The sequence below is a fragment of the Halopiger thermotolerans genome (assembly GCF_054654555.1).
The window spans coordinates 1,713,436-1,767,045 of the sequence record NZ_BAAIEU010000004.1; the positions used below are offsets into that span (position 1 = coordinate 1,713,436).

Sequence of the window (53,610 nt, forward strand, 5' to 3'; positions counted from 1 at the left end):
ACGACGTCACGCCCGACGAGTACCTCGAGATGGTCGAGCAGAAGACGGCCGTGCTCTACGCCGCGTCGGCGTGTCTGCCCGCCGTCCTGCTGGGCGCCGACGACGAGACGATCGACGCGCTGTACGGCTACGGGCTCGACATCGGTCGCGCGTTCCAGATTCAGGACGACGTGCTTGATCTGACCGTGCCGAGCGAGAAGCTCGGCAAGCAACGTGGCAGCGACCTCGTCGAGAACAAGCAGACGCTGATCACGGTCCACGCCCGCGAGCAGGGCGTCGACGTCGACTCGCTCGTCGACACCGACGACGTCGACGCCGTCACCGAGGCCGAGATCGACGACGCCGTCGCCGAACTCGAGGCGGCGGGCTCGATCGGCTACGCAAACGAGAAGGCCCGCGACCTGGTCGCTCAGGGGAAGGAGCGACTCGAGGTGCTGCCGGACAACGAGGCCCGCGAGTTGCTGTTCGACATCGCGGATTACCTGATCGAGCGCGGCTACTGAGTCCGCGTCCCGGTTTTCGTCTTTATTTCGCTGTCGACCACCTGCGAGCGGCGCGTCGTCAGCCCGCCGCGTAGATCGCGTAGTTGAGGACCGCTGCGAACGACACCCAGGCGAGATACGGGACCAGTAACGCGGCCGCGAGCCGATCGACGCGATCGAACGCGACGATCGTGCCGACGATGGCGATCCAGAGGGCGCCGATCACGACGAGCCCGAGATCGGGCCGCTGCCACCCGAAGAAGACCGGCGTCCACGCGAGGTTCAACGCGAACTGCACCGCGAACGCGCCGAGCGCGACTCTGACCGCCCGCCGGTGCGTGCCCCGGCGATAGACGAGCGCGAGTGCGATTCCCATCAGGGTAAAGAGCAGCGTCCAGACGATCGGAAAGGCGATTTCCGGCGGGAAGAACCACGGCCGGTCGATCCAGCTCGTGTCGGCGCCGACGACGAACGACGGCGACGCTCCCAACAGATTGACGCCGAGGATCGCCGCGAGCGCGAACAGGAGATCGCGTCGCTCGAGGGCGCGGAGCCGGGCGTACATAGGTACCCATTCACCGGGAAGACAGGTAGTAATTGCCCCCGCAGGACGAACGCCGCGAGCGCTCAGATGAGCAGCGAACCCGCCAGCCCGATCAGCGCGACGCCGAGCGCGAACTTCAGCCGGTCGGCGTCGATGCGGTGGGCGAGCCACCAGCCGAGCGCCACGCCGCCGAGGTACGCGACCGTGATCGGGACGAACAGGGCGGGGACGACCGCGTCGCGGAGCAGGTAGTTGAGCGACGTAAACAGTGCGGTGGAGACGACGACGATCTGGGTGACCGCGATCGTCACGAGCATCGGTACGCCGACCAGCACGAGCGCCGGGGCGACAGCGCCGCACCGCCGATCCCCAGCAGGCCGCCGAAGACGCCGATCGCGAGCCCGATGGCGGCGAACGCGGCGAGATCCGTTCGCCCCCGGCCGAGTTCGACGCGCGGCTCGAGGCCGCGATACTCCCGGTAGACGATGTTCCCGCCGACCGACGCCAGCAACGCGGCGAGGACGACGCCGTACGCCGTCCGCGAGAGGGCGGCGTTGGCCCGCACCCCGATCCACGTGCCGGCGGCGGCCGCCGCGCTGACGGCGCCCGCGATCGGCCAGTCGATCTCGCCCGAGCGGGCGTACACGAGGCTCCCGAAGGTCGCCCCGACGGCGAAGATCGCGCTCGAGGTGCCTGCGACTTCCGCGCTCGAGAGCGACGTCAGCAGGTAGAGGCCGGTGACGATGAGGATGCCGCCGGGCCCGATCGTAGCGACGATCACCCCGCCGAGGAAGGCCAACAGGAGGAGGGCGACCAGGGTTTCGGTGGCGACGACCACGAGTCGGATCTCGGAGAGGATAGTCGATCCGGCCGGTTAGCTACGTCCCTTGCGGCGTCCGAGTCCGGCGACCGTCGCGCGGACTCGGAGCGCCGTGCCGGCGACGCGGCACCGCGGCGGCGTCGACTCGAGCGTGACGGACGGGTTGATTCTTCCGGGCGCAACCACTTCCCCGACCGCGGCCTCGCTATGCTTGTCTTATGGTTAGTCATCAGCTCGAAATAGCGTCCCTCCTGGCACGATCGCGACACGTCGAACTCGCCCGGTCGTCGATCAGTGTCCGTCACCTCCTGCGAATCGATCGCCCCGAAGCGAGTGCAGCCGAATGAGTATCCGCAACCTCTCCCCGGTCGACTACGTCACCGGACAGGTACAGCAGTACGGACTGGCGTTCGTCATGGTCGCCAGCTACTTCGGGTCGGGCTCGGTGTTCATCGCCAGTCAGGCCGGCGTGATGCACGGCTACACGTTGCTATGGGCCGTCGTCGGCGCCGCCCTGCTGGGCTTTATGGCCCAGGACATGAGCGCCCGCCTCGGCATCCACGGCCAGCCGCTGATGATATTCGTTCGGGAGAAACTCGGTCGTCCGCTGGCGACGGCGATCGCGCTGTTCCTCTCGGTCGGCTGCATAGCGTGGACGCTCGGGCTGGTCGCGGCCGTCGGCGCCGGGGTCTCGTTCCTCACCGGCGGCGCGGTCCCGTGGCAACCGATCGCCGTCGCGACGACGTTCGTGGCGATCGGCGTCGGCCTGCTGGCCTACGACACCGTCGAGAACGCCATGATCGCGATGATGCTCTCGCTGATGGTCATCTACGTGATCGTCGCGCTTCCCAGCGGTGCGGACCCCGGCGCGGTCGCGCTCGGGTTCGTTCCGACGGCGGACACCTTCGGCGCGCTGGCGATGGCCGCCGGCCTGCTCGGCACGACCGCGCTGTGGCCCAACTTCTTCCTCGAGTCGATCCTCGTCCACCAGAAGGGGTGGACCGACGAGAGCGACCTGCCCGAGGCGCGGCGGGACCTGACGGTCGGCTACGCCGTCGGCGGGCTGACGACCGTCGCCATCCTGATCGCCGCGGCCGCGTTGCTCCGTCCGATGGGCTTTACGGAACTCGAGACGTTCATGACGCCCGGCGAGGCCTTAGTCGAGGTGCTGGGCGTGTGGGCGATGGTGCTTTTCATCGGCGGCGTGATCGCCGCGGCGTTCAACAGCATCATCCCGATCATGTGGGAGCCGGCCTACATGATCCCGCAGGCCGCAGGCTACGACGTCGGGCAGGGCGACCGGCTGTTCAAGCTCGTCTTCGCCGGACTGACCGGTGTCGGCATCTTCTCGCCGGTGATCAGCTGGGCGCTCGACCTCTCGGTCGTCGACATGGTGATCCTGTTCCCGATGTACAACGGCATCTTCGGGTTGCCGCTCGCGGCCACACTACTGTTCTGGGCGGTCAACGACCGAGAGACCATGGGCGAGTACCGGAACTCGCGCACGCTCAACGTCGTCAACGCCGCGCTGGTGCTGCTGGCGATCGTGCTGGCCGTGCTGTCCGTCCGGGACTTCCTGGATCTGCTCACCGGCGGCGGGTTCTGAGGGACCGTCCCCGCTCGCAGTTCGGCGTCCGGTCACGGCTCGCTCGAGGCGCGAATCCGCGGGGGTTTTGGTTCGGGCACGAATACCGCTCGCTAATGAACGACGACTTGCGCGAACGCGTCGAGCGCGAGGCCGAAAAGCACGCGCTGTTGAACGCCGTCAAACACGAGAGCGACGCCGAGGTCGGCGCCATCATGGGGCCGCTGATGGGCGAGAACCCCGAGTTCCGCGAGCACGGCGACGAGATCCCGGGCGTCATCGGCGGCGTCGTCGGTCGGGTCAACGACCTCTCCTACGAGGAAAAGCGCGAGCGCCTCGAGGACTTAGCGCCCGAGGAACTCGCGGAGCTCGAGGCCGAGGAGGAGGAAGACGAACACGCGCTTCCCGACCTGCCCAACGCCGACGAGTACGACGAGGTCCGGATGCGCGTCGCGCCGAACCCGAACGGCCCGTGGCACGTCGGCCACGCCCGGATGCCGGCGGTCATCGGCACCTACCGCGACCGGTACGACGGCTGGTTCTGCGTCCGCTTCGACGACACCGATCCCGAGACGAAGCGACCGGACCTCGAGGCCTACGACGACATTCTGGAGGACATCGAGTACCTGGGCTTCGAGCCGGACGACGTCTACCGGGCGAGCGACCGCCTCGAGACCTACTACGACCACGCCCGCGAACTGATCGAGCTGGACGGGGCCTACACCTGCTCCTGCTCGGGCGAGGCGTTCTCCGAACTGAAGAACTCGGGCGAGGCCTGCCCGCACCGCGACAAGGACGCCGAGACCGTTCGCGAGGAGTTCGAGGCGATGGTCGACGGCGAGTACGACAGCGGCGAGATGGTGCTGCGCGTCAAGACCGACATCGAGCACAAGAATCCCGCTCTGCGCGACTGGGTCGCCTTCCGGATGATCGACACCCCCCACCCGCGCGAGGAAGCCAGCGAGTACCGCTGCTGGCCGATGCTGGACTTCCAGTCGGGGATCGACGACCACCTGATCGGCATCACCCACATCATCCGCGGGATCGACCTGCAGGACTCCGCGAAGCGCCAGCAGTTCGTCTACGACTACTTCGGCTGGGACTACCCGGAGGTCGTCCACTGGGGCCACGTCCAGCTCGACGCCTACGACGTGACGATGAGCACCTCGACCATCTCCGAACTGATCGCGGAAGGGGAACTCGACGGCTGGGACGACCCCCGAGCGCCGACGCTCAAGAGCCTGCGCCGGCGGGGCATCCGCGGCGAGGCCATCGTCGACGCGATGGTCGAACTCGGCACCTCGACCAGCGGCGTCGACCTCGCGATGAGCTCGATCTACGCCAACAACCGCGACCTGATCGACGACGAGACCGACCGCCGGTTCCTCGTCCGCGAGGGCAACCAGGTGCCGCTGGCCGGCGACCCGCCCGCCGAAGCCAACCCGCCGCTGCACCCCGACCACGAGGACCGCGGCGTCCGCGAGATCCCCGTCGGCGACTCCGTCCTCCTCGAGCCCGAGGACCTGCCCGACGAGGGCGACGAGAGCCGCGTCTGGTTGAAGGGCCTGGGCTGTTTCCGGTTCGACGAGGGCGTCCTCGAGTACACCGACGACGACATCGACGTGGTCCGCGAGGAGGGCGTCGACGTGATCCACTGGGTGCCGGCCGAGGAGAGCGTCCCGGTCCGCATGCGGACGATGGACGGCGACGTCCGCGGCCGCGCCGAGCCCGCCGTCGGCGACCTCGCGGCCGACGAGATGGTCCAGTTCGAGCGCGTCGGCTTCGCGCGGATCGACCGCCACGAGGACGACGAGACCGTCGTCTACTACGCACACCCGTAAGACCGGACGGCTGGTATTCGCGTCGTTCGTCGGTCGTCGATCGGCTACGGCCGTCCGAAACGCCCTCGAAAACGCGAAATTAGAACGGAACCGACGACTGGTTCGACCGCAGCTATCAGAAACGACTCGCTGCGACCGGTTCGACCGGATCGCCGACGGTTCTACAGACCGGACTCGTTACCGTCCGTTTCGTTCGACTCGTTGCCGGCCGTCACGTTTGACTCGTTACCGGCCGTCATGTTCGACTCGTTGCCGGCGGTTTCGTTGCCGCCACCGCCGCCACCGCCGCTCACGACTTCGATATCGCCGTTCATCGTGGAGGAGTGGGGCTGGCACACGTACTGGGTCATCTCGTCGGTGACCTCGTCGACCTCGAGGGTCGCGGTCTCGCCCTCCTCGCTCACCATGTCGGTCTCGTAATCGTCGACGATCTCGTCGCTGTCGTTCCAGATGACGAGGTTGTGCTGGGCGCCGTCGGCGTTCTCGAACGTGATCTCGTAGGATTCGCCCTGCATGAGGGTCAGCGTCGGGTTCTCCTCGTCCGCGATCGGCTCGGGTTCGACCCCGGTCCAGGCCTGGGTCGACCCCTCGAGCATGATCTCGGTCCCGGGCTCGATGGCGCCGGCACCGCCGCCCGTGGCGGACTCGTTCCCTTCGCTCTCGTTACCCTCGGTCTCCGTCTCGTTGCCGTCCATCTCCGTCTCGTTACCACCGGTCTCCGTCTCCGTCTCGTTACCGCCTGTCTCGCCGCCGCCTTCGGTGTCGTTCGTTTCGTTGCCGCCGTTACCGGGACCACCACCACAGCCTGCGAGCGCCGTCGCTGCACCGGCAGCGCCCGTGATCTTGAGTACTGTTCGACGGGTGATCGGGTCAGTGTTCGTCACGTTCGATCGAACGCGACAGAGCAATATTAAACCACATTTAACGAATATATGACTTTCTGAGAGGTAAATATCACAGAATATTGGATTAGTGGTGAAATATTGGGAAATCAAATAACGTCCGTCGAACCGACTGTTTCTCGCGGACGATTCACCGGAGCGGCGAACGGTCCGTTACGACGACTCGAGGCCGCGCCGAACGCCGCGAGGGCCCGGAATCAGACCACGAAAACGGCGATCAGGAACCCGAACAGGACCGACGCCGTGAACAGCGCCTGCGCGGCCGTCGAGGCGAGCACGCCGACCGTCGCGTAGAGCGCCGACCGCGCGCTGTGATCGAGGGTGCGCTCGCGGGCGAACTCGAGGGCGAAGACCGTCCCGAAAAGCCCAGCGAGCAGTCCGAGCGGGCCGGTGACGACCATGAGGACGATGCCGACGACCGCGGCGGCGGCCGTGGTCGCCCACGAGGCGCCGCCGGCCCGTGCGGCGATCGACCCGCCGAAGAGGTCGACGACCAGGGCGGCTGCGCCGAGAATCGTCAGCGCCGCGACCGTGATCGTTCCCGGCTCGGTGAAGCCGGAGTGCCACCAGTAGAGGACCACGCCCGCTATCGAGAGCGCGCCGCTCGGAATCAGTGGGAGGACAGCGCCGAGGACGCCGCCGACGAGCAGCGCGACCGCGACGACGGTGATCGCATCGACCATACCAACCCTACGGCGGGCCGCGGCAAAGTCGTGCCGTCTTCAATACCGTTACGTACCGGGCTCCGAACCCCTACGTATGACACGCGGAGCGATCATCGTCGGCGCGTCCTCCGGCATCGGCGCGGCGCTGGCGCGGGAGCTCGCCGACGACGGCTACCAGGTCGGGCTGGCGGCCCGGCGAACCGAGCGCATGCGCCGGATCGGCGCCGAGCTGCCGACGAAATCCTACGTCGCGACGATGGACGTGACCGACACCGAGGACGCCCGCGAGGGCTTTTTCGAACTGGCCGAGGCGATGCCGTCCGTCGACCTCGTCGTCATCAGCGCCGGCGTCGCCGAGATGAACCCCGACCTCGAGTGGGCTGCCGAGCGGCGGACGATCGACGTCAACGTCCGCGGGTTCACCGCGATCGCGACGGCGGCGCTGGAGTACTTCGAGAACTACCCCGACCACGCCAGCGCGGCCGACGGCCACCTCGTGGGCATCTCGTCGGTCGCGGCCCACCTCGGCACCGGCGGGACGCAGGCCTACAACGCCTCGAAGGCGTACGTCTCGCGGTACCTCGAGGGGCTGCGCCACCGCCAGCGGGACCGCGACGCGGACGTGACGATCACGACGATCGAACCGGGTTTCGTCGACACGGAGCTGTCGATGGGCGGCTTCTGGGAGTGTTCGCCGGAGACGGCGGCCGCGCAGATCGCCAGCGCGATCCGCAAGGAGAAGGCCCGCGCCTACGTCAGCCGTCGGTGGCGGCTGGTGGTCTGGGCGCTGACCCTGCTGCCGGAGTCGATCCGTCGCCGGCTGATTTCGTAACCGGGCGACGGCGCGTTCGAACGCGCGCTCGACGTCGGCCGCCGAACGTCAACGGCGCGTCCCGAGAGCGCAGGCCTATTTGAGGTGGTTGCGGAGGTCCAGGTCGATTCCCGTCAGAACCGACCGAATCCGGACCCGATACTTCCGGGCAAGGAGTTCGACGAACAGTACCGTGACGGCGACGACCGTCGCCACGGCGTTCGTCAGTACCCAGTCGAATTTCAGCCCGTACAGGCCGTTATCGAGCGGTATAAACAACCGTACGCCGCCGGTCAGGAAATCGAGACAGAGGTGCGAGAAGACGCCGATGACCGCGGCTCGCCAGGGACCGACGAGGCCGAGGACGGCGACCAGGAGAACGCCGAAGACCAGGGAGTGTGTCACTCCCCGGTGGAACCAGATGACCCCGTCGACGTATCCGCGCTCGATGAGCGAGGAGAAAAGGACCTTATCGGCATCCGGTATCGAAGCCGCGAGGACGGTAACGAAGTACGGCTCAACTCGCCGTTTCCGGAGCAGGAGAAAGACCAACGCCATGCTGAGCAGGATATGAGGCCCGTCTGCCACCATGTCCCACAGTATCGTTTTTAATCCGTATAGTAGCCCGTATTTGAATGATGTCCGACGGATGAACGGAGGACGGTCGAGCGATATCGCCGCCGGAAGAGCGTTCGTAACCCGTCGCCGCGCGGCCCCTCGCCGGTCGAGGGGCGGCCCTTGCACCCGTCAGATTCGACGTCGACGGAGCTTCTCCGCCGCGATATCGCGCCCTCGAGAGGCGCCGGTCCAAATCCTTTCGGAGAACGGTTCAAGCGCTCCGCCGGGAAAAGGCGCGGTATGCTCACGAACGGAGCCCCATCCGACGGTGGCGCACTGCAACGATTCCTCGTGACCTGCGAGGGCTGTTCGTTCGAACGAACGGCCGACGGGCGCGACAGCGCCGCGGCGATCGGGAACGATCACCGGCAGGCGACGCGACACGACGTCGTCGCGCTCGAGGTACCGCCCTCGTTCGGCGACGACTGACGGAGACGGGAACCGCGTTCAGTCGTCGCTAAAACGCTCGCGGACCTCGAGCGCCGCGTCCACACCTGCGTCCGCGCCGTAGTAATCCACCAGCGGACAGCAGGCGTCGCCGAGCGCGCGCATGCACTGTCCCGGCGAGTGGTACTCGAGGCGCTCCGCGACGGTCGACCAGTCGCGACCCTGGAGCACCCGCAACACGAACAGCCGTTCTTCGCGCGCCGTTAGATCAACGGCGTCGGGATCCTCCACGAAGTATCGGACGACCAGCCGGCGGAACGGACCGGGATCGACGTCGAACAGCCCCGGGCCGTAGGCCGCGCCGGCGACGACGCGCCACTCGTGATCGTCGAGATCGACCGGCGGTGCGGCGTCGGCGTCGACGCTCCGCAGTACTGCGCGGGCCACGTCCGGCTCGAGGTCGGCGAGCGCGTCCGAGCAGAGGGCGGCGAAGCGGCCGGCAAACCACGCGGCGTGGCGGTCGTGGAGCTCCCGGCCGGCCTCGCTCGTCGGCTCGAGCATGAGCGCGGAGTACTCGCCGCTGGCATCGTTGCGCGTCGTCGAGAGGTGGACCGTCCGGTAGCCGTTCTCGCGCCAGAACTCGAGGAGGCCGGGCGTCGCGCCGAAGCCGGTGCCGAGCCAGTCGACGGCGTCCCCGAATTCGTCGCGTACGCGATCGAGCAGGCGCGACCCGAGCCCGCGCGAGCGCGCCTCGTGGTGGGTCGCGATGCGAACGACCCGGAGTCCCGCCGGGTCGCCCGCGGCCTCGTCCCGAAGCTGGCTCGTGAGCACGTCGGGGAGCATGTTCCCGCGCACGCGACCGCCCTCGTACATCATCGCCCGCGTCGCGGGCTCGAGGTTCCCCTCGCGGGCCAGCAGGGCGACGCTGACGACGTGGCCGTCCTGAACCAGCGCGCGGGCCTCGAGGTTCGGCGCGTCGAGCAGGCGCGCGAGGTCGTTCGGTTCGGTCCGGTAGTGGGCGAGCACGAGCAGGCCGAAGGCCTCGCGCAGCAGGGTCTCGTCGGCGAGCAGGTCGTCGGGCCCGAGTCGCCGATACTCGACGGTGTCCGGCGTCGCGTCAGCGACGAGCGGCGCGACCGGCGGCCGTGCGTCGAGCAACAGCGCGCGGAAGGCCCACACCTCGACGGGGTCGCCCGCCGCGTACCGGATCGGCTCGACGAGCGTGCGATCGATCACCTCGTGGTCGCTCTCCGCGAGTCGGTCCCGGAAGCGGACGGAGAAGCCCCGTCCGGCCCCCTCGTAGCCGTGGATCGTCGTCGCGAACGCCACCCGGTCGGCCGCGAGGAACGCCTCGAGCCGCGAGACCGGCAGCGCGGCGGCTTCGTCGACGACGACGACGTCGGCGGTCTCGAGTTCGTCGACGGCCTCGGCGGGCTCGTGGAACCGGACGCGACCGCCGGAAGCCGTCTCGAGGCGGTCGGACTCGCTCATCGTCAGTTCGACGTCCTCGAATCGCTCGCACAGTTCGATCGCGCGCTCGAACACCTCCGCGGCGTTGCGTGCGTTGGGTGCGGTCACGAGCACGTCCAGTCCGTCGGCGGCGAACGCGCCCGCGGCCAGGCCCGCGGCGCTCGATTTCCCCCGGCCGCGGTCGGCCTCGAGGACGACGGCGCGCCGATCGGTCTCTCCGTTTTCGTCCGGGAGCAGCGACTCGAACGCTTCGACGGCGGCGAGTTGATCGCCAGTTAGGCAGGCCTCGTAAGCGGCGGCCGGGAACCAATGGGCGGCCGGCGGCTCGAGGGCAGGTTCGGCGATCCGGGGCGCCGGATCGGTCAGCTCGTCCGACTCGAGTCGCCCGTTCTCGAGGTCGACGATAGAAATGCCGCGGTGAGCCCGCAGCGTCTCGACGAGTCGCCGGCGGAAGCGGCCGGTGACATCCTCGAGCGCGAACGGCGGGACGGCCAGCGATTCGTCGAACGCGCCCCGCCGGTCGGGCCAGTCCTCGAGCGACGGGGTCAGGAGGACGAGTAGGCCGCCGCCGTCGACCGCGCCGACGACCGTCCCGAGCGAGTTCGGCCGCAGCCCCTCGTGGGCGTCGAGGATCACGACGTCGCGGGTGGTGCCGAGCAGTTCGCCCGCGTTCGACTGGGGCAGGTGTTCGCAGCGCAGCCGATCCTCGGGCCCGACGAGCGTGGTGTCGGTGATCGCGACCGGCAGGGCGTCGAGGACGGCCTCGAGCGCCTCGTATCCTCGTTCTCGGTCGCCCGCGAGTACCAGCGCCCGGCGTTCGTTCGCGCGCGTCGCCTCGGCGCGGAGTGACTCGGCGTGCCCGACGACGTCGACGGTCATGTCCGGGTCTTGGGGGCTCGCGAGTAATAGCCATCGGACTCGAGCGTGTGCGCCCGAGCGCGCCCTTCCGCGTCCCGGTTTGCGCTGCGGAGTATCCGACCCTGAAACTCCGACTCCCGGTTTATATCCGCGTCCTGCCTACGAGCGGGTATATGACAGAGATCACGATCACGACCACGGACGGCCTCGAGGGCCGGGAGGTAGTCGAGTACTGCGGCGTCGTCTCCGGGGAGGCGGTCATCGGCGCGAACGTCGTCAGCGACATCGCCGCGGGCATCCGCGACGTCGTCGGCGGCCGCAGCGGCTCCTACGAGAAGAAAATCGAGACGGGACGCGAGGAGGCGATCGCCGACCTGCGCGCGGACGCCGAGGAACTCGGCGCAGACGCCGTCGTCGGTGCGACGTTCGACTACGAGGAGATGGCCGAGGGAATGCTGTGGGTCAACCTCTCGGGGACGGCGGTCAAGACGCGCCGCTTGTAACTATCGGCTATTCGCACCGACCCGTCTCACAGGCTAGCCGTGCGGACGCATCCCACGGCTCCGACCGTTTGAACACGCTTTTAAGGGGGGCAGCGTTACTGACGTAGTACACCCTACGCGGGGTTGATGATGCTCCTAGCCCCACAGGACTTCCGCCGATTTTCTATCGGCCCGGGCACCCAGTTCCCGGACGGCAGGGGAGCGCGAGCCCACGCGTAGGAGAGGTGAACAACCTATGTCAGTCTACGTCAACACCGACATCCCAGCCGACCTCGCAGACGACGCCCTCGAGGCGCTCGAGGTCGCACGAGACACCGGACGCGTAAAGAAAGGAACCAACGAAACGACGAAGGCCATCGAGCGCGGCAACGCCGAGCTCGTCTACGTCGCCGAGGACGTCTCCCCCGAGGAGATCGTGATGCACCTGCCGGACCTCGCCGAGGAGAAGGGCATCCCGGTCGTCTTCATCGAGACCCAGGACGACGTCGGCCACGCCGCCGGCCTCGAGGTCGGCTCGGCCGCCGCGGCGATCGTCGACGCCGGCGAGGCCTCCGGCGACGTCGAGGACATCGCCGACAAGGTCGAGGACCTCGAGTAGGTGATCAGAAATGAGTGCTGAAGAGGAAGAAAGCGGATCAACGCCCGCCGAGGTCATCGAGATCGTCGGCAAGACCGGCATGCACGGCGAAGCCATGCAGGTCAAGTGCCGGATCCAGGAGGGCGAGAATCAGGGACGTATCATCACCCGCAACTGCCTCGGGCCGGTCCGCGAAGGGGACGTGCTCCAGCTTCGCGAGACCGCCCGCGAGGCCGACTCCATCGGAGGTCAGTAACCAATGGTCGAGAAACGCACCTGCGACTACACGGGCGAGGAGATCGAGCCCGGCACGGGCATCATGTACGTCAAGAACGACGGTACCGTGCTGCACTTCGTCGACTCCAAGGCGGAGAAGAACTACAAGCTCGGTCGCGAGCCCCGCGACCTCGAGTGGACCGAGGAAGGTCGCGCCGGCAAGGGCCCTGCTGGCGAGGAAGCCGGCCAGGCCGAAGACGTGACCACTGCCGAAGACGAGGCCGTCGACGAGGACGAGGAAGACGTGCCCGCCGGGGACGAAACCGTCGACGAGACCGAGGACGCTGAAGCCGAGGAGAGTGAGGCGTAATGAGTGACCACGAGCGCACCTTCGTGATGGTCAAGCCCGACGCCTTCGCGCGCGGTCTCGTGGGCGAGGTCATCTCCCGACTCGAGGACCGCGGGCTCAAGCTCGTCGGCATCAAGGTCGAGAACATGCCCCGCGAGCGGGCCGAGGAACACTACAGCGAGCACGAGGACAAGCCGTTCTACGACGACCTCGTTGAGTTCATCACCTCCGGCCCCGTCGTCCCGATGGTCTGGGAGGGCCAGGACGCGACCCGACAGGTCCGCCAGATGATCGGCGAGACCGACCCGCTCGAGGCCGAGCCCGGCACCATCCGGGGCGACTACGCGCTCGACCTCGGTCGGAACGTCGTTCACGCGGCCGACCACGAGGACGAGGGCGCCAACGAGCGCGAGATCGCGATCCACTTCGACGAGGACGAACTGATCGACTACGAACAGCACGACGCCGAGTGGCTCTACGAGTAACGCTCGCCGCGTCGCGCCGTCGGCCCACCGGCGGTGACCGTGCTGTACTGCGTTCTTCCGTTTTTCACGTTCCACACAGTCGCGACGCTGTGCTTGCGATTACTCGATAATCGGGCATTCTATCTTCCGATTTCGTCACGCAGTAAAGACAGGTATCGTTCTAGGAAGACGTAACATCTAATGTGTCGGCTAGAGTAGTGGCGGGTGGTGGTTTCGAATGGTAACTCACGGTAGGTGGTCTGTGGATGCGTGAACGGGAGCGGGCGTCGACGCGGGGGACGGCCGACGCGACCCCGTCGCTGGATCTCGTTTTCGATCTGCTCTCGAACCGGCGGCGGCGATACGCGCTGTACTACCTCTACGAGCAGCCCGACGGCGTCGCGACGGTCGACGAACTCACGGACCACGTCGCCGAACTCGAGGCTCGGACGCTCGAGACCGAGGACGAATCCGCACCGGAGTCCGCCACCGAGGTCGGATCCGAATCTGAGTCCCCCGCCGACTCGACGTCCGCGTCCGGATCGCCGGCCGCTCGCCGCCGGCAGGTTCGGACAGAACTCCAGCACGTCCACCTCCCGAAGCTCGAGGACGCGGGGATCCTCGAGCACGATCAGCGCAGCGAGACGGTCCGATACTGGACCCAGCCGTCGCTCGAGGAGTGGCTCGAGCACGCCCACCACAAGGAACTGTAGGCCGTCGACGCGGTCCCGGTCGCGCCCGTCGGACGACCACCGGAAACGGCCACAACGAACATTGACGTCCGCGAATTCCCGCTGAAAGGTTTAACACGGTGCTCGTGGTGGAATCCGGTGCCGGTCCGCGGAATCGTCGCGGGACGGCGGACATGAGGTGTGGTACCGTTTCACTCCTCAACGCTTAACAGGCAAGCTGTCGACACGAATCCTGTAGGTGATACACATGGCCGACCACGAGCTTCCACCACTTCCGTACGATTACGACGCGCTGGAACCGTCGATTTCAGAGCAGGTACTGACCTGGCACCACGACACCCACCATCAGGGCTACGTCAACGGGCTGAACTCGGCCGAGGAGACCCTCGCCGAGAACCGCGAGGAGGGCGACTACGGGTCGACGCCCGGGGCCCTCAAGAACGTCACCCACAACGGCAGCGGTCACTACCTCCACACGCTGTTCTGGGAGAACATGTCCCCCGACGGCGGCGGCGAACCCGAGGGCGACGTCGCCGACCGCATCGAGGAGGACTTCGGCTCCTACGAGGGCTGGAAGGGCGAGTTCGAGAAGGCCGCCAGCGCCGCCGGCGGCTGGGCCCTGCTGGTGTACGATCCCGTCTCGAAGCAACTGCGCAACCTCGCGGTCGACAAGCACGACCAGGGTGCGCTCTGGGGTAGCCACCCGATCCTCGCGCTGGACGTCTGGGAGCACTCCTACTACTACGACTACGGTCCGGACCGCGGGGAGTTCATCGACGCCTTCTTCGACGTCATCAACTGGGAGTCGGTCGAGGAAGAGTACCAGAAGTGCCTCGACCACTTCGAGTAAGCGGGACGCGACGACTCGGTCGATCCAGACATTTCTTTCGAGCGTCGATCCGTAGCAGCTGGCCGGCCATCCCGCCGATCGGCGACCGCAACGGCGATGAGCCGTCTCACTGTTCGATCGCGCTCAAGTCAACGAACCGCCATCACGAGCCGCCGCGTCGATCGTTCAGTTCGATGCGGGACCGGTCCGTTCCGGCGGGTTCGGCCGCCCCTGTTCGCCGTCGACGCCGGTCACTTCGAACCGGGCGCCGCCGGCCTCGCTCTCGGTCGCCTCGACCGCCCAGCCGTGTACTTCGGCGATCCGCTCGACGATGCTCAGCCCGAGGCCGGTGCCGTCCCCGTCGCCGGTATAGCCGCTCTCGAAGATCCGTTCGCGCTGATCGGGCGGAATACCGCGCCCGTCGTCTTCGACGTAGAACCCCTCGATCGCCCCCTCGTCGTCGATCGGCCCGACCGCGATCGAAATCGCGGTCGGGCCGCCGTCGCTCGCGTCCGGATCGGCCGCTTCATCTGACCCGTCGCCGGTCCGTGACACCGGCACCGAGGACGGTCGTCCGTGCTCGATCGCGTTACGAAACAGGTTCTCGAGCAGACGGGTCGTCCGATCCGCGTCGGCGCGGATCGTCGCCGTCGCCTCGGTCTCGACCGTCAGCGTCGCCGCGTCCCCGTCGGCGTCGACGTGGTCCCACGCCCGCTCGGCGAGGGTCTCGAGCGCGACCGGTTCCGGATCGGTGACGTCCTCGCCGTCGCGGGTGAGCGCGAGCACGTCGTCGATGATCGTCTCCATGCGCTCGAGCGATCGCGCGGCGTCCTCGAGGTGCGACACGTCGCCGGTTTCCCGCGCGAGGGAGACGTAGCCGTCGGCGACGCTCAACGGGTTCCGCAGGTCGTGCGAGACCATGCTCGCGAACCGGTCGAGGCGCTCGTTCTGGCGCTCGAGTTCCCGTTCTCGGCGCTTTCGGTCCGTGACGTCGCGGACGAGGAGCACCCAGCCGACGTGGCGGTTTCGCCGGTCGTCGATCGGCGAGGCGTGGACGTCGTAGTGAGCGTCGCCGATCGAGAGCGAACGCGACGACTCGTCGGCCGTCGCGGTCAGGTCGCGATAGCGCTCGAGCAGGTCAGGCCGGCCGTCGCACAGCGAGTCGACGCGGCGGCCGACGAGCGACGCATCGTCGCCGTCATCGATATCGACCATCGCTCGAGCGGCCGGATTCGCGTCGACGACGCGATCGTCCCGATCGAAGACGAACACACCCTCGCTGATGGTATCGATCACCCGGTCGCGGGCGATCGGCGCGATGTCGATCAACCGGTAGCGGCCGATCGAGATCGCGAACAGCGCGCCCGCGACCACGAAGCCGATCGGCGTCGTGTCGACGTCGCCGAGTCCGAAGAGATCGAGCGTGTGGACGGCGTTCGCGAGGAGCGGCGCCGTCGTCGCGCCGAGGAGGGTCGCGGCCTGCCCCCGGTAGAGCGATCGGGCGGCGTATAGCGACTCGGCGACCATGGCGGTGCCGACGAGCAGGAGGAGGTACGAGTAGATCAGGTGCACGTCGAACGCGATACCCATTTCGGCGGATATGCCGCCCGGGACGGTCGGATCGGGCCCAACGGATTCGAAAAACACGTTTCCGGGGTTCACGAACGCGAGGACGACGACGACGGCGGGTTCGATCGAGAGCAACGCGATCGCGGTCGGCGTGACGAGGTGTTCGTGACCGGTGTACTCGAGGATAAACAGAAAGAGGCTCAGGACGCTCACGACGACGCCGACGTAGAGGAAGCGGAAGAAAAACGCCGAGAGCGCGAGGCTATCGACGACGATGAGTGCGAACAGCGACCCCGTCCAGAGCGCCGCACCCGCGAGTGTCACCGTCAACGCGACGGCACCGCACTGCTCTCGCTGTCGCCAGGCGATACCGGCGAGGGCGACCGAACCGACCGTGGCGACGGCGTAGATGGCGAGAGCGAGATCGTGGCCGATTGCCATCGCTCCGTATCTAGGATGAGGGTTATAAGTTACTGTGGCCAACATCACACGAATTGACACATTAACTCGATCCGAATCGAGGCGTCGGGACGGAAACGCGATGGCGCGACGACGCGAAGGACCGACGGATCGATAGATCGGTGCGGTCTTGTGGCGTCCCGCCGATACGTTCGACTATGCCCGTTCCGAAAGCCGAGTTCGACAACCTGCCACCCTGTGACTTCTACACGCCCGAGGAACTCCTCGAGCCCGATCAGATGTACACCGTCTACGAGATCGCCCGACTGCTACAGGGCCTCGAGCCCGACGCGGAGATCGAGGAGGAGACTGAAGCCATCCTGCTGGACTGGGCGATTCCGTGGATCATGACCAACGCGGACGATCTCGTGGTCGCGGAGCCGCGCAGCGACGACGAGCCAGGCTACTACGGGCTCAAGGAGGACGACGCCGACGACGGCGACGACGCTGACGCCGACGCATGATCTTCCTCGTCGTCGGCGCCGACCGCGTCGACGCCGGCAAGACCACGTTCTCGGTCGGCCTGCTCGAGCGGACCGGCGCGGTCGGCTACAAGCCCCGCGCGGGCAACGACTACTGGTTCGACCACGACGACTGCCGGCGGGCGCTGGCGGACGGCCGCCTCTACGGCAAGGACGCGAAGCGACTCGCCGGCGCCGAGAACGGCGCTCGAGCGCCCGAACGGCTCAACCCGGTCCACCGCCTGTGGCGACCGTCGCCCGACGGCGGCACGGGCCTGCTCGGTCGCGCGGACCGCGAGTTCGTCGTCGATCGCGTCGGTCGCCCGGGCGACGGGGACCCGACGTTCGTCCGCAACGCCACTGCGGACGTCCCCGACGCGGTCGCCGAAGCCCTGCCGCTCGAGGATGCCGTCGCCGTCGAGACCGTCGCGGAGTTCAACGAGGTCGCCGAGCGACGGTACGTCCCCGCCTTCGAGTCGCTCGCGACCGAGATCGAATCGGCCGAGATCGCCGTCGTCGAGTCCTACGGCGACATCGCTCAGCCGCTGCAGTCGCTCGACCCGGCGTCGATCGCCGCCGTCGCGGCCGTCGAACCAGGTCGCGCCCGAATCTACCCCGGCGATCGCTACTGTCGCGCCTGCGAAATCGCCAGCTCGAGCCCACAGGACGGCCAGCTCGAGAAGCGCGTCCCCGACGTGCTCGAGTACCTCGACCCACTCGAGCGGGTTCGGTTGCCGCCGCTGAGCGACGCGGCGCGGGACGATCCCGCGCGGATCGCCGACGCCTACGGGGAAGCGTACGACGCGCTGTTAGCCGCTGCGAAGGACGTCTGACCGGTTTCAGCGGTCTAGACCCGTTTCTGTATCCGCGTCTCTGTTTTCCGGCCGTATAGCCTGCCGTCCGCTTCGCCGTGACGGCGAGGGTACTCTCCGTTCCCCCTCGAGAAGACAGTGTGACGGGTCGACACGCCCGTCTCGCGACCGCAGCGGTTAAGACCACTCAGTAGAACAACCGCATAATGAGACGACGAACCTTTCTCGGCGCCGCCGGTAGCGGCGCCGTCGTCGGCGTCGCCGGCTGCCTGACCAAGGAAGGCGGCAACGGGAACGGCGCCGGCGGTAACGGCGACAGCGGAAGCGAGAGCGACACCGGAGCCGGCAACGGCAGCGACGGCGAATCAGGGACCGAAAGCGACGCCGGGGAATCGAGCCTCGAGGGGACGCTGCAGGTCGTCACCTACGAGTCGATGCTCGACGGGCAGAATCCCGCCGGCCCGTGGCTCAAGGACGCCTTCGAGGAGGCGTACCCCGACGTCACCCTCGAGTGGACGCGCCTGCCCGAGCAGGGGATCAACTACTACGTCGAGCGGGCCTCCCAGGACGTCGACATCGAGCCCGACGTCTACCTCGGGTTGAACGTCGACGACCTCGTCCTCGTCGACGACAACCTGGGGGAGGGCGGCCTGTTCCGCGAACTCGAGCGCGACCGCCTCGAGCACGCCGACCGGGTCCGCGACGGACTCGACATGGGCGATCCCCACGACCGCGTGCTTCCCTACGACACCGGCTACATCAGCCTCGTCTACGACGAGAGCGAGGTCGAGGCACCCGAGACCTTCGAGGACCTGACTGAACCGGCCTACGAGGACGCACTGCTGGCCCAGAACGCCCAGACCTCCGACCCCGGCCAGGCGTTCCTCCTGTGGACGATCGACGCCTTCGGCGAGGACGGTTACCTCGACTACTGGCGCGAGTTGGACGCCAACGGCGTCCGCATTCTGGAGGACTGGACCGAGTCCTACTCCGGCGCCTACATGGAGGGGGAGCGGCCGATGGTCGTCTCCTACTCGACGGACCAGGTCTACGCCAACGAGTACGACTACGACTTCTCGCGCCACCAGATCGCCTTCCTGAACGATCAGGGGTACGCGAACCCGGAGGGGATGGCAGTCTTCGAGGGCAGCGAGAACGCCGACCTCGCCGCGGCGTTCTTCGATTTCGTCCTCTCGAGCGAGCCCCAGGCCGAGATCGCCCAGCGCAACGTCCAGTTCCCTGCCGTCGCGGACGACCACGTCGACCTGGACGAGGAGTTCGATCAGTACGCCCACGTGCCGCCGGAGCCGGTGACGATCGGCTACGACCGACTCCGCGGGAACCTAAACGAGTGGGTCGACCAGTGGGCCCGCGAGTTCGCCAGCCGATAGCGTAACGCCCGTCACACTACCCCGCGCTGCGACCGCCGCCTCTCCGACTGAACTCAACCGTGTCTACCGCCCCGGATCCCGTCAGTGCAGCGCTCGAGCGCGTTCCCGACGCCGCGAGCGACTGGCTCGAGCGGCGCGCGCTTCACCTCGCGGCGCTCGTCACCGCCGCGATCCTCGTCGTCATGCTCTACGTTCCCGTCGGCGTCGTCTTCGTCGAGGCCGTCGTCGAGCGGGGGTCGGTGACCCTCGCCAATTTCCGCGCGGTGCTGACCGATCCCTTCTACGTCGGCGTCCTCGCGGACGTCTTCGCGGCCCCGCTCGCGATCGGGCGCCACCTCGAGGGACTCGTCGGCTGGCTCGGGGCGATCTCGGTCGCGCCGTCGCTCGAGGGGGTCACCGTTCCCGTTTCCGGCGGCCTCGAGGTGCCGATACCGTGGCTCGACGTCAGCGTTCCCGCCGTTCGCAAGGGGCTGTTCGGATTCACGACCTACCAGGCCGCCCTCTCGACGGGCGCGAGCGTCGGCCTCGGACTGCCGGCCGCGTACATTCTGGCGAACTACGAGTTCTACGGTCGGCAGACGCTGCGCTCGCTGACGATCCTGCCCTTCGTCCTGCCGGGGATCATGGTCGCGGTCGGCTTCTACGCGATGTTCGGCCGCGCGGGGACGCTCAACGCCCTGCTCGGCGCGGTCGGCGTCGGCCCGATACCGTTCATCGAGGCGAACCCGCTGGCGATCGTGATCGTCGCCCACGCCTTCTACAACGCGCCGCTGATCGCCAGGCTCACCGTCGCCGCCTGGGAGTCGGTCGACGTCCGAGCGGTCGAGACCGCCCGCAGCCTCGGCGCCGGCCCGCGGCGCGCGTTCCGGGACGTCGTCGTCCCCCAGCTCGCGCCGGCCGTCCTCACCGGCGCCTTGCTGACCTTCGTGTTCACGTTCATGACCTTCCCCATCGTGCTCGCGCTCGGGGGGCTCGAGCTGGCGACCGTCGAGGTCTGGATCTACGACCGCATCCAGCAACTCGACTACGCCGAGGCCGCCACGCTCGCGATCCTCGAGACCGCCCTCTCGCTGGGGCTGACGTACGCCTACCTCCGGTACGAGTCCGCTCAGACCGGCTTCTCGCAGACCGCGTCTCCGCCCCCGAAGGAGCCGCTGTTTCCGGACCTGGGGACGGCCCTGACCGCTCGGCGGCTCGCGATCGTCGCCTACGGGCTCGTCGCCGCCGTCGTCTTCGTCGGCCCGCTGGCGAGTCTGGTGCTGGGCAGTTTCACCGACGGGAGCGGCCTGACGCTGCGCCACTACGCCTTCCTCCTCGAGCGCCAGCTCGAGGGGGCGAGCTTCCAGACCCGACCGCTGCCGGCGATCCGCAACTCGCTCGTCTTCGGCGTCGCGACGCTCGCGGTGGCGGTACCGATGGGCGTCGTGATCTCGGTGTTGACCGTGCGGGCCGGCCGGCTCGGAACGGCGATCGACGCGCTCACGATGCTGCCGCTGGCGGTCAGCGGCGTCGTCTTCGGCATCGGCCTGCTGCAGGGGCTGGTGTTCGGGCTTCCGCTACCGGGCGGCTGGCGGCTTCAGCTGACGGGCCCGATCGCGATCGTCGTCGCGCACGCGGTCGCGGCCTACCCGTTCGTGACGCGCAACGTCTCGCCGCTGCTCTCGAGTCTCGACCCCGCGACGGTCGAGTCCGCTCGCGCGCTCGGAGCCTCGCGGCTGCGCGCGCTGGTGGACGTCGAACTCCCGCTGGTCGCGTCCGGCGTCGTCGCCGGCGCGGCCTTCGCCTTCGCCATCTCGATCGGCGAGTTCTCTTCGACGGTGATTTTGGCCAGCGGCTCGGAGAGCTACACCATGCCCGTCGCCGTCGAACGCTACCTGGGCCGCCGGTCCGGGCCCGCGATCGCCATGGGCACCCTGTTGTTGTTCGTCACTGCAGCGAGTTTCGTCGTCGTCGACCGCGTCGGCGGGAGGTACGAACCATGACGGAGCTTCGCCTCGAGGGCGTCTCCAAGCGCTACGGCGGCGACGGGACGGAGACGACCGATACCGACGGCGACGCGACCGTCGCTCTCCGGGACGTCGATCTGACCGTCCGCGACGGCGAGTTCTTCACGCTCGTCGGCCCCTCTGGCTGCGGGAAGACCACCACCCTACGGACGATCGCCGGCTTCGAGGAGCCGACCGCCGGCCGCGTCGCGTTCGACGGCGAGCCGGTGACCGGCGTCCCGCCCGAGGACCGGGACGTCGGGATCGTCTTCCAGAGCTATGCGCTCTTTCCCCACATGAGCGTCGCCGAGAACGTCGGCTACGGGCTCCGGTTTCGCGACCCGCCCGCCGGCACGACGGTCGACGATCGCGTCGCCGACCTGCTCGAGCTGGTCGACCTCGAGGGGATGGGCGATCGCTCGCCCGACCAGCTGTCGGGCGGGCAGCAGCAACGCGTCGCGCTGGCTCGCGCGCTCGCGCCAGAGCCGGACCTGCTCCTGCTCGACGAGCCGATGAGCGCGCTCGACGCGCAGCTCCGCGAGTCCCTGCGGCGACAGCTCGTGCGGATCCAGTCGGAACTGGGGATTACGACCGTCTACGTCACCCACGATCAGGCCGAAGCGCTGGCGATCTCGGACCGGCTGGCGGTGATGCGCGCCGGCCGGATCGAACAGGTCGGCCGGCCCCGGGAGATCTACCGCGAGCCCGAGACGCGGTTCGTCGCAGAGTTCGTCGGCGATAACAACGTCTTCGACGGCGAGATCGTCGCCCGCGACGGCGATCGAGCGCGGGTTTCGATCGACGGAACGGATGCGACCGTCGAACTCGCCGGCTTGCCGACCGTGGACGCGGACGTCCGCTCTGACGGCTCCGGAACCGGCACGGAGACGGCGCCCCCGCGATCGGCGGCCCGACTCGAGACCGGCCGGATCTGTTTCTGCGTGCGACCGGGCGCCCTTTCCCGCGATATCGAGCGGAACCGGCTCGCCGTGACCGTCGAGACGACCGAGTTCCTCGGAGAGCGCGTCCGGGTTCACGGCCGCTGGAACGACCTGCCGATCGTGCTGCGACTCGCCGACGTGCCGGACGCGGGCGGCGAGGTGACGGTCGGGTTCGACCCTGAGGATGCCCACGTCGTGGCCGTCGACGACGCAGAGCGTACCTAGCTCGCTCAGACTCTGGCCTCAGGCCTGTCTCGCCATCCGCGACGCCAGTTCCACGTGATCGGACGGGTCCTCGGTCACGCTCGGGCCGTGCCCCGCGTGCAGCGCCCGGAGGTCGTCGTCGATCCGATCGAGCACCCGATCGATGCTCTCGATCAGCGTCGCCCGATCGCCCTCCTCTAAGTCCGTCCGGCCGAAGCTGCCGTTCTGGAAGATCAGATCGCCCGCAAAGAGGATTCCCGGCTCCGCGGCGTAGAAACAGAGGTGGTCGTCCTTGTGGCCGGGCGTGTGGAGCGCGACGTATTCGTGGTCGCCCAAGCGGACCGTTTCCTCGTCCGCGATCTCGTGATCGATCGCGACGCCCTCGATCCCGGCGTCGTACCCCCACACCTCGACCTCGAACGCGTCCGTGATCGCCTCGAGGTTGCCGACGTGGTCCGGGTGCGTGTGCGTGAGGACGACCGCCTCGAGGTCGTCGCCGTCGAGGTGCGATCGGATCGCGTCGACGACGTCGAAGTTCGCGCCCGCGTCGACGAGGACCGTCCGCTCGCCCTCGACGAGGAAGACGTTGCTCGTGAACGCCCGCACGTCCGCCGCGAGATTGGTGATCATGCCCGTCGATAGTCGGTCGTCCCGCTTTGCGTTTGCGTCTCCTCACCGCTGGTCGCGGCGGTCGTCGCTCTGCAACCCTCGTCCGCGGCGGTAGCACGAACGTATCACGCTACTGACTCGCGTATTCACAAGCATTTTTAGCCCCCGCGCGTAGTTCCAAACCAATGACTCGGCCGGGCCCCGTCGGAGTGATCGCCCTCGTTTTGGTCCTCACGGCCTCGGCCGCAGGGAGCGGACCGATACTGCTCGCGGGTGCCGACGCCGGATTCGGGCCCGGGTCCGGATTCGACTCGAGCGCGCCCGCCGAGTTCGGTCCCGAAACCGACGCCCGCTCGTCCGCTCACCACTCCGTCTCCCTCGAATCGTCACCGCCAGCGGCGACCGTCGAAACGCCGACACGCGCGTCGTTCAATCAGTTCGAGGTCAGTGCCGCCGACTTCGACGAGACGACGTTCAAGGTCACCGTCCACGAGAACGGCTCGGCGACGTGGACCTTCAGCTACGAGCAGCAACTCGGCCAGGGGGACAACGATACCTCGGAGGAGAGCTTCGAGAGCTTCGCCGCGGAGTTCGAGGAGACCGAGACCGAACTCTACACCCTCTTTACCGAACAGGCCCGGGCGATGGTCGAGTCCGGCACCGAGCTCACCGGCCGGGAGATGGCGGCGACGAACTTCGAGCGCTCCGCGCGGGTCGAGGGGCCGCTCAATCCGGTGGGCGTCGTCGAAATGTCGTTTCGCTGGGACGGGTTCGCGGCCACCGACGCCGACGCCGTCGTCGTCGGCGACGTCTTCCAGAACCTCTACCTGACCGCCGACCAGTCCATGGTCATCGCCGCCGGCGACGGCCTCACCTTCCAACGCGTCAAACCCGAGGGCGACTACACCTACCGGTACGACGGCCAAACCTCGGACACCGCACTCGAGAACGTCGAATCGGTCCGATGGCGCGGCGAACGCGAGTTCTTCGACGGCCGGCCGCGCGTCGTCTTCGATCGCACCGGAGGCAGCGGCGGCGTCCTGTCGTCGGCGACGGGGGCCGGACCGTCGTGGCCGGTCGTCACCGCCGGCCTCGCCGCTCTGCTGGCAGTTGGGGGCGGCGCCGTCTGGTACCGCCGCCGCGGCGGTCCGGTCGCTGACGACGGATCGACCGACGACCCCGCTACGGCGGCCGGCGATTCTGACCGCGGGCGATCCGGGGACGACGCGGCGGGCCCGGCCGGCCCGGAGCAAACCGCCGCGTCGACCGGACCGGCGGCCGCGGCCGCGACGGCGGCCTCGAGCGACGACGCCTCCCGGCCCGGACCCGACGACGGTACCGACGCCGATTCCGGCCCCCTCTCCGACGAGGAACTCCTCACCGACGAGGACCGCGTGGTCAAACTCATCCGCGAAAACGGCGGGCGCATGAAGCAGGTCAACATCGTCGAGGAAACCGGCTGGTCCAAATCCAAGGTGAGCATGCTCCTCTCGGACATGGAAGACGAGGGGACCATCAGCAAACTCCGGGTCGGCCGCGAGAACATCATCAGCCTCGAGGGCTTCGAACCTGAGGCGACGAAATCGCCGTTCGACGAGTAACCCGACGGCGTCCCGCCGTAACGTGGCGTTCCCGTCCGCCGTTCAGTAGCCACACCCTCCCGTGGTACGGCGAATCACTCCCGAATCGAAACGGAATGCTTAAACATCCGACCGCGTTACGATTGAGTGCAGACGCGACGTGCGGTGCGCTCCGATAGTGTAGTCCGGCCAATCATATTGCCCTCTCGAGGCAATGACCGGGGTTCAAATCCCCGTCGGAGCACTCCCCCATTTTACGGGTGATTTTCCTTTCAACAGTGAGCAGTTCGTCTCTACTCGTCACTCGTTTCACGTAGCTCGCGTGTCCGCGAGCGGCTCGAACCGCCCGACCGCGGATAGCGTCGGTGCCGACGACGCCTCTCGGTCTGATCCGTCACCGCCGATTCGACTGCGGCGGTGATACGACGGGAAGGCCTCTCAGCCGCCACGAGCGGACGGCCCCCGCATACTCCGGGTGTGCATTTTTACGGCACCGGGCGCTATCGCCGCGTGATATGTGTCACCACTTCCAGCCCGTCGAAGAACTGAGCGAGGCGGAGCGCGAAGCGCTCCTCGAGGAGCACAGCGAGGCGGAACTGCGCGAGGAACACGCCGACGAGGAACTCGAGGAACTCGGCGTCGCGGCGGAAGCGTAACTCCCCCGCCGGGGCCGACGTGCCGTCGGTACCGGTCGATCGTTTTTCGGCGGTGGCGGACGTCGATTCCGATCTCGATCCCGACTACGGCGAGTCGTCGGTCTCGGCGTCGACGCTGACCGCTCGCGCGGCCGTCGCCTTGAACGACGCCGTGATCTCGCGGCCGGGTTTCAGCGCTAACCGGTCCACGCTGGCGTTCGTGACCAGCGCCTCGAGCGCCGCTTCGGTCGCGTCCGGATCGTGGTCTGAACCGGCGCCGGCCGTAAGATCGATCGTGACCCTCGTGATCTCGTCGCCCGGCTCGAGTTTCGCGACGGTGCCCCGAAACCGGTTTCGAAGGCTCGTTTCGTTCGCGCGCGGCGTTTCGTCGGGATCAGTTAGGACGACGGCGTCGGACCGGACGGTGAGCTGGACGTCGCTTGCGCCCTCGGGCGCGAGTGCCACAATCGGTCCAACCGCGGTCTCGACGGTCGCGAGTTCGCCGGTTCGGTCCCGGACGGTGCCCGCGAAGACGGATTCGGTCACCCGCGCGACGCCGTCGAGTGCGGCGTCGTGGCGGTCGAACTGCCGGCGCAGTTTGCGGGCCGTCTCGGTCAGTTCGGTTCCGCCACCGCCGCTGCCGCCGCGTTTCCGTTCCGTGATCTGGCCGACGGCCTCCTCGATCTCGACGACGCGATTCTGGAGGCGCGCGTACGACCGGCCGAGTTCCTCGGCGGCCCGGTGCATCGAGCCGCACCGCTCGATCGCGTCCAGCATCTCGATGTCCCGACGGTCGATCGTGACGTCGTCGATCGCGAGCTTCGTGGTGTAGTCCCGTTCGATCGTCATGGTCCGTGGCCGTGCTCGTGGTCCGCAACCGTGATCGCGAGGGCGGTGGCCGCAGTACCGATCGCCGCTACGGCGCGGTTCCTCTCAGTATACCAGTTCTCCGTCGATAAACTTCCGGGTTCGCTCGTCGGCCGGCGCATCGAACACGCGCTCGGTCGGTCCGACCTCGATGATCCCACCGCCGAGCAACACCGCGACGCGGTCCGCGATCCGCTCGGCCTGGTGCATGTCGTGGGTCGCGATCGCGACGCCGATCCCCTGTGACCGCGCCTCGAGCACGGCGTCTTCGAGCACCGCGGTGTTCCGAGGGTCGAGGTCCGACGTGGGCTCGTCGAGCAGGAGGACGTCGGGATCGTACGCGAGCGCGCGGGCGAACGCGACTCGCTGGGCCTCGCCGCCGGAGAGCGAGTCCGCGTTCTGATCGGCCTTCTCGGCGAGGCCGACGGTGTCTAAGGCCTCGATCGCGTCGCCGGTGCCGTTTCGCTTTCCGACGAGGCTCGCGAGTTCGTGCCGGAGGCGCTCGGACCACGACTTCCGCACTCGCAGCCCGTACTCGGCGTTGCGCCGGACGCTCGCGTCGAACAGGCTCGCGTCCTGAAAGACCATCCCGATCCGGCGGCGGTACTCGAGTCGCTCCCGTTCGGGCGCCTCCCAGACGTCGACGCCGTCGTACTCGACGGTCCCGCGGTCGGGCGCGTCGAACAGCGCCAGCAGCCGGAGCAGCGTCGACTTCCCGACGCCGGAGGGGCCGATGATCGCGACGACCTCCCCGGCGGTCACCGACAGGGAGACGTCCTCGAGGACGGTCTCGTCGCCGTAGCCGTGGTAGACGTCGGTTGCGGCGAGCGCCATCAGTACCGCCCTCCTTCGTCGCTGCCCAGTCGCACCACGATCGCGTTGACGACCAGCACGAGTACGAGCAAGATCGCGCCAAGCACCATCGCCGTCTCGTAGCGGCCCTGCCGGGCCTCGAGCGAGATCGCGGTCGTGAGCGTCCGCGTCTTGGAGGTGCCGTCCGGTCCGGCGATGTTGCCGCCGACGATGAGCACGGAGCCGACCTCGCTGATCGCGCGGCCGAAGCCCGCGAGCACCGCCGTCGCGATGCCGTAGCGGGCCTCCTTGATCGTCACGAGCGCCACGTCGAGGCGGGTGCCGCCCATCGCGTAGGCCGCGTCGCGGACGTTCTGCTCGACGCTGCTGACCGCGGCGAGGCTGACGCCGGTGATGACCGGCGCCGCGAGCACGAACTGCGACATGATCATCGCCTCGGTCGTGAAGATGAGCTCGAGCGGGCCCAGCGGGCCCTGATTGGAAACCATAAAGAGGACCATGAGCCCGACGACGACGCTGGGAAAGCCCATTCCGGTGTTGATGATCGACGTGAGCAACCCCTTCCCGGGGAAGTCTTTGAACCCGACGACGAGCGCGATCGGAAGGCTAACCAGCGTGCTCACTGTCACCGCCGTGACGCTCACGTACAGCGAGACCCGGACGATGCTCCGAATGTAGTTCCACTCGAAGGGAAAGTCAGCGAGCACGAGCGGGTCCGCGGCGATGCGACCGAGTGCGAGTAGCATGCCGGGTTACGAGTCGGTGCTGTTCGACGCGCTCCATCCCTCGGGGACGTACTGCTGGAAGTCCGGCTCCTCCGAGAGAGCCCGCGGGAAGAACAACTGCTGGCCGTTGGCGGTGTAGTTCTCGATGATCTGTTGGCCTTCGGGACTGGTGATGTAGCCGATGTAGGCCATCGCGAGATCGTAGTTGACGTTCTCATGGACGGCCGGATTGACGGCGATGACGCCGTAGGGGTTCGCGAGCAGCTCCGGTCCGCCCTCGATCGGCCCCTGCACGAGGATCTCGAGGTTGATGTCGCTCTGCATCGAAAGGAAGGTCCCGCGGTCGGCCAGCGTGTACGCGCCCTGCTGGCTGGCCTGGGTGAGCACCTCGCCCATCCCCTGGCCGGCGGCCATGTACCAGTCGCCGAAGTTCTCCGGATTGAGTCCGGCCTCCTCCCAGATGACGAGTTCCTTGGTGTGGGTCCCCGAGTTGTCGCCCCGGGAGACGAACTGCGATTCCGACTCCGCGATGGCCTGGAACGCGCCCGTCGCCGACTCGGTGTCTCCGATCCCGGCCGGGTCCTCGGAACTGCCGACGATGACGAAGTCGTTGAACATGAGGTCGCGCCGGTTCACGCCGTACCCCTCCCGCATGAACTCGTCCTCGAGCGAGCGGGCGTGGACCATCACGACGTCGGAGTCGCCGTTGCGGGCCGTCTCGAGGGCGGCGCCGGTCCCCTGCGCGACGGCGTCGACGGTGACGCCGTAGTGATCCTGGAAGGGGGCGTTGAGCGCGTCGAGCAGCCCCGTGTCGTAGGTACTGGTCGTCGTAGTCAGCGTCAGCGTTTCGCCGGTGATCCCCGGTTGGCTGCCGCCGCTTCCACTGTCGCTTTCGTTTCCGCTCTGATTCCCGCTTCCAGTTCCGCTGCCTTGAAGCGCCGAACAGCCGGCGAGTCCTGCAGCGGCCGCGCTCCCCACCGTCGCGATGAACTTTCGTCGTTGTATCGGCATGGATACCACGATGTGCCGAGTCATGAAATAATTTTTGTTAATGTTTCAACTCATTTCGAAAAGCGGAACCGGTCGGTCGATGCCGTCGGCGGGCCGCGGGCGCCTGCAATAGCAGTCCCAAACCCGACAACTAACACCGTTGGACGGTTCCGTGCGTCGTACTATGACACTCTTCGAACTGACCGGCTTCCAGCGCGACCTGCTCGTCGTCATCGCCGGACTCGAGCAGCCGTCGGGACAGACGATCAAGGAGCACATCGAGGACGACGTCGACACGGAGATCAACCACGGTCGGCTCTACCCCAACCTCGACACGCTGGTCAACCAGGGACTCGTCGAGAAGGGGCAACTCGACCGGCGAACGAACTACTACGAGATCACCGACGACGGCGAGGAAGCGCTGCAGGAACGCGAGTCGTGGGAGCGCGAGTACATCGAGGGGATCGTCGCCTGATCGCTACGCCGATCGGCCGGACTCGACCTGCCGTTACTGGTACATCCGCAGCGGCTGCGCCTGCGAGCTCTCGTCCTCCGCGATCGCCTGCATCTGCTGGGCGAACTGCTCGCGCTTCTCGCGGATCTCCTCGGCGCGCTCGAGGAGTTCCCCCACGTCGATCTCGACCTCCGCGATCGGTCCGATGGCGTCCTCCAGTAGGACGCTCGCGGCCTCCGGATCCGGGAACTGCCGGCTGCACTCGACGACGATTCCGAGCGAGTCGAGTTCTCGCTGCGCGGCGCGGTTGATGAGCGCCCCCGTCGGCCCGGTGACGACGCCGTCCTCGGGCGGCGCCGCGACGTCGTGGCGCTCGAGGAGTTCGACGGACGCGCCGGTCGCGATGCCGTAGATGCTCGGCCGTCCCTCCTCGCGCTCGGCGGGGAGCCCGCTGAGGTAGAGCGGCGTCGCGTTCTGGTCGACGATCCACCTGGTGATGCACTCCGCGACGTTCGAGACGGCCTGCGAGGAGATCGGCGCGTCGCTCTGCAGCGCGAGCAGATCGTGCTCCTCGCTGGCGTAGAGCCGGACCGGCGGCCGGGCCTGCTGGTCGCCGCCGCGGTAGACGCCGATCCGCGGAAGGCCGTCGCAGTCGACGCTCGCATAGTAGTCCATCTCGAGTTCGTCGACGAGGTGGTCGGTCGCGATCTTCCCGACGAGACCGACGCCGGGGAACCCCTCGACGAGGGTCGGACTCTCGAGTTCGATATCGACGTCGCGCGGACGAATTTGAGCCATATTTCCAACGAGTCGCGGCCGTCTCATAAAATTGCGGCCGTGATGGGGAGGGCCGGTGGTCGCGGCGACGGGACGAACATCCCCTCGCCTCGAGCGGTTCGAAACCCACAAACGCCGGGCGTTCGAATCCGGCGGTAATGGAGCCACTCGAGCGGTATCGACCGATCATCGACGATTTCGACGCGTTTCTGGAGGCCTGCGAGCGGCCGCTCGGCAACGCCGTCCGGATCAACACGATCAAGGCGTCCGTCGAGCGGACGCTCGCGGCGCTCGAGCGCGAGGACGTCGGCTACGAGCAGGCCGACTGGAACCCGCGCGTGTTGCGCCTCGAGACGGACTCGCCGGGGTCGACGTGGACCTCGTTCCACGGCTTCACCCACGGCCAAGAGGAGGTCTCGGCGGTGCCGCCGGTCGTCCTCGATCCCCAGCCCGGCGAGCGCGTCTGGGACTGCTGTGCCGCCCCCGGCGGGAAGGCGACCCAGATCGCGGCGCTGATGGACGATCGGGGGACGGTCGTCGCGAACGACAGCAACCTCGGCCGGATCTCGGCGCTGCGGTTCAACGCCGAGCGCCTCGGCGCGACCAGCCTCGCGGTCACGAACGATGACGCGCGCAACTACTCCCTCAAGCGGTTCGACTTCGACGAGTTCGACCGGACGCTCGTCGACGCGCCCTGTTCCTGCGAGGGGACGATCCGGAAGAACCCCGACGCGCTTGAGGACTGGTCCGAGGACCACCTCGCCTCGGTCTCGGGCATCCAGAAGGGCATTCTCCGGCGAGCGATCCAGGCCACCCGCGAGGGCGGCACCGTCGTCTACTCGACGTGTACCTTCGCTCCGGAGGAGAACGAGGCCGTCGTTCAGCACGCCCTCGAGGAGGAGGACTGTCGCGTCGTCGACTTCGATCTCGACCTCGAGTACGCGCCCGGGCTCACCGAGTGGGACGGGGACGAGTTCGACGCGATCCTCGAGAAGGCGGCGCGGATCTACCCGCACCACAACGACACGGGCGGCTTCTTCGTCGCGAAGTTGGAGGTGACCGCCTGATGGGGGACGAACCGGAATCGGAACCGGAACTCGAGCAGAACGACGGCCAGCGGTTCGACCGGCTGCCGGCGACCCTCGACGAGCGAACCGTCGAGGGCCGCGTCAGCCGCGAGGAGGTCCTCGAGTACTTCGAGGACCGGTTCGGCATCCCGGCCGCGACCTTCGACGACCACACGTTCTGGGAAAAGGGCGCCGGCAAGATCTGGATCTACGCTGGCGAGGCGCCGACGCCGCTCGAGATCGAGGCCATCGGGATGACCTGCCTGCGCACCCGGCAGGAACACTGGAAGCCGACCACGGACTTCGTGCAGCGCTTCGGCACGTACGCCGACGAGTGCGTGATCGAACTGGACCGCGAGGAGGCTCGCAAGTTCGCGGCCGGCGAGGATCAGCCCCTCGAGCGCTGGGACGGCGACTGGGGGTATCTGATCGCCGCCCACGAGGTCGCTAACGAGCTCGAGCCGCTCGGCGTCGGCCTCTACCTGCACGGCGAACTCCGCTCGCTGGTGCCGAAGGGGCGTCGGCGAGACCTCTGACCATATCGGTCCTCGCAAGCAGCAGGCCTTCTATCCGCTGCCGTGTTGTTCGAATAGCATGAAAACCGTCGTACACCTCCTCTCCGGAGACGAGGACGAACAGGAAACCGCCCTCGCCATCGCCCGCAACCTCCTCGAGGACGAGACCGACCGCGTCGACGAGGTCGCGATCGTCGTCCAGGCGGACGGCATGAACGCGGTCAGAGCCGACGCGGACACCGCCGATCAGGTCCGGGAGCTACTGGACGACGACGTCGCGTTCAGGGCCTGCAGCAACACCCTCGAGATGCTCGATCTCGATGAGTCGGACCTCGTCGAGGGGATCGAGACCGTTCCCGAGGGGGCCGTCGAGGTGACGCGGCTGCAGAGCGAGGAGGGGTACGCGTACCTGCGGCCCTAGAGCTACGACCGCTGTGACACGCGAACCGTCTCGCCCTCGAGGAACCGCTCGATCCAGCCGGTGAATCCCGCTCGCTTCTCGAGGAAGACGCCGTGTTTCCCGTCCCGGTACATCGCCAGCTGCGAGTCCGGCAGGCCGGCGTGGGTCTCCCGGAGGATCGATTCGGAGAAGAACGGATCCTCGGTCGCGCCGATGACCAGCGTCCGGGGCTCGATCCCGTCGAGGTGATCGCTGCCGTCGTACTCGAGGACGGCGTCGAGGGAGGTGACGACGTCGCCCGGCACGGCCGGCGTCGGCGGCTGCAGTCGGCCCACCGTCCGCGAGAGCAGCGGATAGAGGCGGCCGCGCGCGCCGGTGAACATGTGCTCGTAGAGGTGCGACCGGAGCGCTAGCCAGTCCTCCTCGAGCGCGAGGCTGCGGAGTCGGCGGACGATCGGCCGGCCGGTCGCCGCGAGGCGACAGCCCGAGACGCCGACGACCAGCCGCTCGACGAGGTCCGGGCGTTCGCGGGCGACTTCCTGAGCGATCAGGCCGCCCATCGAGAGGCCGAGCACCGACGCCGGGCCGACGTCGGACTCGAGGAGCCGGACGTAGTCCTGGGCCATCGATTCGATAAACTCGTCGTCGCCCAATCCGCGGGGTCGGCTCACGACGTAGACCGTGTGCTCGTCGAGGAACTCGTCGAGCAGCCGCCGGAAAAACCACGTTTCCCCTCGACCGTACTCGCCGTCGAACATCGCGTCGCCGAGCCCGGGGATCACCAGCAGCGTCTTCGGTCCGGTGCCGATCCGGAGGTAGGGATAGCGGTCCGCGAACTGTCCAGTCTTCGTCGCCGTTCGCGCGTCGGATACTGACATGCGGTCTCGAGCCATCGGACGGGAGCGAGCGGGAAAACGGTTGCACGCGCTCGTGCCGTGGTCGGCGGCGCGTAACTACCGGCTTCTCACGATTCCGCCTCCGGCTCCGCCGACAGCGGCGGCAACCCGGCTTCGATCTCCCCGCGTCGATCCTCGAGCCACTCGGGCAGCACCAGCCGCTCGCCGAGTTCCTCGAGGTCCTCGTCGACGGTGTACCCCGGCTCCTTCGTCGCGAACTCGAAGAGCACGTTGCCGTACTCGCGGGCGTAGACCGACTTGAACCACTTGCGGTTGATGATCTCCGTCGGGCGGAGCCCCCTGTCGATCAGGAACTCGCGCCAGTCCTCCTGTTGATCCTCCCGGACCTCGAAGGCGACGTGGTGGACGGTGCCGGCGCCGGGCAGCCCCTGCGGCGCCTGCGGGTCTTCCTCGACGTCGACGACGAAGCCGAGGTCGCCGTCCGTCTCGAAACGGTGGCGGGGGCCGCCGCCCTCGGTCCCGGATTCGTGTCCGGTCTCCCGGTAGCCCATGTCCTCGAGGAGTTCGACGGTCGGGTCGGCGCTGGTCAGCGAGAGCGTCACGCCGAAAAAGCCCCGGATCGCATGCTCCTCGGGAACCGGACTCTCCGGGAGGTTCGCCGGCGGCGCCTCCGCCCGGGCGACCAGTTCCAGCGGCAGGCCGTCGGGGTCGGTAAAGGGAAGGACGGTGTCGCCGAACCGCTCGATCGGTTCCTCGGGCTCGGCGCCCGCGCCCTCGAGGCGGTCGCGCCAGTAGTCGATCGAGCCCTCGGGGACGAGGAAGGAGACGGTGCTGACCTGTCCGGTGCCGACCTGCCCCGGACGGGCGTCGACGTACGGGAAGAAGGTCATGCTCGTCCCCGGCGTCCCCTCGTGGTCGGCGTAAAAGAGGTGGTAGACCGAGACGTCGTCCTGGTTGACGCTCTGCTTGACGAGTCGCAGGCCGAGCGTTCCGGTGTAAAAGGCGTAGTTGCGCTCGGGATCGCTGGCGATCGCGGTGACGTGGTGGATGCCGCGCGTGTCCTCGGGCATGGTTCGTTCGTACGCGCTCGAGGGGAATAACGGTCGGTGTGAACGCGAGTACAGGACGAGAAAGTGCCGGCGACGACTCAGCGCTCGACGATCGTCCCGCCGGACAACCCCTCCCACTCGACGCGGTAGCCGAGCCGCGAGAGGACGGCGCTCGCGTCCGACAGCCCGCGCTCCTCGAGGAGCGATTCCGCCTCCTCGAGCGCCATTCCGGGCTCGATCTCCCCGTCGAGGGCCTCGAGTACCGCCGGCCGAACGAGCGTCCGACCGACCCGCTCGTGCTCGGGGAAGCGCTTGTCCGCGAGCGCGTCCGCGCCGACGCCACGGCGGGCCGCCAGCGCCTCGAGACTCACGACGTCGTCCTCGGGGACGAGTTCGTCCGGCAGCGCGGCCGCGCTCTCGGCGACCAGGTCGCGCTCGTACTCCCGGAGGACGTCGACGACGTCCTTGACCCGCACCGCGCCCGAGTAGGGGATCGCCCGGTGGTCCCGCGCGGCGATCTCCTCGCCGACGCCCAGCGACTCGTCGACGGCCACCAGCAGGTCCACGTCCTCGAGGGCCTCGAGCTGCGCGAGCTTCTTCTCGACGTACTCGGGCGTCCAGAAGCCCATGATCTCGAGGTAGACGCGGAAGTCGCCGTGTGCGTACTCGAACGCGAAATCGGGGATCATCACCCGCGTCCCCGTCGCGAGCGGTTCGGGCTCGCGGACGAGCTTCCAGTCGAGGTCCAGCTGCTCGATGCGGGCGGCGAAATCGGCCTCGACGCCGCTGTCGAACTGCACGTCGGTCACGGGTTCGGCGTCCGGGACGGCGACGGGATCCTCGTGGGAGAGCTCGAGCGTCCGTTCGGTGCCGCGGTCGTCGATCGTCGCCTCGAGGTGCCACGCCTCGGCGCCCGCGACCGTCCGCAGGAGCCGCGCGAACCGGGTGCCGTACCGCCGGGTCGCGCGAAAGAGGTGCGTGGGGCCGGTGACGACGACCTCGCGGTCGCTGGCGCCGTCCGCGGGTGCGTCGCTGCCGTCCGGATCCATGCGGATCTCGTACATCAGCCGCAGCCGCTTGATCGCCGAGATCAGCGCCTTCGGATCGCTCGAGCGCACGCGCACCTCGGTCGCGTCGAACAGCGCGGTCTGAGCGAGCGACAGGTTGTACTGGTCGAGTAAGCCGTCGGGGTCCCAGCGAGGCTCGACCGCGGTCAACACCTGCCGATCCTCGAGGTCAGCATAGAGCGCCCGCTCGAGGTCGTCGGCCGACACCTCCAGCGGCTCGGCGGCCTGGATCAGCGCCATCGCCCGCTCGTCCTCGTCGACGACGCCGACGGCCTCGGCGGCCTCGAAGGCCACCTTCCGGGCGCGTTCGGGGTCGATTTCGGCGTCCGTCTCGAAGGTCGCTTCGCGCTCGAGGAGGGCGGCGAACCCGCGGACGAGCTTGAAGTCGTCGCTCTCGCGCTCGAGCGACTCGAGGGCCTCCTCGAGGTCGCCGCGGGACTGCCCGACGTGGCCCTGGTAGGTGCCGATGACGCGGGCGGCCAGCGGCCGGTGCTCCCGGCCGGCGAACTGCGGGTGGTAGCCCCCGCCGGCCCGCGAGACGCGAAGCAGGTCCTTCGTCAGCATCTACCTCGAGTCGGGGCGGCGCGGTCAAAAGTGGTCCGGACGGCGAGACGGCCGTTCTCGTCCCCGCGTACGACGACGTCGGGTCCGGACAATCGAACGACGACGCTCGCCGTTCTTCCCCGAAGCGCTTCGGGGCGACGGTGGCGGAGACGACGATGGCGACGAGTAGCGCTCTCGCTCGTTCAGGCACCGGGATTACGGCCGCCGCTCCCGAACGGCGCCTATGGGCGATTCGGACCTTTGGATTCCCTACGAGGACCACGACGGCGTCCGCGAGCTGATCGACTGCTGTCGCTACGCGCTCGAGGGGATCAGCCTCTCGTTCGACCGCTGGGACGAGGAGTTCGTCAGGGGCCCGGGGCTGTACGTCGCGGTCGTCACGGGGCCGTCGATCGAGCGGTTCGCGGAGCCGATGGGCCGAAACCGGTGGCCGGTCGATCGCTGTCGCGATGTCTGTCTCGACCTGCAGAACTTCTTCGAAACGGCGCGCGAGGTCGCCCGCTCGCGGGACGGCGCCGTGATCGTCAGCGTCGACGGCGTCGTTCAGGAACAGATGGTCCGCGTGACGGACCTGATGCCCGACGAACGCGACGATCTGGCCCCGCAGCGCGACGAGTACGAGGACTGGATGGGATCGCGTCACATGAGCGCCCTGGACACCTCGCGGCGGCCGAACGTGGTGGCGACGCTGACGCTGAGCGAGGAATCGGGGCGCGTTTCGACGTTCGAGAACGGCGCGACGGAGACGTGCGAGCGGGCGGAACTAGGCGGCGAGTGGAACGTCGAGCGGTACTGAGTCGTGCCGACAGCCGATATCCCACCCACTCCACGGCCCACGGTCACGTGCCCTACCGTCGTCGCTCGGCCGCCCGCTCCTCCGACGTATCCGCGGCGACGACCTCGTACAGCAGCGCCCTGCCGCCGTCGGACTTGGGCCGCAGGATCCGGCCGAGCCGCTGGGTGAACTCCCGCTCGCTGCCGCTGCCGGAGAGCACCACCGCGATCGAGGCGTCCGGCACGTCGACGCCCTCGTCTAACACGTTCGAGGTCGCGATCCGGCTGTAGGTCCCCTCGCGGAACCGCTCTAAGATCTCCCGGCGCTCCGCGGCGGGCGTCTGGTGGGTGATCGTCGGGATCAAAAAGTGCTCGCTGACGTCGTACGCGAGGTCGTTGTACGCCGTGAAGACGATCGTGCGCTCGCCGCGGTGGGCGTCCAGGATCCCCTCGAGGGCCTCGATCTTCGCCGCGCTCCCGCGGGCGATCTCGCGGGCGCGCTGGCGGGCCAGCAGCGCCTCGCGGGCCTCGGAATCCGAGCCGGACCGCTTGACGAGTTCCTGGTAGTCCGAGCCGCTCTGCATTCGAATGTTCGAGCGCGCGAGGTAGTCGGAGAACGTCTCCTGTGCCTGCTCGTACTCCTCGCGTTCCTCGGGCGTGAGGTCGACCTCGAGGCGCTTGACGTCGTAGTTCGCGAGGTGGTCGCCGGCGAGTTCGTCGACGTCGACGCGGTGGACCAGCGGGCCGACGATCTCCTCGATCACCTCGTGGGCGTCGTCGGGGCGTTCGAACGTCGCGGTCAGGCCCAGCCGCGCGGGTGCGGCCAGCAGCCGGGCGATCTCGCGGTACCCCTCGCCGCCGAGGTGGTGGACCTCGTCGAAGACGACGAGCCCGAACCGGTCGCCGACCGCGTCGGCCTTCAGGTACGCCGAGTCGTACGTCGAGACGGTGATCGGCTCGAGCCGTTGCTCGCCGCCGCCGAAGCGGCCGATCGGACGGTCGAACTCGGTCTCGAGTTCGCCGATCCACTGCTCGAGCAGGTCGATGGTCGGGACGACGACCAGCGTCGGCGTCGCGAGCCGTTCGATGGCCTTCAGGGCGATGACGGTCTTGCCGCTGCCGGTGGGGAGCTCGAGGACGCCGGCGGGTGCGGCGTCGACGGCAGCCGTCCCGTCCGCCCAGCGGTCGCGCTCGAGCCACGCCGCCAGCGCCTCGCGCTGGTACTCGCGGAGTTCGTACGCCGAGTGCAGCCCCGCGATCGCGTCGCCGTCGAGGTCGAGCACGTCGTCCGCGAGCGGCGCGTCGACGCCGGTCAGCGCCCGGCGGAGGGCGGCGTACCGGAACGCCGGGACGCGCCAGCCGTCGGTTCGCGGATCGGCCTCGAGTTCCGGTACTGAATCGCGGACCGCGCGGACGGTCGGCTCCTCGAGGCCGTCGATTCGAATCGTCCCGTCCTCGTACCGAAGTTCGACGGGGGACGGGGTCCCGGAGTGGGCCTGCGTCACTACCGACGACCACGGGCGGACGCGTAAACACGGTTTCGCTCTCCGCGTTCCGTCTCGCACCGTCGGCCGTTCGGCGGGAAGATCCGTCGTTCCACGAACCTGCGGCACTGTCCGACCGTTCGGGCGGAGCGGCGCGGCTCGAGCCAAATCAATTTGTGACCGTCGTTATATACACGGGGTGATAGTAACGAATGTCTACATCGGGTGGAGACGACCGTCCGTCTACCCGGTCCCATCGTAAACCGTGAACGAAAATACGCGTACCACGACCGCCGTGCCGGACGTGCTACTGATCGAGGACAACCCCGGGGACGTTCGACTCACGAAGGAAGCCTTTCGCGACGCGTCGTTCGACGTCGACCTGCACGTCGTCACGGACGGCGTCGAGGCGATGTCGTTTCTGCACCAGGAAGGGGAACACGAGTCGGCGCCCCGCCCCGACTTCGTCCTGTTAGATCTCAATCTGCCGCGGAAGGACGGCTTCGAGGTGCTCGAGGCGATTCGTGACGATCCCGACCTCGAGCAGTTGCCCGTGGTGGTCCTGAGCAGTTCCGAGGCCGACGAGGACGTCCGGCGGAGCTACGAGCAACACGTGAACGCGTACCTGACAAAACCGCGAGCGCCCGACGAGTTCGTCGAGATGGTCCGGACGCTCGAGGAGTACTGGTTCGACCGGGTCGAGTTACCGCCGTCCGATCGCGATCAGTAAGACGGGCCGTCAGTGTGTCGGTCCGGTCCGGGGCCTCCGGCGCTACGACGGCTCGGTCCGGACGATCGACAGCCCGAATCCCTCGAACTGGCGGATGATATCGACGAACTCGTCGGGATCGACCGGCTTCTCGATGACCGCGTCCTCGTCGGCGTCGTGATCGAGGTCGCGCGACTCGATCCGCTCCTCGTCCATGCCGGAGAGGATGACGACGGGAACGTCCTCGAGTTCCGGGTGGTGTTTGATCTCGTGGAGCACGTCTTCCCCGTCGACGCGCGGCAGCTTCAGGTCCAGCAGGACGATGTCGGGACGGGGCGCGTCGGCGTACTCGCCCCGACGGTGGACGAAATCGAGCGCCGCTCGACCGTCGGTAACGGTGTGCAGGCGGTTGTCGATCTGTCCGTCACGGAGCGCTTCCTCGACGAGCCGGACGTCGCCTGGGTTGTCCTCGACTAACAGTAGTTGCGCTTCGGCGAGGGACGAGGAGCGGCTATCCATGGTTGAACCTGCAGGCGGGAGTGTATAAGTTGCTCGCCGAAATCGACCGTACGAACCTCGCTCGTCGGGCCACTCGAGACGCGGTGAACGGAAGCGCCGGCGATGCGATCGGCGGTGGGTTCGCCTCGGCTCGCCGACCGACCGCTCGTACCTCAACCCTTTTATTACCGCTGTTCGTTGACCCGAACATGAGCGAAGACGAGGGCACGAACGCCTCGGCCCGGGGTGTCCCGTCCGAGGAGGAAGGTGACGGCGACGCGTCCGACGCCGATCGGGCGGACGCACCCGGCGAATCGGAAGCGGAGTCGGAATCCGAATCGACGACCAACGCGGAGGCGGACCCGTCTACCGACGACGCGACCGCGGACGAGAACGGGGACGCAGACGCGGACGCGAGCGCGGACGACGAACCCGACGCCGACGCTCCGGAAACGAGCGCCGACGTCCAAGAGGTACTGGACCGCGTCACCGAACACGACGACGAACTCGCGCGCAAGGTCAACGCGATCGTCGAGCAGGCCCGGGACCTCTCGAGAACCGTCGAACACCAGCGCGAGGAACTCGAGGACCTGACCGAGCGCGTCGAGTCGCAGGCCGAGACGATCGGCGACCTCCAGGACGAACTCGAGGCCCGCGAGCGGGCCATCGAGGAGCGCGACGAGGAGATCGCGGAGTACGAGGAGCAGGTCGAGGACTTAAAGAGCCGCCTCAAGCGCAAGCAGGCCGACTTCCAGAACTACAAGAAGCGCGCCAAGAAGCGCCAGGAGCAGATCAAGGATCGCGCGACCGAGGACCTCGTCGAGCGACTCGTCGACGTCCGGGACAACCTGAAACGCGCCTTAGAGGAGGAAAGCGGCGACGTCGAGAGCCTGCGCGAGGGTGTCGAGATGACCATGCGTGAGTTCGACCGCGTGCTCGAGGACGAGAACGTCTCAGAGGTCGATCCCGAACCCGGCGCAGAGGTCGATCCGCAGCGCCACGAGGTCATGATGCGCGTCGACAGCGACCAGCCGGAGGGGACGATCGCCGACGTCTACACCGCCGGCTACGAGATGGGCGACAAGGTCATCCAGAACGCGCAGGTGACGGTCTCGAACGGCGAACTCGCCGACGAAGAGGGCGAAGACGAGACCGACGACGAGTCGGCGGCCGACGCGAGCGACGGAACCGACGAGACGACCGACGCGGAGGGTGACGCCGATTCGGACGCCGACGGCGACGGAGCCGCGGCGGAAAGCGAACCCGACTCCGAAGACGACGACGCGATCGAACTCGGCGGCGAAGTCGCGGACGAGGACGCCGACGACGAGTCGACCGACGAGTAATCGACAGCCGGTCGCTTTGTCGCCGCTCGACGGCGCCTATTTCGCCCGAGAACGAGCCGGTTTTTACCTCGCCGCTCGAGCGAACGATCGGTCTGCGAATCTGCCTCTCGAATTCGTTCGGAATAGCGACTGAGGCGGGATTTTCGTATTTTATTCGTCACGTCATACGGGCTAGTAACGTTTAAACCAAAGTGCGCACAATGCCCTCGTAATGGCGAGCAACAAGATTCTCGGTATCGACCTCGGGACGACGAACAGCGCGTTCGCGGTGATGGAAGGGGGCGATCCGGAAATCATCGTCAACGCCGAAGGCGAACGGACGACCCCCTCCATCGTCGCCTTCAACGACGACGAGCGGCTCGTCGGGAAGCCGGCGAAGAACCAGGCCGTCCAGAACCCCGATCGGACGATCCAGTCGATCAAGCGCCACATGGGCGAGGAGGACTACACCGTCGATATCGACGGCGACGAGTACACGCCCGAGGAGATCTCGGCGATGATCCTCCAGAAGATCAAGCGCGACGCCGAGGAGTACCTCGGCGACGAGGTCGAGAAGGCCGTCATCACGGTCCCCGCCTACTTCTCGGACCGACAGCGCCAGGCGACCAAAGACGCCGGCGAGATCGCCGGCTTCGAGGTCGAGCGCATCGTCAACGAGCCGACCGCGGCCGCGATGGCCTACGGCTTAGACGACGAGTCCGACCAGACCGTCCTCGTCTACGACCTCGGCGGGGGTACCTTCGACGTCTCCATTCTCGATCTCGGCGGCGGCGTCTACGAGGTCGTCGCCACAAACGGGGACAACGACCTCGGGGGCGACGACTGGGACGAGGCGATCATCGACTGGCTCGCCGACGAGTTCGAGGAGGAACACGGCATTGACCTTCGCGAGGACCGGCAGGCCCTCCAGCGGCTCAAAGACGCCGCCGAGGAGGCCAAGATCGAACTCTCCTCGCGCAAGGAAACCGAGATCAACCTGCCGTTCATTACTGCGACCGACGACGGCCCGATCCACCTCGAGGAGTCGCTCACCCGGGCCAAGTTCGAGTCGCTGACCGAGGATCTCATCGAGCGCACCGTCGACCCGACCGAGCAGGCCCTCGAGGACGCCGGCTACGACAAGGACGACATCGACGAGGTCATCCTCGTGGGCGGCTCCACGCGGATGCCCCAGGTCCAGGAGAAAGTCGAGGAGTTGGTCGGCCAGGAACCCCAGAAGAACGTCAACCCCGACGAGGCCGTCGCGCTGGGCGCGGCGATCCAGGGCGGCGTGCTGGGCGGCGAGGTCGACGACATCGTCCTGCTGGACGTCACGCCGCTCTCGCTGGGTATCGAGGTCAAGGGCGGTCTCTTCGAGCGCCTGATCGAGAAGAACACGACGATTCCCACGGAGGAGTCGAAGATCTTCACCACCGCGGCGGACAACCAGACCACCGTGCAGGTGCGGGTCTTCCAGGGTGAACGCGAGATCGCCGAGGAGAACGAGCTGCTCGGCGAGTTCCACCTGACCGGCATCCCGCCGGCGCCCGCGGGCACTCCGCAGATCGAGGTCACCTTCTCGATCGACGAGAACGGCATCGTCAACGTCTCCGCCGAGGACAAAGGCTCCGGCGAGAGCGAGGAGATCACCATCGAGGGCGGCGCCGGCCTCTCCGACGAGGAGATCGAGCGCCTGCAGGAGGAGGCCGAGAAGCACGCCGAGGAAGACGAGAAGAAGCGCCAGCGCATCGAGGCCCGCAACGCCGCCGAGGCCACGATCCAGCGCGCCGAGAAGCTCCTCGAGGAGAACGACGAGCAGGTCGACGACGACCTGCGCGACGACATCGAGGCCGCGATCGACGACCTCGAGGCGACGATCGACGACGACGAGGCCGACGCCGAGGCGATCGAGGAGGCCACCGAGGAACTGAGTCAGGAACTGCAGGAGATCGGCAAACAGGTCTACCAGCAGCAGGCCGGCGCCGGTGCAGCAGGCGCTGGCGGTGCTGGTGCTGCGGGCGGCGCAGCCGGTGCCGGCCCCGGTGGCATGGGCGGCATGGGCGGCGGCCCGAACCCCGGTCCCGAGGGCGGCGCCGGCGCGGCCGGTGCTGACGACGAGGAGTACGTCGACGCGGACTTCGAAGACGTCGACGACGAGGACGAGGACTAACGGGACGAGTCCGAGTCGTCGGCTCGGAAGACGAACGGAGTGAGTCTTCCGTAGTTTCGAAAAGTGAGCGGAGCGAACTTTTCGAAGTGGACGAAGACGACGAGTAACTCGTCGTTTTCAGCCCAGTAGACCCCGTCTAAGCACCGTTGTACCACTATTTTCGTTTGTAGTCCGTGGAGACTGTATCGTACTCGAACCAATCACGTAACGATTATGTCATTACGAGTCGTCTAGTCGCTGTGTCCTTCGATAGTTCCGAGACGTCCAGTCGGCCGATCGATGTCGCGTCCGTACTCGCCGTGCTCGTCGGGATCGTAATCAGCGGGTACGGATTCCTTCTCGTCCCGGTGTCGGTTCTGGGCGGGATATGGATCGCCGCGGGCGGGCTCGCCCTGCTGTGTGCCGGGTTGTTCGCTACCGCGTGGATCGGCGATCGGCTCTCCCTCTCGCGGGTAGCGCAGCGCAGATTGTCGATCGGATTCACCGCGCTCGCCGTCGTGCTGTTGGGCTCGTTCGTCGCGATCAACGGTGCGACGTTCGAATCCGGCATCGCTGAAAGCGCTTCCTGAACGAGGGTGAACGGGGCGGCGACCGCTGCCTGACTCGCGCTTATTTTCGGCCGATTGCTGGAGGCACCCGCCGCTCGAGTCCCTACCGCGTCGCCTGCCGCCCCCGTTTCGTCGGTCGATCGGCCTCGAGACGCAGGATTCGGTCGGGCGCTTCGCGGGGAACGTTCGTTTCAAGTGGCGCAAGCGAGTATCGGCGGACAACGAATGAGCGAGGACTTTTACGACGTGCTCGGTGTGAGCCCGGACGCCTCCACCGAGGAGATCAAGAAGGCCTACCGGGAGAAGGCCACGGAATACCACCCGGACGTCAGCGACGACCCCGACGCCGAGGAGAAGTTCAAGAAGATCCAGAAGGCGAAGAAGGTGCTGACCGACGAGGAGAAGCGCCAGGCCTACGACCGGATGGGCCATGAGCGCTACGAACAGGCCGAGAAACACGGCTTCGACGCCAGCGAAGGCGGCGCCGGTGCCGGCGGGATGGGCGGCGACCCGTTCGGCGGCATGGGCGGCGGCGGTATGGGCGGTGGCCTCGGCGACATCTTCGAGCAGGTCTTCGGCGGGGGCGCCGGCGGCCGCGGCCGGCGCCGTCAGCGCAAGGGTCAGGACCTGCGAACCGACCTCGAGATCGACCTCGAGGAGGCCTACGAGGGCGCGGAAAAGCAGTTCACGATCGAGCGGCCCGAGACCTGCGAGACGTGTAACGGCGAGGGCCACCCACCGGACGCGGACGCCCGAACCTGCCCCGAGTGTCAGGGTCGCGGGCAGAAACGGCAGGTCCAGCAGACGCCGTTAGGGCGCGTCCAGCAGACGACGACGTGTCGGCGCTGCGAGGGAGAAGGGACGATCTACTCCGAGACCTGCGACGACTGCGGCGGCGACGGCTACGTCCGCAACGAGGCGACGCTGACCGTCGAAGTGCCCGCGGGCATTCAGGACGGCCAGACGCTCCGGATGGAGCGCGAGGGCGCGCCCAGCCCCGAAGGCGGTCCGAAGGGCGACCTGCTGATCGACGTCTCGATCCGCGAGCACGACCAGTTCGAGCGCGAGGGCGACGACCTGCGCTACCGCCTGCCCATCTCCTTCCCGCAGGCGACCTTCGGCGACACCGTCGAAGTCCCCACCCTCGACGGCGCGGCCGAGTTCGAAATCCCCGACGGCACTCAGAGCGGCGAGACGTTCCGCCTCGAGGGCAAGGGAATGCCTCGCCTGCGCGGGCGCGGCCAGGGCGACCTCTACGTGCAGGTGCAGGTCGTCACCCCAGAGAGTCTCAACGAGGACCAGCGCGAGGCGCTCGAGGCGTTCGCCGAGGCCGGCGGCGACGAGATCGAAGTGAAGGAAGGCTTCTTCGAGAAGATCAAGCGGGCGTTCTGATCTGCCGCTCGCGCGGTTCCGGGGTCGTTTCTCGCTCGGTAATCGGTCGGAACCATTTCTTGTTCGTATGACAACTATCGGGTGAGATGGCAAGGCCAGCGCGCGCGGACGACGGCGGGTCCGCAGTCGGGACCGTCCTCGGTGTCGTCGCCGACCGGCAGACGTACAAGAACCTCTGTTATCTGGTGCTCGCGGCGCCGCTCGGGATGGCGTACTACGGGTTCGTCACGATGGGGCTCGTGGTCGGCGCGCTCCTCTCGCCGATCGGGATCGGGCTCGTCGTCCTGTTCGTGACGCTTCTCGTCGTTCACCTGTTCGCGGGGCTCGAGCGGTGGCTTGCGAACGCGCTATTGGATCTCGAGGTGCGGACCGAGGCCGGCCCCGACGCCGCGTCGGTCCGGGGCGTTCGGGCCCGGATTCAGGGCTATCTCGAGGCGCCCTCGACCTGGCGCGGGCTGGGCTTTCTCATGGTCAAGTTCCCGCTCGGAATCGTCGCGATCCTGTTGCTGATCCCGCTACTGACCGCCCTCTCGCTGGTGACGGCGCCGCTTCGGTATCCGTACGCGCCGGAACTGGTGACCGTCAACGACGAGCCGATCACGTGGTCGATCGAGACGCTGCCGGAGGCCGTCCTCGCCGTCGCGGTGGCGGCGGTGATCGGCGTTCTCGTCCTCCACCTCTCGAACGCGTTCGCGTACGTGGCCCGGCAGATGGCGACGGCGCTGCTGGACGACTCGGTGTCCGAGTCCGGCGGTGGCGATGGCCGGCCCGGCGCGTCCGGATCGGCTTCGTAGCCGCGGGAACCGCACCGCTCGAGACGGTCGCCTTCGCATGCCCCAAGTTTGTCTTCCGTCTCGAGTCGTCGGTTGACTGCCCCGTTCGATTTCGGCAAGTGTCGTGATACCACCCACCACAGCTATGGCCGCCGACGGCGAACTATGAGGCGGGGATACCCATGGCCAACAAACAAATCCTACTCCTCGCCGGCGACTTCGTCGAGGACTACGAGGTAATGGTCCCGTTCCAGGCGCTCCAGATGGTCGGCCACGAGGTCCACGCCGTCTGTCCCGAGAAGGAGGCTGGCGACGCCTGCCCGACCGCCATCCACGACTTCGAGGGAGACCAGACCTACACCGAGAAGCCGGGGCACAACTTCGAACTGAACCACGACTTCGACGCCGTCGACCCCGCCGACTACGACGCCCTGGTCGTCCCCGGCGGCCGCGCGCCCGAATACCTCCGGACGTACGACGAGGTCCTCGAGATCGTCCGCCACTTCTTCGACGAAGACAAACCCGTCGCGGCGCTGTGTCACGGCCTGCAGATCCTCGCGGCCGCGGACGTCCTCGAGGGCCGGACCTGTACGGCGTACCCGGCCCTCGAGGCAGACGTGCGCGGGGCCGGCGGCAACTGGGAGGACGACGTGACTCGAGACGGCAACCTCGTGACGGCCCAGGCGTGGCCGGACCATCCCGAGTGGCTCGCGGCGTTCCTCGACGTGCTCGGGACCGATATCGATCACGCGGAGCCGGCGGCCGCGGACGATTGATCGTCCCGATTACAGCATGACGGCCCGCCGTACGGCGGGTATTGACGCCAGCACCGCCGCCGCTATCGGCGGTCTTTTTTCGATTCGCTCCCGAGCTAGCGGTATGACCGCCGCGACAGTCGCCGACCTGCTCGCCCGCGAGTTCCGTGAGGAGTACGACGACCGGACGACCCTCGTCGACGCCACGGAGCGGGAGTACGACTACCACTGGCTCTGTACCTCCTCGTGGAAGGCCGGCAACTTCCTGCGCCACTCGGGCGTCCGCGAGGGCGTCACCGTCGGCGTCGTCGGCGACGGCCCCCTCGCGCTGCTGGCCTTCTTCGGGACGACGCTGCTCGAGGGGACCACCCACTTCGAACCCCCGACGGATCTCGCGGACGAGGACGACTTCCGCGCGCTCGTCGCTCCCGTCCGCGACCTCGAGTCCGAGACCTACGACCTCCCGCCGGGCGCCCAGCGCGTCGGCTACGGCGCCAAACCCGAGGCGCCCGACGTGCACAACTTCGACGCCGGCATCTGGAGCGAGAACCCGGCCTTTCCGCCGCTGTCGATCGAGCCAGACACCGCCGTGCTGACAGACGGCGAGCGAACCGTCACCCACGCCGGGGCGCTCGAGGCGGCTCGCGACGTGATCGAGACGTACGGGATCGAACCCGGCGAGCGGGTCGTCGTCCGCGCGCCGCTGGCGAGCCTCGAGGCCGCGATTGCGGGCGTGATCGCGCCGCTGGTGGCCGAGGCCGTGATCGTCCTCACCGAATCGGAAACCGAGACGACCGTCGACCGGGGCGACTATGCCGTCGCGGGCGGCTCCGCAGAACCCGTTCCCGAATCGGAGCGCATCGCTCTCGAGGACGTTTCCGTCGAGTAGCCGGGCGACCGGACGGGGTCCGCGCTACAGCTACAGTTCGCGGTACGGCAACCCCTCGAGGGCCGGCCCCGAGAGCACGTCCCCGTCGTGGGTGAACCGGGAGCCGTGGCAGGGGCAGTCCCAGGTCCGCTCGGCGTCGTTCCACCGCACGAGACAGCCCATGTGCGGACAGACCGCGGAGACGGCGTGGACCGTCCCCTCCTCGTCGCGGTAGATCCCCATCGGGCGCCCCGTTCGGCGGACGATGCTGGCCTCGCCCGCCGCGGGGACGTCGTCGGCGTCGGCCCCGAGCGATCGGAGCAGCGACTTGATCCGGTCGCCGACGAAGCTCCCGCCGACCTTGCTGTTCTCCTCGAAGAACGTCTTCGCGGCGGATTTGGGCGGCAGCCGCTGGGGATTGAAGACGTCGGCCCAGGGACTCGAGCTCTCGGTGATCAGGTCGGAAAGGATCATCCCGGCGGCGGTGCCGCCGGTCATCCCCCAGCCCTTGAACCCGGTGCCGACGTAGACGTGCTTCGAGAAGGGATCGACCTTCCCGATGAACGGCACTTGGTCGACGGGCGAGTAGTCCATCGTCGACCAGCGGTACTCGATCGATTCGACGGAGAAGTGCTCGCGGGCGAATTGCTCGCAGCGGCGGTACCGCTCGGACGTCGGCACCCCGCTGACGCTCGGTTTGTGGCTCTGGCCGCCGACGATGAGGAGCTCCTCGCCTTCCGCGGCGTCGGTGCGTTCCGCTGCCGCGGCGTCCACCGGGTGCGTCCGCATCGTCGCCGGCGGCGACGCGGTGTTGTAGTACATCCCCTCGGGGGGCTCCCCCTCGATCCGGGCCGCCAGCAGATAGGCTCGGTGGGGGTGCATCCGCGAGAAGTAGCCCGCCCGATCATGGACGGGGAAGTGCGTCGCGACCACGACGTCCTCGGCGACCACCTCGCCGCGCTCGGTCTCGAGGCGGCAGGGCGACCCCGGGTCGACCTCGAGTACGCGGGTCTCCTCGAAGACGTAGCTGCCGTCGCCGTGGATCGCCTCGGCGATCGCGAGCAGGTACTTCCGCGGATGAAACTCCGCCTGGTCGTCGAACCGAACGGCCGGGCCGGCATCGAACGGCAGTGGCGTCTCCTCGACGTACGAGGCCGGCAGGCCGAGCCGCTTGGCCGCCCGCACCTCGTCCTCGACCTTCTCGACGTCGGCGGACGAGGCCGCGTAGGTGTAGGCCGGCGTCCGGCGGAAGTCGCAGTCGATGTCGTGGTCCTCGACGCGGCGCTCGACCGCCTCGATCGCCGCCTCGTTCGCGTCGGCGTACTGGCGGGCCTTCCGCTCGTTGAACTCCGAGAGCAGCGTATCGTAAATGAGGCCGTGCTGGGAGGTGAGCTTCGCCGTCGTGTGGCCCGTCGTGCTCTCGACGATGCGGTCCGACTCGAGGACGGCCACGGACCGCCCGGCTTCTTTGAGTTCGATCGCGGTCGTCAGGCCGGTGATGCCGCCGCCGACGACGGCGACGTCGACGTCCAGTCCGTCGTCGAACGGTTCGTAGTCGGTGGTCGGCGTCGTGGCCAGCCACAGCGACTCGGGCTCGAAGGACGCGGGGTCGGAACCGCCGTAGGCGTCCGGTTTGGCGTTGGCGGGGTCGTCGGACATGGGGAATCAGCGCCTCTCCCTATCCACGCAGGGGGGCAAAAGGCTGGGCCATGCGACGTGCACCCCGCTGGACGCTCGTCCGACGCAACGCCCGCCCGATCCGTACTCGAGCCGTATCTGACCTCAGTACTCGAGCGCCCTGCGAATCCCGTCTTCGATGCGGTCCGCATCGGGCAGGTAGTCGTCCTCGCGGGCGAACAGCGGGACGGGCACGTCGTAGCCGGTGACCCGTTCGACCGGCGCCTCGAGGTAGAGGAACGCCTCCTCATTGATCCGGGCGGTGATCTCGCCGGCCAGCCCGCCGGTGCGGGGCGCCTCGTGGACGACGACACAGCGACCGGTCTTCCGCACGGAGTCGGCGATGGTCTCGGTATCGAGCGGGTAGAGCGTGCGGGGGTCGATCACTTCGACGCTCGCGTCGATCTCGTCGACGGCGTCGAGCGTCTCGCGCAGCATCGAACCCCACGCGACCACGGTCACGTCGTCACCGTCCTCGACCACGCGGGCCTCGCCCAGCGGCACCTCGTGGTCGTCGGGGACCTCCTCGCGGAACGAGCGGTAGAGCCGCGTCGGCTCCATGAACACCACCGGATCGGGGCTGCGGATCGAGGACCGGAGCAGCCCCGCCGTCTCGGCCGGCGAGGACGGAATCGCGACCTTCAGGCCCGGCACGTGGGCGAACCCCGCTTCGAAGCTCTCGGAGTGGAGTTCGAGGGCGTGGATCCCGCCGCCGTAGGGCGTCCGGAGCGTCATCGGACAGGTGATCGTCCCGCGCGTGCGGCTCCGGATCCGCGCGACGTGCTGGGCGAGCTGGTGAAAGCCCTGGTAGAGGAAGCTCTGGAACTGGATCTCCGGCACGGGGCGCATGCCGGTCGCGGCGAGGCCGACCCCGACGCCGACGATGCCCGCCTCCGCGACCGGCGAGTCGAACACTCGATCCGGGAAGTCGTCGATCAGGCCCTCGGTCGCCCGGAACACGCCGCCGGCGCGACCCACGTCCTCGCCGTAGACGACGACGCCGTCGTCGCGCTCGAGTTCCGAGCGGAGCGTCTCGCCGACCGCCTCGATCATCCGGAGCCGGTCAGCCATCGACATCACCTCCGCGTTCCGCCTCGAAGGCCTCGAGTTGCGCCTCGAGATAGGGGGGCATCTCCTCGTACACGTACCGGAACATGTCGGCGGGGTCGATCTCCTCGTTCGCGGTCCGGGCCTGATCGATCGCGTCCGCGAGTTCGGACTCGATCCGTTCGTCGATCTCGTCTTCCGTTTCGCCGTCGAGGAGCCCCCGGTCCTCGAGGAACATCTGGAACCGGAGGATGGGATCGCGAGCCTCCCACTCGGACTCCTCCTCGGGCTCGCGGTAGGCGGTCGGATCGTCGGAGGTCGTGTGCATCGACCGGCGGTAGGTCAGCGCCTCGATGAGTACCGGGTCTCCCTGTCGGGCCTGCTCTATGGCCTCCTGGGCGACCCGGTAGACGCCCAGCACGTCATTGCCGTCGACCCGAATGCCGTCGATGCCGGCCGCGATGGCCTTCTGGGCGAACGTCTCCGCCCTGGTCTGTTTCTCGATGCCGGTCGAGATGGCGTAGCGGTTGTTCTGACAGACGAAGACCGTCTGGGCGTCGTAGACGCCGGCGAAGTTGAACGCCTCGTAGACGTCGCCCTCGCTGGTCGCGCCGTCGCCGAAGTAGGTGACCGCGACGTTGTCCCGGTCCTGCAGCCGCTCCCCCCAGCCGACGCCGACGGCGTGTAGCGGCTGGCTGCCGACCGGAATCGCCGGCGGCAGGGCGCCCTCGCCGTCCGGAATCTCGGCGCCCTCCTCCATTCCCAGCGCGTACTGGAGGATCTGCTCGGGCGGCGTTCCGCGGACGAGGAGCGCGGGCTGTTCGCGAAACGAGGGGACGATCCAGTCGCCGTCGGCCATGGCGAACGCGGTGCCGACCTGGGCCGCCTCCTGGCCGATCGCGGGCGCGTACGTCCCCAGTTCGCCGCGCCGCTGGAGGGCGATCGCGCGCTCGTCGAGCCGTCGCGACCGCTTCATCGACTCGTAAAGTTCGAGCAACTGATCGTCGCTCAGGTCCGGAACCAGTTCCTCGTCGATCGTTTCGTCCTCGGAAAGTACCTGCACGGACTCGATGGTGAACTCGGCTACGTCCTCGCGGGGCATGGTGATCGGATATCGCCACTACGCCGGCCAGCGAGTTACTGCGCCGCCCGGCGTGCGACGGGCGCTTACGGGCCGTCGGGCTCGGACGCGATCGGCCGCCCGTCCGAATCCGGACCCTCGAGGCCGCGACCGTACCGGCGGCCGGCCCCGGATCCATCGCGGCACCGAGTAGTTACGATCCGTCACAGTCACTGATTCCGTCACAATCCTTTATCGGCGCATTCGTTGACGCCGCGACCATGGTAGACGTCGCGATCGTCGGCGGCGGCCCCGCCGGCCTGAGCGCAGCGCTGTTCACCGGGAAAAACGGCCTCGAGACGGTGGTCTTCGACACGGACGAGACCTGGATGCACAAGGCCCACCTGTTCAACTACCCCGGCATCCGCAGCATCAGCGGCAGCGAGTTCATGGAACTCACCCGCGGACAGGTGCGCGACCGCGGCGCCGACGTCCGCGAGGGGGAGGAAGTGACCGACGTCGAGCCGACCGGCGACGGCTTCGAGGTCGAAACCGAGGCCGACACCTACGAGGCCGACTACGTCGTCCTCGCGACCGGCGCGGACCGATCGATCGCCGAGGACCTCGAGGTGGAGTTCGCCGACGACGGCACCGTCGACGTGGATCTGGACACGGAGACCAGCATCGAGAACCTCTACGCGACGGGCGCGATGGTCCGCGACGAGGAGTGGCAGGCCGTCATCGCCGCCGGCGACGGCGCCTCCGCGGCGCTGGACATCTTGAGCAAGGAGAAAGGCGAACACTTCCACGACTTTGACGTTCCCGACGACGTGCCGTGACTCGAGTCCGGGTAAGCGAGAGAGACGGGATCGTCGGGACCCGAGGCCGGCCCTGCGTGGTCGGGCCGCACGGTTATGCGCCCGTCCGACGCCAGTACGTCCATGGAGACGACCAGCCCCGACCGAATCACCGACCTCGAGGAACTGTTCCACCACAAGCTCGCCCAGCAGTACCACATCGAGCAGGAACTCGTCGAGACGCTGGACGAGATGGCGATCAACGCGACCAACGACCGGCTGAGCGAGGGGCTCGCCGACCACCGCGACGAGACCCGCCAGCACGTCCAGCGGCTCGAGGACGTCTTCGCGGCGCTGGACCGGCCGGCCGAACGGCGAGAGGCGCCGATCCTCGACGCACTCGAGACCGAGCGTACGACGATGGAAGACGCCATCGAGGACGACGACCTCCGTAATATGATGTACATCAACGCCGGGATGATGACCGAGCGCATCGAGATGACGGCGTACGAGGGCCTGACGACGATGGCGAACAAACTCGACTACGGCGACGACATCACCGATCCGCTCGAGTCGAACCACGACGAGGAGAAGTCGGCCTACCGCGAACTGTCGGCGATGGAGTCGGCCTCGGAGATGAAATCGCTGTGGGATCGGCTGACGCCGTCGTAAACCGAGCCGATTTCGTCGCTCCTCCCCCGAACGATCGCCGGTTCGAGCGTTCGTCGCCCCATAAACCGTATAGCGCAATAGCTAATCGGGGTTCGCGACGAGAGCGAACAGTCGCGACTCGAGAGACGGCTACGGCGGGTCGCGGACTCCCCGACGGGTCCCGGACCTGTTTCACGGAGTCAACTTTTTGGTTTCGACGGGGCTAAATCGCGATATGATAAGCGACGTGCTGGCGGCGTCCCCCGAGTCGACCCACGGCTTGCCGACCGACGGCAGCACGGAGGTCGCGTAAGATGCACGGCTTCGCGGTTCCCCTCCAGAGCGGCCTCGATGCGGTCGTCGGGCGGTACGAGAGCTACGGCCCGCTGCTCGCGTCGTTTCTCGCCAACCTGCTGGCGACGTTCGGAGATAAGGGGCAGTTAGTCGTCATCACGCTCGCCTCGCGCTACGACGCGAAGAACGTGTTCGTCGGGTCGATGGCCGCCTTCGCGCTGTGGAGCGGCCTCGAGGTGCTGTTCGGAAGTTGGATCACCGCGGTGCTCCCCGGCGGCGTCATCACGCTGCTCACCGGCGGCCTCTTTCTTGCGTTCGGGGTCTGGACCTACTACTCGGCGGTCGAGTCGTTCCGCGTCGAGAGCGGCCGGGACGCGACCGCCCTGACCGGCGGCGGCCTCGATGTCGGCCTCTCAGGGAGGATTCTTCCGAGCGCCGTCATCGGACGTATCGGTGCCTACAACGGCGTGATCGCTAGCTTCGTCTTCATCGCGGTCGCCGAGTTCGGCGACAAGACGCAGCTGTTGACAATCAATCTTGCCGCGACGTTCCCCGACCGGCCGGTGTTCGTCTTCATCGGCGTCATCGCTGCCCTCGGGCTCCGGACCGGCGTCGACGCCCTCATCGGCGAGCGCGTCGAGCGCCTGCTCCCCACCCGCTACCTCGAGCTGGGCGCTGGCATCGTCTTCCTCGGCTTCGGGGCCGCCGTTCTCGGTCTCGTTCCCGAGGGCTTCCTGCTCGGCCTGCTCGCGACCCTAGTGTTTCTCGGGCTCGCGGGCCTTCTCGCGCAGATCTGAAACGGCCGAACGGCCAGAGGGCAGAGCACCCCATCACTCAGCCGGCACGAGCCGCTCCTCGAGCGCCGACTCCGGCACAATGCCGTCCTTCGTCAGGCCGCGTGCCTCGTAGTACTCCGCGATCGCGTCCTCGAGATCCGGAATCTCGTAGGGCAGCGTGTCGTCCTCGCGGTCGAACCCCCGCCGGTTGTTGAAGTGGCGCTCGAGGAGCACGGTTCGCGCGCCGACCTCAAGCAGCGCCTCGTAGTCGGCGTCGAACAGCGCCTCGAGGTACTCCGCGGTGACGTAGTCGCGACCGAAGACGCAGACGATGCCCGTATCGAACAGCGCGGCGGCGTTTTCCTCGCGCACGAGGCGCTCGGCCTTCCCCAGGGTCCCGCGGGGATCGAGTTCGCCGCCGTACTCGAGGCGCAGCATGCTGGCGTAGAGGTGGTCCGCGCCGCGGTTCGAGACGGCGTAGGACAGCCCCTGCCCGTGGAGGACGCGCCCGTCGTGGGCCGGGAGTTCCATCCCTTTGACCGTGTAGTCCGCGACGCCGAGGTCGTCGTGACAGCGGGCCAGCCCCTCCGCGAGGGTGTCGCCGATCC

58 protein-coding genes and 1 tRNA gene (2 of these 59 cut by a window edge) are annotated in these 53,610 nt (G+C 67.9%); 36 read left to right on the plus strand and 23 right to left on the minus strand.

All coding sequences use genetic code 11. The annotated features are described in order from the left end of the window. A protein-coding gene (gene idsA3 / locus ACYQ26_RS16385) for a geranylfarnesyl diphosphate synthase (protein WP_459809954.1) crosses the window boundary here: on the plus strand, positions 1-503 show its 3' portion. It extends 592 nt beyond the left edge of the window; 503 of the gene's 1,095 nt are visible here — the last part of the coding sequence; the start codon falls outside the window, past its left edge; its stop codon occupies positions 501-503. 58 nt (positions 504-561) lie between these two features. On the opposite strand, the gene ACYQ26_RS16390 is transcribed toward idsA3, so the two are convergent. From ACYQ26_RS16390 to ACYQ26_RS16400, 3 genes are all read right to left on the minus strand, one after another. Further along, on the minus strand, positions 562-1,047 hold the full coding sequence (locus ACYQ26_RS16390; RefSeq protein ID WP_459809955.1) for a TspO/MBR family protein: 486 nt from the start codon (positions 1,045-1,047) through the stop codon (positions 562-564). 62 nt (positions 1,048-1,109) lie between these two features. Beyond that, a complete protein-coding gene (locus tag ACYQ26_RS16395; RefSeq protein ID WP_459809956.1) occupies positions 1,110-1,343 on the minus strand; it encodes a hypothetical protein in 234 nt (77 codons plus the stop codon). Continuing rightward, positions 1,334-1,864, minus strand: a complete 531-nt coding sequence (locus ACYQ26_RS16400; protein WP_459809957.1) for a TSUP family transporter — start codon at positions 1,862-1,864, stop codon at positions 1,334-1,336. The genes ACYQ26_RS16395 and ACYQ26_RS16400 overlap by 10 nt, the downstream gene beginning before the upstream one ends. Before the next feature lie 325 nt (positions 1,865-2,189). On the opposite strand from ACYQ26_RS16400, the gene ACYQ26_RS16405 reads away from it, so the two are divergent. Both ACYQ26_RS16405 and ACYQ26_RS16410 read left to right on the plus strand, forming a co-directional pair. Then, entirely contained in the window at positions 2,190-3,452 is a 1,263-nt protein-coding gene (locus ACYQ26_RS16405; protein ID WP_459809958.1) for an Nramp family divalent metal transporter, read from the plus strand. A 95-nt stretch (positions 3,453-3,547) separates the two neighbouring features. Beyond that, the gene (locus ACYQ26_RS16410) at positions 3,548-5,272 is read left to right on the plus strand and encodes a glutamate--tRNA ligase (protein ID WP_459809959.1); all 1,725 of its coding nucleotides are present in this window, start codon (positions 3,548-3,550) and stop codon (positions 5,270-5,272) included. 161 nt (positions 5,273-5,433) lie between these two features. Here the strand turns inward: ACYQ26_RS16410 and ACYQ26_RS16415 are convergent, their stop codons facing one another. Next, positions 5,434-6,156: a plastocyanin/azurin family copper-binding protein gene (locus ACYQ26_RS16415; RefSeq protein ID WP_459809960.1), complete on the minus strand. Its 723-nt coding sequence runs from the start codon at positions 6,154-6,156 to the stop codon at positions 5,434-5,436. Positions 6,157-6,371: 215 nt separating this feature from the next. Next, positions 6,372-6,857, minus strand: a complete 486-nt coding sequence (locus tag ACYQ26_RS16420) for a DUF456 domain-containing protein (RefSeq protein WP_459809961.1) — start codon at positions 6,855-6,857, stop codon at positions 6,372-6,374. A gap of 76 nt (positions 6,858-6,933) precedes the next feature. Between ACYQ26_RS16420 and ACYQ26_RS16425 the strand changes: the two genes are divergently transcribed. Beyond that, entirely contained in the window at positions 6,934-7,671 is a 738-nt protein-coding gene (locus ACYQ26_RS16425) for an SDR family NAD(P)-dependent oxidoreductase (RefSeq protein WP_459809962.1), read from the plus strand. A gap of 75 nt (positions 7,672-7,746) precedes the next feature. Here the strand turns inward: ACYQ26_RS16425 and ACYQ26_RS16430 are convergent, their stop codons facing one another. Continuing rightward, positions 7,747-8,394: a metal-dependent hydrolase gene (locus tag ACYQ26_RS16430; protein WP_459809963.1), complete on the minus strand. Its 648-nt coding sequence runs from the start codon at positions 8,392-8,394 to the stop codon at positions 7,747-7,749. Between the two features lie 114 nt (positions 8,395-8,508). On the opposite strand from ACYQ26_RS16430, the gene ACYQ26_RS16435 reads away from it, so the two are divergent. Next, positions 8,509-8,697 carry a hypothetical protein gene (locus ACYQ26_RS16435; protein WP_459809964.1) on the plus strand — a complete coding sequence of 63 codons (189 nt, stop codon included), beginning with the start codon at positions 8,509-8,511 and terminating at the stop codon, positions 8,695-8,697. Positions 8,698-8,715: 18 nt separating this feature from the next. Here ACYQ26_RS16435 and tmcA read toward each other — a convergent pair whose 3' ends face one another. Next, complete coding sequence (tmcA, locus tag ACYQ26_RS16440; RefSeq protein WP_459809965.1) at positions 8,716-11,004, minus strand: tRNA(Met) cytidine acetyltransferase TmcA; 2,289 nt, start codon at positions 11,002-11,004, stop codon at positions 8,716-8,718. 152 nt (positions 11,005-11,156) lie between these two features. Here tmcA and ACYQ26_RS16445 point away from each other — a divergent pair, with 152 nt between their 5' ends. From ACYQ26_RS16445 to sod, 7 genes are all read left to right on the plus strand, one after another. Beyond that, entirely contained in the window at positions 11,157-11,486 is a 330-nt protein-coding gene (locus ACYQ26_RS16445) for a YbjQ family protein (protein WP_459809966.1), read from the plus strand. Between the two features lie 235 nt (positions 11,487-11,721). Continuing rightward, positions 11,722-12,084 carry a 50S ribosomal protein L7Ae gene (gene rpl7ae, locus ACYQ26_RS16450; RefSeq protein WP_459809967.1) on the plus strand — a complete coding sequence of 121 codons (363 nt, stop codon included), beginning with the start codon at positions 11,722-11,724 and terminating at the stop codon, positions 12,082-12,084. Between the two features lie 10 nt (positions 12,085-12,094). Next, positions 12,095-12,319, plus strand: coding sequence for a 30S ribosomal protein S28e (locus ACYQ26_RS16455; protein WP_004214009.1), 225 nt, complete (start codon positions 12,095-12,097; stop codon positions 12,317-12,319). A gap of 3 nt (positions 12,320-12,322) precedes the next feature. Continuing rightward, entirely contained in the window at positions 12,323-12,649 is a 327-nt protein-coding gene (locus tag ACYQ26_RS16460; RefSeq protein WP_459809968.1) for a 50S ribosomal protein L24e, read from the plus strand. After that, entirely contained in the window at positions 12,649-13,113 is a 465-nt protein-coding gene (ndk, locus tag ACYQ26_RS16465; protein ID WP_459809969.1) for a nucleoside-diphosphate kinase, read from the plus strand. Before ACYQ26_RS16460 ends, ndk begins: the two co-directional genes overlap by 1 nt. Positions 13,114-13,358: 245 nt before the next feature. Next, the gene (locus ACYQ26_RS16470) at positions 13,359-13,805 is read left to right on the plus strand and encodes a DUF7344 domain-containing protein (protein ID WP_459809970.1); all 447 of its coding nucleotides are present in this window, start codon (positions 13,359-13,361) and stop codon (positions 13,803-13,805) included. A 226-nt stretch (positions 13,806-14,031) separates the two neighbouring features. Beyond that, positions 14,032-14,634, plus strand: coding sequence for a superoxide dismutase [Mn] (gene sod, locus ACYQ26_RS16475; RefSeq protein ID WP_459809971.1), 603 nt, complete (start codon positions 14,032-14,034; stop codon positions 14,632-14,634). Between the two features lie 165 nt (positions 14,635-14,799). Here sod and ACYQ26_RS16480 read toward each other — a convergent pair whose 3' ends face one another. Further along, complete coding sequence (locus tag ACYQ26_RS16480; protein WP_459809972.1) at positions 14,800-16,623, minus strand: sensor histidine kinase; 1,824 nt, start codon at positions 16,621-16,623, stop codon at positions 14,800-14,802. A 176-nt stretch (positions 16,624-16,799) separates the two neighbouring features. Between ACYQ26_RS16480 and ACYQ26_RS16485 the strand changes: the two genes are divergently transcribed. The 5 genes from ACYQ26_RS16485 (at position 16,800) to ACYQ26_RS16505 (ending at position 22,456) form a co-directional block, all read left to right on the plus strand. After that, on the plus strand, positions 16,800-17,105 hold the full coding sequence (locus ACYQ26_RS16485; protein WP_459809973.1) for a DUF5827 family protein: 306 nt from the start codon (positions 16,800-16,802) through the stop codon (positions 17,103-17,105). Further along, a complete protein-coding gene (locus ACYQ26_RS16490) occupies positions 17,102-17,935 on the plus strand; it encodes an ATPase (protein WP_459809974.1) in 834 nt (277 codons plus the stop codon). Before ACYQ26_RS16485 ends, ACYQ26_RS16490 begins: the two co-directional genes overlap by 4 nt. Positions 17,936-18,120: 185 nt before the next feature. Further along, positions 18,121-19,305: a thiamine ABC transporter substrate-binding protein gene (locus ACYQ26_RS16495; RefSeq protein WP_459809975.1), complete on the plus strand. Its 1,185-nt coding sequence runs from the start codon at positions 18,121-18,123 to the stop codon at positions 19,303-19,305. Positions 19,306-19,364: 59 nt separating this feature from the next. Continuing rightward, entirely contained in the window at positions 19,365-21,287 is a 1,923-nt protein-coding gene (locus ACYQ26_RS16500; protein WP_459809976.1) for an ABC transporter permease, read from the plus strand. Next, positions 21,284-22,456 carry an ABC transporter ATP-binding protein gene (locus ACYQ26_RS16505; RefSeq protein WP_459809977.1) on the plus strand — a complete coding sequence of 391 codons (1,173 nt, stop codon included), beginning with the start codon at positions 21,284-21,286 and terminating at the stop codon, positions 22,454-22,456. The genes ACYQ26_RS16500 and ACYQ26_RS16505 overlap by 4 nt, the downstream gene beginning before the upstream one ends. Before the next feature lie 18 nt (positions 22,457-22,474). Here ACYQ26_RS16505 and ACYQ26_RS16510 read toward each other — a convergent pair whose 3' ends face one another. Further along, positions 22,475-23,065: an MBL fold metallo-hydrolase gene (locus ACYQ26_RS16510; RefSeq protein ID WP_459809978.1), complete on the minus strand. Its 591-nt coding sequence runs from the start codon at positions 23,063-23,065 to the stop codon at positions 22,475-22,477. 164 nt (positions 23,066-23,229) lie between these two features. Between ACYQ26_RS16510 and ACYQ26_RS16515 the strand changes: the two genes are divergently transcribed. The 3 genes from ACYQ26_RS16515 to ACYQ26_RS16525 all read left to right on the plus strand — a co-directional run bounded on the left by ACYQ26_RS16515 (position 23,230) and on the right by ACYQ26_RS16525 (position 25,280). Further along, positions 23,230-24,645: a DUF7343 domain-containing protein gene (locus ACYQ26_RS16515; RefSeq protein ID WP_459809979.1), complete on the plus strand. Its 1,416-nt coding sequence runs from the start codon at positions 23,230-23,232 to the stop codon at positions 24,643-24,645. Positions 24,646-24,793: 148 nt separating this feature from the next. Next, positions 24,794-24,868, plus strand: a tRNA-Glu gene (locus ACYQ26_RS16520). Between the two features lie 271 nt (positions 24,869-25,139). Beyond that, a complete protein-coding gene (locus ACYQ26_RS16525) occupies positions 25,140-25,280 on the plus strand; it encodes a hypothetical protein (RefSeq protein WP_459809980.1) in 141 nt (46 codons plus the stop codon). A gap of 84 nt (positions 25,281-25,364) precedes the next feature. On the opposite strand, the gene ACYQ26_RS16530 is transcribed toward ACYQ26_RS16525, so the two are convergent. From ACYQ26_RS16530 to ACYQ26_RS16545, 4 genes are all read right to left on the minus strand, one after another. Continuing rightward, a complete protein-coding gene (locus ACYQ26_RS16530; RefSeq protein WP_459809981.1) occupies positions 25,365-26,108 on the minus strand; it encodes a TOBE domain-containing protein in 744 nt (247 codons plus the stop codon). Positions 26,109-26,192: 84 nt separating this feature from the next. Next, positions 26,193-26,960, minus strand: coding sequence for an amino acid ABC transporter ATP-binding protein (locus ACYQ26_RS16535; protein ID WP_459809982.1), 768 nt, complete (start codon positions 26,958-26,960; stop codon positions 26,193-26,195). Further along, positions 26,960-27,685, minus strand: coding sequence for an ABC transporter permease (locus ACYQ26_RS16540; protein ID WP_459809983.1), 726 nt, complete (start codon positions 27,683-27,685; stop codon positions 26,960-26,962). Before ACYQ26_RS16540 ends, ACYQ26_RS16535 begins: the two co-directional genes overlap by 1 nt. A gap of 6 nt (positions 27,686-27,691) precedes the next feature. Continuing rightward, on the minus strand, positions 27,692-28,675 hold the full coding sequence (locus tag ACYQ26_RS16545) for an ABC transporter substrate-binding protein (protein WP_459809984.1): 984 nt from the start codon (positions 28,673-28,675) through the stop codon (positions 27,692-27,694). A gap of 163 nt (positions 28,676-28,838) precedes the next feature. Between ACYQ26_RS16545 and ACYQ26_RS16550 the strand changes: the two genes are divergently transcribed. Then, positions 28,839-29,129, plus strand: a complete 291-nt coding sequence (locus ACYQ26_RS16550; RefSeq protein WP_459809985.1) for a PadR family transcriptional regulator — start codon at positions 28,839-28,841, stop codon at positions 29,127-29,129. 33 nt (positions 29,130-29,162) lie between these two features. Here the strand turns inward: ACYQ26_RS16550 and ACYQ26_RS16555 are convergent, their stop codons facing one another. Beyond that, on the minus strand, positions 29,163-29,906 hold the full coding sequence (locus ACYQ26_RS16555; protein ID WP_459809986.1) for a proteasome assembly chaperone family protein: 744 nt from the start codon (positions 29,904-29,906) through the stop codon (positions 29,163-29,165). Between the two features lie 137 nt (positions 29,907-30,043). Here ACYQ26_RS16555 and ACYQ26_RS16560 point away from each other — a divergent pair, with 137 nt between their 5' ends. The 3 genes from ACYQ26_RS16560 to ACYQ26_RS16570 are packed head-to-tail and all read left to right on the plus strand — an operon-like array spanning position 30,044 to position 31,888. Continuing rightward, positions 30,044-30,952 carry an RsmB/NOP family class I SAM-dependent RNA methyltransferase gene (locus ACYQ26_RS16560; RefSeq protein WP_459809987.1) on the plus strand — a complete coding sequence of 303 codons (909 nt, stop codon included), beginning with the start codon at positions 30,044-30,046 and terminating at the stop codon, positions 30,950-30,952. After that, positions 30,952-31,488: a DUF7122 family protein gene (locus tag ACYQ26_RS16565; protein ID WP_459809988.1), complete on the plus strand. Its 537-nt coding sequence runs from the start codon at positions 30,952-30,954 to the stop codon at positions 31,486-31,488. Before ACYQ26_RS16560 ends, ACYQ26_RS16565 begins: the two co-directional genes overlap by 1 nt. A 58-nt stretch (positions 31,489-31,546) precedes the next feature. Then, positions 31,547-31,888: a DsrE family protein gene (locus tag ACYQ26_RS16570; protein ID WP_459809989.1), complete on the plus strand. Its 342-nt coding sequence runs from the start codon at positions 31,547-31,549 to the stop codon at positions 31,886-31,888. Between the two features lie 2 nt (positions 31,889-31,890). Here ACYQ26_RS16570 and ACYQ26_RS16575 read toward each other — a convergent pair whose 3' ends face one another. From ACYQ26_RS16575 to ACYQ26_RS16585, 3 genes are all read right to left on the minus strand, one after another. Then, complete coding sequence (locus ACYQ26_RS16575) at positions 31,891-32,745, minus strand: alpha/beta fold hydrolase (protein ID WP_459809990.1); 855 nt, start codon at positions 32,743-32,745, stop codon at positions 31,891-31,893. 86 nt (positions 32,746-32,831) lie between these two features. Then, complete coding sequence (locus tag ACYQ26_RS16580; RefSeq protein ID WP_459809991.1) at positions 32,832-33,794, minus strand: VOC family protein; 963 nt, start codon at positions 33,792-33,794, stop codon at positions 32,832-32,834. 77 nt (positions 33,795-33,871) lie between these two features. Continuing rightward, a complete protein-coding gene (locus tag ACYQ26_RS16585; RefSeq protein WP_459809992.1) occupies positions 33,872-35,404 on the minus strand; it encodes a DUF790 family protein in 1,533 nt (510 codons plus the stop codon). Between the two features lie 223 nt (positions 35,405-35,627). On the opposite strand from ACYQ26_RS16585, the gene ACYQ26_RS16590 reads away from it, so the two are divergent. Beyond that, positions 35,628-36,200, plus strand: coding sequence for a hypothetical protein (locus ACYQ26_RS16590; protein WP_459809993.1), 573 nt, complete (start codon positions 35,628-35,630; stop codon positions 36,198-36,200). Positions 36,201-36,252: 52 nt separating this feature from the next. On the opposite strand, the gene ACYQ26_RS16595 is transcribed toward ACYQ26_RS16590, so the two are convergent. Beyond that, complete coding sequence (locus ACYQ26_RS16595; protein ID WP_459809994.1) at positions 36,253-37,683, minus strand: DEAD/DEAH box helicase family protein; 1,431 nt, start codon at positions 37,681-37,683, stop codon at positions 36,253-36,255. Between the two features lie 274 nt (positions 37,684-37,957). Between ACYQ26_RS16595 and ACYQ26_RS16600 the strand changes: the two genes are divergently transcribed. After that, a complete protein-coding gene (locus ACYQ26_RS16600) occupies positions 37,958-38,392 on the plus strand; it encodes a response regulator (protein WP_459809995.1) in 435 nt (144 codons plus the stop codon). Positions 38,393-38,434: 42 nt separating this feature from the next. Here the strand turns inward: ACYQ26_RS16600 and ACYQ26_RS16605 are convergent, their stop codons facing one another. Next, entirely contained in the window at positions 38,435-38,890 is a 456-nt protein-coding gene (locus ACYQ26_RS16605) for a response regulator (protein WP_459809996.1), read from the minus strand. 188 nt (positions 38,891-39,078) lie between these two features. Here ACYQ26_RS16605 and ACYQ26_RS16610 point away from each other — a divergent pair, with 188 nt between their 5' ends. From ACYQ26_RS16610 to ACYQ26_RS16640, 7 genes are all read left to right on the plus strand, one after another. After that, positions 39,079-40,215: a nucleotide exchange factor GrpE gene (locus ACYQ26_RS16610; RefSeq protein ID WP_459809997.1), complete on the plus strand. Its 1,137-nt coding sequence runs from the start codon at positions 39,079-39,081 to the stop codon at positions 40,213-40,215. Positions 40,216-40,426: 211 nt separating this feature from the next. Further along, positions 40,427-42,364 (plus strand): molecular chaperone DnaK, encoded by a 1,938-nt coding sequence (gene dnaK / locus ACYQ26_RS16615; protein ID WP_459809998.1) that lies wholly within the window; start codon positions 40,427-40,429, stop codon positions 42,362-42,364. Positions 42,365-42,603: 239 nt separating this feature from the next. Next, the gene (locus ACYQ26_RS16620) at positions 42,604-42,933 is read left to right on the plus strand and encodes a hypothetical protein (RefSeq protein WP_459809999.1); all 330 of its coding nucleotides are present in this window, start codon (positions 42,604-42,606) and stop codon (positions 42,931-42,933) included. Between the two features lie 204 nt (positions 42,934-43,137). Then, entirely contained in the window at positions 43,138-44,304 is a 1,167-nt protein-coding gene (gene dnaJ, locus ACYQ26_RS16625; RefSeq protein ID WP_459810000.1) for a molecular chaperone DnaJ, read from the plus strand. A gap of 86 nt (positions 44,305-44,390) precedes the next feature. Beyond that, a complete protein-coding gene (locus ACYQ26_RS16630) occupies positions 44,391-45,098 on the plus strand; it encodes a sensor domain-containing protein (protein WP_459810001.1) in 708 nt (235 codons plus the stop codon). Positions 45,099-45,259: 161 nt separating this feature from the next. Beyond that, on the plus strand, positions 45,260-45,853 hold the full coding sequence (locus ACYQ26_RS16635) for a DJ-1/PfpI family protein (protein ID WP_459810002.1): 594 nt from the start codon (positions 45,260-45,262) through the stop codon (positions 45,851-45,853). Positions 45,854-45,956: 103 nt separating this feature from the next. After that, positions 45,957-46,721 carry a hypothetical protein gene (locus tag ACYQ26_RS16640; RefSeq protein ID WP_459810003.1) on the plus strand — a complete coding sequence of 255 codons (765 nt, stop codon included), beginning with the start codon at positions 45,957-45,959 and terminating at the stop codon, positions 46,719-46,721. A 30-nt stretch (positions 46,722-46,751) separates the two neighbouring features. Here ACYQ26_RS16640 and ACYQ26_RS16645 read toward each other — a convergent pair whose 3' ends face one another. The 3 genes from ACYQ26_RS16645 to pdhA form a co-directional block, all read right to left on the minus strand. Further along, positions 46,752-48,359 (minus strand): FAD-dependent oxidoreductase, encoded by a 1,608-nt coding sequence (locus ACYQ26_RS16645; protein WP_459810004.1) that lies wholly within the window; start codon positions 48,357-48,359, stop codon positions 46,752-46,754. A gap of 123 nt (positions 48,360-48,482) precedes the next feature. After that, on the minus strand, positions 48,483-49,448 hold the full coding sequence (locus ACYQ26_RS16650) for an alpha-ketoacid dehydrogenase subunit beta (protein ID WP_459810005.1): 966 nt from the start codon (positions 49,446-49,448) through the stop codon (positions 48,483-48,485). Then, a complete protein-coding gene (gene pdhA, locus ACYQ26_RS16655; RefSeq protein ID WP_459810006.1) occupies positions 49,441-50,526 on the minus strand; it encodes a pyruvate dehydrogenase (acetyl-transferring) E1 component subunit alpha in 1,086 nt (361 codons plus the stop codon). The genes ACYQ26_RS16650 and pdhA overlap by 8 nt, the downstream gene beginning before the upstream one ends. Before the next feature lie 239 nt (positions 50,527-50,765). Between pdhA and ACYQ26_RS16660 the strand changes: the two genes are divergently transcribed. From ACYQ26_RS16660 to ACYQ26_RS16670, 3 genes are all read left to right on the plus strand, one after another. Beyond that, complete coding sequence (locus tag ACYQ26_RS16660) at positions 50,766-51,323, plus strand: NAD(P)/FAD-dependent oxidoreductase (RefSeq protein ID WP_459810007.1); 558 nt, start codon at positions 50,766-50,768, stop codon at positions 51,321-51,323. A gap of 102 nt (positions 51,324-51,425) precedes the next feature. Then, positions 51,426-51,953 (plus strand): YciE/YciF ferroxidase family protein, encoded by a 528-nt coding sequence (locus ACYQ26_RS16665; protein WP_459810008.1) that lies wholly within the window; start codon positions 51,426-51,428, stop codon positions 51,951-51,953. A 293-nt stretch (positions 51,954-52,246) separates the two neighbouring features. Continuing rightward, on the plus strand, positions 52,247-53,023 hold the full coding sequence (locus tag ACYQ26_RS16670) for a TMEM165/GDT1 family protein (protein ID WP_459810009.1): 777 nt from the start codon (positions 52,247-52,249) through the stop codon (positions 53,021-53,023). A gap of 33 nt (positions 53,024-53,056) precedes the next feature. Here ACYQ26_RS16670 and ACYQ26_RS16675 read toward each other — a convergent pair whose 3' ends face one another. Next, positions 53,057-53,610, minus strand: the 3' portion of a protein-coding gene (locus tag ACYQ26_RS16675; protein ID WP_459810010.1) for an aldehyde ferredoxin oxidoreductase family protein. It continues 1,114 nt past the right edge of the window; only the last 554 of its 1,668 coding nucleotides appear in the window; its start codon lies off the right edge, out of view; it ends in the stop codon at positions 53,057-53,059.

What these genes read in the sequence shown, in the direction of transcription:
- tmcA (WP_459809965.1), bottom strand. Translation starts at nt 11,004, where the DNA reads ATGACCGTCGACGTCGTCGGGCACGCCGAGTCACTCCGCGCCGAGGCG.
- ACYQ26_RS16425 (WP_459809962.1), top strand. Translation starts at nt 6,934, where the DNA reads ATGACACGCGGAGCGATCATCGTCGGCGCGTCCTCCGGCATCGGCGCG.
- ACYQ26_RS16660 (WP_459810007.1), top strand. Translation starts at nt 50,766, where the DNA reads ATGGTAGACGTCGCGATCGTCGGCGGCGGCCCCGCCGGCCTGAGCGCA.
- ACYQ26_RS16515 (WP_459809979.1), top strand. Translation starts at nt 23,230, where the DNA reads ATGACTCGGCCGGGCCCCGTCGGAGTGATCGCCCTCGTTTTGGTCCTC.
- ACYQ26_RS16640 (WP_459810003.1), top strand. Translation starts at nt 45,957, where the DNA reads ATGACCGCCGCGACAGTCGCCGACCTGCTCGCCCGCGAGTTCCGTGAG.
- ACYQ26_RS16670 (WP_459810009.1), top strand. Translation starts at nt 52,247, where the DNA reads ATGCACGGCTTCGCGGTTCCCCTCCAGAGCGGCCTCGATGCGGTCGTC.
- ACYQ26_RS16630 (WP_459810001.1), top strand. Translation starts at nt 44,391, where the DNA reads ATGGCAAGGCCAGCGCGCGCGGACGACGGCGGGTCCGCAGTCGGGACC.
- ACYQ26_RS16405 (WP_459809958.1), top strand. Translation starts at nt 2,190, where the DNA reads ATGAGTATCCGCAACCTCTCCCCGGTCGACTACGTCACCGGACAGGTA.
- ACYQ26_RS16480 (WP_459809972.1), bottom strand. Translation starts at nt 16,623, where the DNA reads ATGGCAATCGGCCACGATCTCGCTCTCGCCATCTACGCCGTCGCCACG.
- ACYQ26_RS16665 (WP_459810008.1), top strand. Translation starts at nt 51,426, where the DNA reads ATGGAGACGACCAGCCCCGACCGAATCACCGACCTCGAGGAACTGTTC.
- ACYQ26_RS16460 (WP_459809968.1), top strand. Translation starts at nt 12,323, where the DNA reads ATGGTCGAGAAACGCACCTGCGACTACACGGGCGAGGAGATCGAGCCC.
- ACYQ26_RS16545 (WP_459809984.1), bottom strand. Translation starts at nt 28,675, where the DNA reads ATGCCGATACAACGACGAAAGTTCATCGCGACGGTGGGGAGCGCGGCC.
- rpl7ae (WP_459809967.1), top strand. Translation starts at nt 11,722, where the DNA reads ATGTCAGTCTACGTCAACACCGACATCCCAGCCGACCTCGCAGACGAC.
- ACYQ26_RS16560 (WP_459809987.1), top strand. Translation starts at nt 30,044, where the DNA reads ATGGAGCCACTCGAGCGGTATCGACCGATCATCGACGATTTCGACGCG.
- ACYQ26_RS16650 (WP_459810005.1), bottom strand. Translation starts at nt 49,448, where the DNA reads ATGGCTGACCGGCTCCGGATGATCGAGGCGGTCGGCGAGACGCTCCGC.
- ACYQ26_RS16570 (WP_459809989.1), top strand. Translation starts at nt 31,547, where the DNA reads ATGAAAACCGTCGTACACCTCCTCTCCGGAGACGAGGACGAACAGGAA.
- ACYQ26_RS16495 (WP_459809975.1), top strand. Translation starts at nt 18,121, where the DNA reads ATGAGACGACGAACCTTTCTCGGCGCCGCCGGTAGCGGCGCCGTCGTC.
- ACYQ26_RS16470 (WP_459809970.1), top strand. Translation starts at nt 13,359, where the DNA reads ATGCGTGAACGGGAGCGGGCGTCGACGCGGGGGACGGCCGACGCGACC.
- pdhA (WP_459810006.1), bottom strand. Translation starts at nt 50,526, where the DNA reads ATGCCCCGCGAGGACGTAGCCGAGTTCACCATCGAGTCCGTGCAGGTA.
- dnaK (WP_459809998.1), top strand. Translation starts at nt 40,427, where the DNA reads ATGGCGAGCAACAAGATTCTCGGTATCGACCTCGGGACGACGAACAGC.
- ACYQ26_RS16490 (WP_459809974.1), top strand. Translation starts at nt 17,102, where the DNA reads ATGATCTTCCTCGTCGTCGGCGCCGACCGCGTCGACGCCGGCAAGACC.
- ACYQ26_RS16555 (WP_459809986.1), bottom strand. Translation starts at nt 29,906, where the DNA reads ATGGCTCAAATTCGTCCGCGCGACGTCGATATCGAACTCGAGAGTCCG.
- ACYQ26_RS16420 (WP_459809961.1), bottom strand. Translation starts at nt 6,857, where the DNA reads ATGGTCGATGCGATCACCGTCGTCGCGGTCGCGCTGCTCGTCGGCGGC.
- ACYQ26_RS16580 (WP_459809991.1), bottom strand. Translation starts at nt 33,794, where the DNA reads ATGCCCGAGGACACGCGCGGCATCCACCACGTCACCGCGATCGCCAGC.
- ACYQ26_RS16525 (WP_459809980.1), top strand. Translation starts at nt 25,140, where the DNA reads ATGTGTCACCACTTCCAGCCCGTCGAAGAACTGAGCGAGGCGGAGCGC.
- ACYQ26_RS16550 (WP_459809985.1), top strand. Translation starts at nt 28,839, where the DNA reads ATGACACTCTTCGAACTGACCGGCTTCCAGCGCGACCTGCTCGTCGTC.
- ACYQ26_RS16505 (WP_459809977.1), top strand. Translation starts at nt 21,284, where the DNA reads ATGACGGAGCTTCGCCTCGAGGGCGTCTCCAAGCGCTACGGCGGCGAC.
- ACYQ26_RS16540 (WP_459809983.1), bottom strand. Translation starts at nt 27,685, where the DNA reads ATGCTACTCGCACTCGGTCGCATCGCCGCGGACCCGCTCGTGCTCGCT.
- ACYQ26_RS16510 (WP_459809978.1), bottom strand. Translation starts at nt 23,065, where the DNA reads ATGATCACCAATCTCGCGGCGGACGTGCGGGCGTTCACGAGCAACGTC.
- ACYQ26_RS16585 (WP_459809992.1), bottom strand. Translation starts at nt 35,404, where the DNA reads ATGCTGACGAAGGACCTGCTTCGCGTCTCGCGGGCCGGCGGGGGCTAC.
- ACYQ26_RS16610 (WP_459809997.1), top strand. Translation starts at nt 39,079, where the DNA reads ATGAGCGAAGACGAGGGCACGAACGCCTCGGCCCGGGGTGTCCCGTCC.
- ACYQ26_RS16390 (WP_459809955.1), bottom strand. Translation starts at nt 1,047, where the DNA reads ATGTACGCCCGGCTCCGCGCCCTCGAGCGACGCGATCTCCTGTTCGCG.
- ACYQ26_RS16645 (WP_459810004.1), bottom strand. Translation starts at nt 48,359, where the DNA reads ATGTCCGACGACCCCGCCAACGCCAAACCGGACGCCTACGGCGGTTCC.
- ACYQ26_RS16605 (WP_459809996.1), bottom strand. Translation starts at nt 38,890, where the DNA reads ATGGATAGCCGCTCCTCGTCCCTCGCCGAAGCGCAACTACTGTTAGTC.
- ACYQ26_RS16435 (WP_459809964.1), top strand. Translation starts at nt 8,509, where the DNA reads ATGCTCACGAACGGAGCCCCATCCGACGGTGGCGCACTGCAACGATTC.
- ACYQ26_RS16575 (WP_459809990.1), bottom strand. Translation starts at nt 32,745, where the DNA reads ATGTCAGTATCCGACGCGCGAACGGCGACGAAGACTGGACAGTTCGCG.
- ndk (WP_459809969.1), top strand. Translation starts at nt 12,649, where the DNA reads ATGAGTGACCACGAGCGCACCTTCGTGATGGTCAAGCCCGACGCCTTC.
- sod (WP_459809971.1), top strand. Translation starts at nt 14,032, where the DNA reads ATGGCCGACCACGAGCTTCCACCACTTCCGTACGATTACGACGCGCTG.
- ACYQ26_RS16530 (WP_459809981.1), bottom strand. Translation starts at nt 26,108, where the DNA reads ATGACGATCGAACGGGACTACACCACGAAGCTCGCGATCGACGACGTC.
- ACYQ26_RS16395 (WP_459809956.1), bottom strand. Translation starts at nt 1,343, where the DNA reads ATGCTCGTGACGATCGCGGTCACCCAGATCGTCGTCGTCTCCACCGCA.
- ACYQ26_RS16485 (WP_459809973.1), top strand. Translation starts at nt 16,800, where the DNA reads ATGCCCGTTCCGAAAGCCGAGTTCGACAACCTGCCACCCTGTGACTTC.
- ACYQ26_RS16455 (WP_004214009.1), top strand. Translation starts at nt 12,095, where the DNA reads ATGAGTGCTGAAGAGGAAGAAAGCGGATCAACGCCCGCCGAGGTCATC.
- ACYQ26_RS16590 (WP_459809993.1), top strand. Translation starts at nt 35,628, where the DNA reads ATGGGCGATTCGGACCTTTGGATTCCCTACGAGGACCACGACGGCGTC.
- ACYQ26_RS16445 (WP_459809966.1), top strand. Translation starts at nt 11,157, where the DNA reads ATGACAGAGATCACGATCACGACCACGGACGGCCTCGAGGGCCGGGAG.
- ACYQ26_RS16565 (WP_459809988.1), top strand. Translation starts at nt 30,952, where the DNA reads ATGGGGGACGAACCGGAATCGGAACCGGAACTCGAGCAGAACGACGGC.
- ACYQ26_RS16535 (WP_459809982.1), bottom strand. Translation starts at nt 26,960, where the DNA reads ATGGCGCTCGCCGCAACCGACGTCTACCACGGCTACGGCGACGAGACC.
- dnaJ (WP_459810000.1), top strand. Translation starts at nt 43,138, where the DNA reads ATGAGCGAGGACTTTTACGACGTGCTCGGTGTGAGCCCGGACGCCTCC.
- ACYQ26_RS16410 (WP_459809959.1), top strand. Translation starts at nt 3,548, where the DNA reads ATGAACGACGACTTGCGCGAACGCGTCGAGCGCGAGGCCGAAAAGCAC.
- ACYQ26_RS16635 (WP_459810002.1), top strand. Translation starts at nt 45,260, where the DNA reads ATGGCCAACAAACAAATCCTACTCCTCGCCGGCGACTTCGTCGAGGAC.